Source organism: Veillonella orientalis, assembly GCF_018406505.1.
GTDB classification, from domain to species: domain Bacteria; phylum Bacillota; class Negativicutes; order Veillonellales; family Veillonellaceae; genus Veillonella; species Veillonella nakazawae.
This window is the reverse complement of the sequence record NZ_AP022322.1, coordinates 1-57,671: the sequence shown is the minus strand read 5'-3', so window position 1 is coordinate 57,671 and position 57,671 is coordinate 1. Positions and strand designations below refer to the sequence as shown.

Sequence of the window (57,671 nt, the reverse complement as noted above, 5' to 3'; positions counted from 1 at the left end):
ATATTAAGGTCCTCTCTAACAATGATTACAAGGCCAAAGAGCAATACTACGATTTTGTTTACGATACACAATTCCGCATGGCCTTATTAACTAAACAATGCAATACAGATGCAATCGTGCGTAATGAAACAGTAGAGAAAGATATTCTTGAAAGCATTTACTATTGCGGGCTTGCAGAGGATAGACTTGGTACACCAAATGGTTGGACAGATCCTTTACATCAAACTATCAAGTATTTTATGAATACAAAACAACTATTTACTATAGAGGATATTCAAAAATATATAGAAGAACATTATCCAAACGAAACCTTTGATATGAATAAGCTATATGTGCGCCTATTCCACCTCTCTATCCTCAACCACCTCAATGCATATGGTGAGAATTATGAATGCTTACCATTTGTAGAAAATGTTAGCTATATTCCTGAGCGATTTATTAATTATGTTGCCACACTAATTGAAGGTAATGGTAAACAGTACATGACGTTGGGTAATATGTTTAACCAAGAGGATGCTAGTGTAGATGAAGGCTTACTATATGTAATGAAGCAAATGGCAAAACCAATCTCTCGTGCAGAGCTCATTGCAATTCTAGATGAAACACTAACGATTACACGCACTCGAAATGGTGAAACATTTACGGTGCCTAGTGAACAATATCTAGACGAATCAATTCAACATATCACTGCTTTGGGATACTTCAGACAATAGATATACCTTTATATAAATATAAATATAAATATAAATCTAAATCTAAATACAAATACAGATATAGATTGATATATTGATTCATATTTATATCTGCACATAGTAAAAGCGTAACTGATAAGATTGCCGTCTCATCAGTTACGCTTTTTTATGTTCACTACTATGCTACCTCGGGGTGGAGTTGAGGTATGCATAGTAGCTACTTATTAAGTTGTGTGAACACTATAAACTAATAGTATCCTTATTTTTTATTAACACGAACGCGTTCAATTGTTGGTTCACCTTTAGCATTTTTAGCTACAGTGTCAACACGGAACAAAGCCATTTCAGGGCTGAATTCTGTTACAAGGCGATCATTAACTGTTACGCCGTCTTGAATGGCACGGTATACAATTTGAGCAAATTCATAACGTGTTAACATACGGTCACCACCGAATGTGCCATCTGGATAGCCTTCTACTAAACCACGGCGAGATAAATCGCTTACAGCTTCATATGCCCAATGGTTTGTAGGGATATCTGGGAACAATGTTGTGTGATCGGCTTTCATCTTAGTACCAGCAACACCATTCAACAATGTAGTCAATTTTTGAATTTGAGCATTTTGTTCAGCTACTATTTTCTTAAGAGCTAATACTTCTTTACCAATTGCTACACGAGAGCGAGATACACCGCTATGAGCGCCTACTTTTACAGATAAACCAGCATTGAATACTGTTTCATCACTGCCAACAGTAGAACCTACACTAAGTTGTACGTCTTCATTAGGACGATAGAAAGCACCTAATGCGGCAGCATTACCGCTGCGGTAATGGCCATAGCCTGCAGCAAAGTCCCATTTAGCATCTGGATCGAAATCAAGTGGATGCAATGCTGCCAACGCTGCTGCACCTGCTACGGATTTATTGACACGTTTATCCATCTTGGATAAGTCGCCTTTGATATTTTTGATATCATTTGTATTTTTAGTAATATTTGTTGTGTTATTTGTAATTTGGTCAGCAATATCATCAGCAAGAGATACTTTATAGTCGTGAGTATTACCATTTACAGTTGGTGTTACCTTAATGTGGTCACCAGCTGTTACAGTTGTAACTTGAGTAGATGCTGCGATTTGATCTTGTACTCGTTTAAGTTGAGATACGTTAACTGCATCAGTATCTGCTACACCAGCTTTCACATTATTAATAATTTGGTCGCCTGCGCTGATACCATTTGTAGTGTAGTAAACAGTTTTACTACCTTCACTTGCATACATACCGTATTTAGTGAAGTTCGCTTGTTCTAATGTATCTGTGTTTTCGATTTGGATACCTTTAGGTGTAACACCGATATTTTCGCTACCGTTAAAGAAGCGAGCGCTGTCTTTATCGATACGAGCACGAACGTCGTCAGTAGCTTTGCCGAAGTTAGCAGAGCTCATTTCTACTAAGTCTTTATTAACAGCTACTTTATATTCAGCACCACCATTAGCATTAGTGCCAGATGTAACAGTTGTATTATCGCCTGCTACTACAGTAGTATGTTTTTTAGCATCTGCCTCAACAGTAGAGATTTTAGTTTCTACCTTTTTAAGTTGTGCTACGTTAACCGCATCAGTATCATTTGTACCAGCTGCAACAGATGTAATTTGACGTGTTACATCATTAGCTACGTCGCCAACGGATACAGCAGATGCTGTGGCTTTCCATGTGGAGCTTGTATCAGTAGATGCCGCTTTTGTGCTGATATCATAACCAGCTGCACCAGCTGCTACAGTCGCTTTGGATTTACTACCAAGAGCTACACCGCCTTCAGCAGATACTTCAGTGTTATGACCAATAGCCACTGCATCATTTACAGTTGTAGTAGTTTCTGCATCGCTAGAGCCAATAATAACAGAGTTATTAGCACCTGTTACCTTGCGGTTGTCACCAACGATAACTGTATTATTAGCATCGGATACAGTGTTCTTAGAACCAATAGCCGTCATATGTTGTACATTTGTACCAGTATTACCAACACCTACTACAAAGTTATCTGCGCTTTTAGCGCCGTTAGAACCTGTTACAGTATTATTAATACCAATCATGGATGTGCGCAATGTGTAGTCTGCTTTGTTTCCGCCGCCAAAGGCCATCGTTGCGCCACCACCGTTAGATTCTTTTACGGCTTCACGGAATTTTTCGGCTAATTCTTTCGCAGAATTGCCACCATCCTCCGGTGCACCAGAAATAGATTTAACAGAGTTAGTGATTTCGTTGCCGGCACCCATGATAATAGAACCATTGGAATTAAACGTTCTATTTGCAGTACCAACGATACTATTAGCAACACCAGAGTAATAGTTATTAGCTGTTTTAGATTCGATGCTATTTAAAGAACCATTAATAGTGGATCCCAAGTTTTTAACAGGATTTGCTAAACGACCACCATTATATCCACTGGAGATAATGTTGTACGTACCAGTGTTTGTAGCAAAGGCACCGTTTGTGAAGCTGTTGGCACCGACTGTAGTAGCATATGCATTCAATGCATATGTACGTGTAGAAGCAGAATCTACAGTTGTATCACCAAGATCACCTTTATAGTTATGGGAACCAATCATAGTACTACCAGTACGAGCAAATGTATTATCCCCAATTGCAACACTGCCTACTACCTTTGTTGGATCTGCAGGAATTCTTGAAGAAGAGAGCCAACTACCACTATATGTTGTTTGACCTAATGCAAAGCTAGCCTCTACACCGCCGGCCATATTTTCAATTTTTGCATTTTTACCAATCGCTACACTACCGCCTTGGCTAGCATAGTTATTAATATTAGCATCCTTACCGACTACGATATCCCCTGTCGCAGCACTGGCACCATTGGAATAACCAATCTTAGCATTAGGACCAATAGCCACGTTTTCAGCTTTTGGAGCATTGCTACCTGTACCGTACGCTACGCCAGCACCAGTGCCCGTTGCCGTATCGGCTGCACTCGCTACAACACATAAACTAGATAACAATACACCGTTGATTAACAAAGTTAATAAACGTTTCCGTTTGTTCATAATTTTGAACCTCCGTTTACAAACTACAAAACCTATCATTCTCTCTTTGCATTAAAATTCACTTTTTATTCATGAGTCTTATATGAATATTGTAGCACGTATACGAATTTTGTAAACAGTAATTTATATATCTATTAAGAGAATATAAAAAAGGATAGTTAATCGATGAGAATTAACTACCCTTTTTTGGGTAAGAGGAAGGCGAACCCCTTACCGGTGCCGTATGATATAGGTTTGTTATTAAGAGAGAGATTTTGAAGTAAACACAATACAAAGATTATCAAATAGTTGGAGAGTAACTAAGATGAACGGGCGATCACACGGCATCAATAATAAGATAATGGCTTTTATAAAAAGCCATTATCTATAAAGAACATTTGATTTGAACACTAACGTTTCCCTTACCTAGAGTATATCACTTATATAGGAACAATAGTAGATTGTTTTTCATTTAATTTTCATTAAAATAAAATGAACGCAGGGAATGGCATGACTATTCAATTTGTCTATTCAGTTATCAAAATTATTGTTCAACAAAAACCGTATTAGTTCGTCTTACGAGGTTGAGCATTTTATCGCGAACCGTTGCAGATTGTTCTAAACGATGCTTGCCACCATACCAAGCCATTGGAGCGCCTGCTAAGCGGAAGGTAATCTTACCATATACACCGCCAGAGCTGTGTTCCGGTTTGTTATAGCCCATATCGACAGACACACGTGGTGTGAGCTGTAACTCAGAGCCAACGCGCAAACCATTCTTATCGGCCTGACGTTCTTGATTCCAATGGTATCCTTCTACATAGACTCTAGCCCAACGAGCATTTTTGAAAGTCTTACCATATTCAACAGTATAACCATTGGCCACCCGTTCCAAGGTATGTAAATTTACATCTAGGACGCGTTCATCAGAAGCAGAACCGTACCAGTTGAAGCGGAACTCGCTTTCACCAGACATATATTCAAGGCCTGCACTGAGTCGATTATGACGATTCAAGAACCGGTGGTCATAGAATAGATGTGCCCCATAAAGGCGACGATCATCCTTGGAAATACGACGATACCCAACGCCTATGTTGAGGGTAGTACCGGTGTCCGACGCACGAGAAATGCGCTGCTGCGTAAACCACACATCGCGAGACGAATTATCGTAATGACCTAATGGTTGAACAGTCTCCACCGAATAGAGTGGCTTCCACCCTTCTTGGAACTGGAAGCTCAGTGTAGTGCGTCGCATCCACGGCTTACCTTTGGCACCATACATAGCATTAGATACATTAGACATAGCCACCGCATTAATGGCGCGGTTCACTGCATCTACATTGCTATACTGCACGGTCTTAGTATCTTGCCGATCCATGATGAGCGGCCCACCTTGGCCAATCACATGGTCCGGTGTGGCAGCAGGCGTAATGTGAAAGCCCTCTGATGCGTACTTCATGCGCTCTGTTTGAGCATCAGTTTTTACAGACACTACGCCCTTATCATTATGTAATTGTTGTTTTTCTGCCTCAGCTGTACCCACACAACACAATAGGGCACTCAAGGCGATACACACAATACGTTTCATTACTCTCTACATTTAAAATTCATGAACAACAAATGAAATATATATTAGTGTATCGAATAATGTTTATGTATGTCAAGATAAGAGGTCACTAGAAACGTATTATATTACTATTATATGTATATAAAAAAGAGGTAATAACCATGTTATTACCTCTTTCATATCCTTTATCAATATTAAAGCTTACTCTATATTACTACACTGAATATTAAATATTAGATATTAGATTCTATTTTTCATTAAGTTTTTGCACAAGCATATCTACTGTTTCTTGTAGTTTTTTGTTTTGTGCTTCTAATGTATCCACACGTTGTTCTAGTGCGTTATAGGATGCAGGGGAGATCTTAGCGAGTGTCTTATTTTCACCGAATTTATAGGATACGCCTACATTAGTCATCAAATCACCACTTACAGTTGTACCTGCTGTAAGGAGTAGGTTTTCTTTCGGATAGTAACCTACGCCAAGAGCCAATGCATTTTCGCCCTTGTAGTGACCATAGCCACCCATAACTTGGACCTTGTGGTCAGGATCAAATTGTAGTGGATGTAATGCAGCTAGTGCTGCGGCACGAGCATCACCGCGGTTGGATTCTTTTTCCACGTGGCGTACATCGCGATGCAATACATCGATTTGTTGGTTTGTACCATATAACTGGGAGCCGTTAACCGCATCTGTAGAATCCGCTGTAATACGACCTGCTGCAACATGAGTGATAGTGCGCTCTTGACCTGCTGCACCAACAGATACAGTAGACACAGGAGCAGTACCGGCGAAGCTTTCAGTAACACCATTATTGTAGGTATAACTAGGAGTGCTCACTACATCACTACTTTCAGCAGTAGAATTATTACCTAATACAACTGCATTGTCTAGAGATGTTTTCACATTATTACCCACTACGAATGTATTATTAGCACTCACTTGGTTCTTGTTACCAACACTGTAGGAATTATCGCCCTTAACAGTATCCACATTATACGTACCTACACCAAAGGCACCAGATTGGTTACCTTCAATTTTGTTATATGCGCCAATAGCGGAGTTCTTATCGCCTTTAAAGATAACACCATGACCCATGCCATAGTTAAAATTACCATTTACAGTGGAGTTAGAACCGATTAATACTGTATTGTTACCCTTACTAGCGGCAGCTTGAGAAGCGCCGAGCCATACATTTTTATTACCTTGAGAGTAGGAACCTGTAAAGTAGCCTATAGCAATCGTATCAGAAATGGTTGAATTATAACCTGCTGCAAAGTTACCTAAGAAGTTATAATCACCTTTACCGCCTACAAATGTCTTAGAACTGAGCGCTACGTTACCACCACCTTGGGAACCATTCAAGGCAAGACGACCGATGGCAATATTATTACCCTTTGCATTTGGATCCCCTACATGGGCATAGGGATCGCTATTAGCCGCCCCAGTTTGACCGCCAAGATGTACATTATCTGAGTTAGTGAAAGATGACCAGCCTTGTAAACCAATGTTATAAGTGGCACCACCACTAGAAACAACAGGAATATCTGCAGCCTGTACCAAGCTAGCAGAAGATATGGTCAAAACTCCGAGTACTGCTAATAATTGTAGTTTCTTTGCGTGATTCATAATCATACGCCTCCCTTGTTACACTACAAAACACTTCTCCTTCATACTTTCCTCATAATTCTACAAGTAGATTATACTGCCATCGAAAAAATATGTAAATAACATAAATAATAATTCATAAAGAATATAATAGTGAATACAAATAACAAACAAACCCCCGTAGGAATGAATCCTACGAGGGCATTTGTTTTGAAAACAAAAGAGGCAACGGCCTATGCCGTTACCTCTTTCATAGATATATAGTTATATATACCGATTAGCGGATGCGTTTAACGCGGTTGTTACCATCGCGCATAGCTTCTTTCAAGCTGTAAATTACCATTTCGTTCATGTAGAAACGCAATTCATCATTAGACACGTTAGCTGTATTCTTTTCAAGAATTGCCAAAATTTGGTTTTCATATTCAGCTTGATTCATTTCAGATACTGTAGTGTTATTCGTGAAGAATTCTTTGTAATCTAAGTACAAGCGATCTAATGCTACGCGAGCATAGCTGTCTTTTTTATAGCGATGGCTTGTAATGTACCAGTCACGACGAACATTCATGTAGTACAACACGTTATTAGTATAACGTTGTTGACCAGACATTACGCGATTGTCGTCTTTGATTAAAGAATTGCTCATCCCCAATTGGAATGATGCAAATTCAGATACTACAGCTTTTACCTCTTCACTAGGAACAGCAAGAGAGATTTCTTGTTGTTCTGCAGTCAAAGGAGCCGCAGGTTGTTCAGGCATCATCAAAGGATCTTGTGCCGCATGTACTTGGCCAGCAACACATACAGAAGCAATTGCCATAATAGGTAATAATTTAATTAGTTTCATAAGTCTCCTCTCTCGAAGTGCCCTCCCCAGAGCTACTTCATTTATCATGTAATAGATATTATCTCTTGAGGAACTTTTATCCCCATAGAGACCCCCATACTAAGCATGGTAAATTTATTAATACAGTGTGCTTCAATCAATAATGATTCTAGTAGCTTACATTTTCATTAGTATACACGATATATCGTATTTCGTCTATATAGTTTTTCATTAAGGTTAGAAGAAAAATGCATAGGTGGCTATATAGTTAGTTCTATACTCCATACAATAAAAGCCTCCTAATAATAAAGTCATGACTCTATTATTAGGAGGCTATATATGTTAGCTATTGTACAAAAGATTATTTAATAAATCTACACTTAGAATTTGTGCGTGAAACCAGCGTTTACGCCCCAGTCTGCTTGGTAGTCACCAGACAAACCTGTGGCAACGTCAGCGAATACACTATTGTTGCTATTGAAACCATAACGGCCGCCGAATGCAAGTTCAGTCCAAGTACCTTTAAGGTCTTGTTCTGTTAATTTCGCAATACTGCCACTAGCAAATGCGGTTTTTACATTGCCTGTGAAAGCATGACCTGCTGCAAAACGTGTATAAAGGTTACCATTGCTAAATTGTTTACCCAATTCAAGGCCGATTTTACCAGAAGTGCTGTTTACACTAGATTGGTTAACAAATACATTACCTACATTAAAGTTACGGCCACCGAAGTGTGTAAAGTTCAATTGTGCTTGTGGTTCTACATAGAAACCGTTATCGTATTTCAATGTTTTACCATAGCGAACACCGATGCTGTACGCATTGGATTTTGTATCACCAGACATAGCTTCACCGATTTCATTGCGAGCTGTGAAGTCATTAGATACGCGACCAACTTGAGTTTCTACATGTACATATTGATCTTTGCCAAGGTCTTTCAAACCATAAGCACCTACAGAGAAGGATTTCACCTTGCCGGAACCATCGAATACATAGTCTTCAGAACCGCGAAGGTAAGATACTTGACCACCTACAGTCCAACCACGGCTGATTTTAGCATCATAACCGCCTTGGATGCGTGTATAATCTGTAGCTGTATCAATACCGCTGCCAGAGTAGCTGTATTTACCGCCACCGATGCGAGCCCAAATACCAGTTGGTTCACCTTGTTGCAATACACGAGGACGATACATATCGTCAGCTAATGTACGCCAAGCGTTGATATTTCCTACTACAGCGGAACGAATACCACGCATATGAGGTGTATCATAAGCACCACGAATAACAGGATTAGGATTTACTGGTTTAGGTGCTGGTGTTACAGGTGTAATTGGTTTAGGATCCGGAGTCACTGGTGTAACCGGTTTTGGATCTGGAGTTACTGGTGTAACTGGTTTTGGATCTGGAGTCACTGGTGTAACTGGTTTTGGATCTGGAGTTACAGGTGTAACTGGTTTTGGATCTGGAGTTACTGGTGTAACTGGTTTTGGATCCGGAGTTACAGGTGTAACTGGTTTTGGATCTGGAGTTACTGGTGTAACTGGTTTAGGATCCGGAGTTACTGGTGTAACTGGTTTTGGCTCTGGAGTTGGTGTAGGTTTTGGTTCTGGCACCACATAGGAGCCTTGGCCATTACCGTCTTTCCAAGTAATATCCCCTTCTTTTTGATCTGTAGTCAACGCTTTTTTGTAGCTAGACACGATACCTTTAGAAGCAATAGATACTGTACCAGAAAGGTTTCTTTCACCTTTTACATAGTTCTCATAGTAGAATTTGTGGGCTAAGTTATCTAAAATCTTGTTTACATTACTTTCAGAGGAAGTATCAAGGTGATCACCTGTTACATAGCCATGCACAGCAGAGCCAGTCGCAGCGGATTTCACGATGAAGTTACCACCCTCGATATCAGCCGGATCAAGACCATTTTTCTTGGAGCCTTGTTTAGCGAAGTTCAAGCCCGTGCTATCACTCATGTCATAAATAACATTAATATGGCCGTCCAATTTATTTACATGAATGTCGCTGCGAGAATCTTGCGCAATACGGCTGAAACCTTCACGCGTACGAGTACCTGTGAGGTTATTAATACTACTGCGTTCCGTTTTACCATCAATTTTGAAAGATTCCAAGCCACCCATGTAATCATGGCTCCACATGCCACCATCAAAGGTCATGTTAATTTCGCCACCCTTATCCTCTAAGGTGTTCACTGCCTTACCAGAAAATTGGTTAGGACTATTGTGTGCGCGGCCTAGGCCAATATTAATAACAGATGGTTGCTGTTCTTGATGAGGAGGCATCATTTTATCAGATACAAGCACATCGCCTTGCATATTAAATACTTTGTGCTTTACAGTACCCGCATCATCGACACCAAGATTAATTTTACTATTATAAGCAAATGCCACTGGATATGGAGACTTCCATGGTGCAGTAGTCACGTCCATAACACCGCCATCCACTTGAATGGAACTGTTATTTAGCATGCCTGTAATGAAAGCTGGTTGACGATAGCGTTTAGGCAATTGAGATGCATCAGGAGTGTCCAAAGAGCCAATTGTAACTTGACCACCATCAGATGCGACTACACCATTCGCAGTCGTATTACCTGTACTTTCAAATTTACTATCAGCAGTAGTTGCAAAAATACGTCCATCAGAATTAATACCTGCTGCAGCCCATGTAACAGGCATAGCCATCGTAGATGACAATAAGGTCATCATAACAGCAGACAATAAAATCTTATTACTACCTTTCATCCTCTTATACCTCAATCAATATTTCACTTACAATACAATCACATTTGTGAAAGCTCCTTCATACTTGAATATATATCTATGAGTTGATTTATTAGCCTTTATATACGGTAAAAGACAGATATACACTCTCATAATAAAGAAACTTTTTTCTAACACTTTTAAAATATATTTAAAATATTACATCATTTTTAGTGAATTGTAAATGAATTATACGCATTTATTTTAAAAATATTTAAAAATTGTCATCTGTTGGAAAATTAGTATCTATTAGATGGAAGCATACAAAAAGAGGCAACGATTAATTCGCTGCCTCTTAGTAAATAATAACCATATAAAATTGTTTAATATACACTTGTTTATCCGTATTTGACGATATATGATATAAACCCTATAATATAAACAGATAGCCAAACGAGTAGAACCGTCGGGCTCATCTCAAAAGGATAAAAAACATGATGAAATGGCCTTTCAGTTATCCAGTTACTGGTAACGAAGGGCTATTTGTCTTTTCCAAGACAAATAAGCGCCACGAGTGCACCAAAAGCAATGATTACAGTCATTACTTCTAGGATTAACATGATTAACTCATAATCACTCATAGACAACCCTCCCTTCATTAACGAAGAGAGGCCCAACCTCGCCTGACTATCCTAAGTCAATTATATAGAGAACATATGGGCGAATCAATAAGAATCTATTAATAGAAATATACGAAATATATTATAAAAGCCTCCTAATAATAAAGTTATTACTCTACTATTAGGAGGCTTTATATATTGGCTATATTACAAAGAATAATTTATTAAATTGATCCTTAGAATTTATGTGTAAATCCAGCATTTACAGACCAGCCTGCTTTATAGTCACCGGATAATCCTGTGCTAAGGTCAGCAAAGATGCTGTTATTAGCATTGAAGCCATAGCGACCACCGAATGCTAGATCGGTCCAAGTGCCTTTAAGGTCTTGTTTTGTATATTTTGTAGTATTGCCAGTTGTGTACGCTGTATTTACAGTGCCAGAGAAGGCATGGTTTACACCAACGCGAGTATAGATGTTACCTGCGCCGAATGTTTTACCGATTTCAAGGCCAAGGCCACCTGCTGTGCTGCTTACACCAGATTCGTTGACATGCATACGACCTGCATCAAAGCTATCCCCACCGAAGTGAGTGTAGCTCAATTGTGCTTGTGGCTCGATATACGTGCCGTTTTGGAATTTCACAGTTTTACCATATCGTGCACCAATTGTATAAGCATTTGCTTTCGTTTCTCCAGAAAGGCTTTCACCAATTTCATTGCGAGCTGTGAAAGCATTAGAAACGCGGCCTACTTGAGATTCGATGTGAATATATTGATCTTTACCAAGATCTTTCACACCGTAAGCACCTACAGCAAAGGCTTTTTCCTTACCAGTACCATTAAATACGTAATCATCGTTGCCACGAAGGTAGGATACTTGACCACCTACAGTCCAGCCGCTACCTGTTTTAGCATCGTAACCGCCTTGAATGCGTGTATATGTTGTATCTGTGTCGATACCTTTTGCGTCATAGCTATATTTACCGCCTCCAACGCGAGCCCAAATACCTGTTGGTTCGCCTTGTTGCAATACGCGTGGACGATACATATTATCTGTTAATGTTCTCCATCCGTTGATATTGCTCATGATAGCAGAACGGGCACCGCGCATATGAGGTGTATCAAAATCACCCATGATAACGTGAATGTGAGAATTACGATCTGGCACTGGAACTGGTTTCACTTCTGGTTTAGGTGTTGGTTTTGGTGCTGGCTTAACCTCAGGTTTTGGAGTAGGCTTTACCTCTGGTTTAGGAGTCGGAGTTGGTACCGGCTTAACCTCAGGTTTAGGAGTTGGTTTAACTTCTGGCTTAGGTTGAGGTTTTGGTACAGGTTTATTTTCACCATATACGTATTTACCTTGACCATCTTTATCTGCTTGCCATGTAATATCGCCTTCTTTGGCATGACCAGATGTAAGCACTTTAAAACGACCAGATTCAGAACCATTAGATGCAATGGCTACTGTACCTTGAAGATTTCTTTCACCATTAACATAGTTATGGTAGTACATCTTGTGAGCCAAGTTATCTAAAATCTTATTCACATTGGCCTCAGAGGACAGGTCTAGACCTCGTTGAGTAGTGTACACATGAGCTGCTGCACCAGGAGCCGCACTTGTAATATGAATATCACCACCCCAGAAGGAATCTGGAGTTAAACCATTATAGGTTTTCGTTGGTGGTTGATAGCTTGGATCCTCAGTATCGCCACCTTCATCATTAGGATCGTAAATAAAGTTTACATGCCCTTCAAGCTTATCTACATATAGCTTATTATGCTCACTTTGGGTTACCATATTCGCATAGTTGCGATTCTTAGAGCCTACAAGTCGATGTACATGGCTAGGTTGTGTACCACCATCTAATGTTCCTTCATGCAAGCCGCCTTGATAGAAAAGCTCCCAAGAACCATAGTCGCCAAGGAATACATTGATATGACTTGGATGCTTTGCGTCTTTGTCTGCTAAGTTAAAGGCTAAACCATCCCAAAGAGATTCTTTGCCAATGATACCAATATTGATCTCAGACGCATGATTTGGGTCGCTTTTAACGATAACATCACCTACTAAAGACAAGTCCTTACCAGTAAAATTACCTTTATTGCCGTCTACACCAATATTAACGGTGCCACCTTGAGCCACTGCAACAGGAGTGCTTACATTTTGAACATCATAAACGCCTTCCTTAAGGCTAACTATACTACCACCTTTACTGCTAATGAAAGGCTTGTTATTATAGCCAGTATTAGCAACAGCTTTATCAATACTAACTGTACTACCATTATCTGCCTCAATGGTAGATATGTAGTTTGTCATTTCGCCAGCCTTGAATGACCCACCATTAGTAGCAGTAATCGTCATCCCCTCTGCCATCACATAAGGCACCACAGAGCTAGCAATCGTCAGAGCAATCGCTAAAGATAGGTTTGCTTTATACATACGTTTCATAAAAACCCTCTCTCATTTACACACTATAAACTATTATTAAATAATTTAATTATATTTAATAATTATATTCTTGTAAATATGAGGGAAATTTGCCACATAACTATAAAATTATCACAAGTAAAAAAAGCAGTAATTATAGTTACTGCTAACGTATACGTATATATATTTTTGTATATTTCTATAAATAGATTCTTATTGATTCGCTTATATGTTCGCCCTATAATTGATATAGGATAGTTAAGCGAGGTTGGGCCTCTCTTCGTCTATGAAGGGAGGGTTGTCTATGAGTGATTATGAGTTAATCATGCTAATCCTAGAGGTAATGACTGTAGTCATTGCTTTTGGTGCACTCGTGGCGCTTATTTGTCTTGGAAAAGACAAATAGCCCTTCGTTATCCCTAGATAATTAGGTAACTGAAAGGCCATTTCATCAATTATTTATTCTCTTGAGATGAGCCCGACGGATCTACTCGCTTGGCTATCTATTTATATTATAGGGTTAATCTTATATATCGTCAAATACGGATAAACGATACTATAGTACACTTATACAGACCAAAAGGCAGCGATCGAATCGCTGCCTTTATTCTTTATCTACGTGCCACACGCATAGCGGCCATCATACCTGGAGATTTCCATACAGATTGGCCATTGTCTGAAACGAGTTTGTTGTTATAGTAGAATACATCTGCATTGTAATAGTTACTATCGCTAGATGATACCTTATAGCTAAGGCCAGATGTAGTGTACACCGTAAAGTTGAGTACATCCCCTACTCTCTTCACAGAGTCTTGGTCTACATACCAGCTATTACCATTATAGGTTGTAGCATACACATCTGTACGAGCTTCTACATCATGTGTATTAATACCGATCAACACGAGTAGAGCTGCTAACATATATAAGAATTTACGCATTAGAATTACCTCCGTTTTATCGTTGGAATACTTGTTTATTATACCAAAAAAACGGTGAAATTCACATTAAAATAGCACCTTCTGAACCACCCATGATTGACTACTTTCAATGTACGACGTAATGCGTTTCATAACAGGTTTTTCTATAAAAGCTATCCGCAAATAGTCTACGCACATGCCAATGACAAAAACGAACGCCACTATTAACACAGCATAGATCGGTAATAACGGTGAATCGTAATATTGATACGTACTAAAGACATGATCCCACATATAATGCATGACTAGCTTATTATCGTGCAATAGGTAAATCCCGAAGGTCGTTGAGGCAATTATATTAATTCAAAAATGACCTGAACTTATAATTTATCATTTTCATAAATTATATATTCAATCAGATTTTTATATCCCGTAACCATATTAATCTTAGGTTTCCACCCTAATGACTGGATTTTTTCACTATTTAGAATAAACTTTACATCATGTGCATATCCATATTGATTAGCATTATCCGGTATATTAAATACCACATCTATTCTACCCTTAGCAACTTCTTTTGCTACTAAATTTGCAATATCTTTGATACTTCTTGTTTCATCACTATTGCATATATTGTATGCTTCTCCACTTTCTCCCTTAAACAGTAATAGTACCAAAGCGGAAAGTACATCAGTTATATAACAAAAGTTTGATACAGATTGTCCTGTCGTATGTAAAATAATATTTTCATTATATATAACACTTTTTGCAAACTGCATAGATACGCGATTATCTAAAAGTGAAAGACCTGGGCCAAAGCATTGTGCAACGCGAGCAATACAAACAGGTACATGAAATTCATGAAAATAAGCACTACAGTAACATTCACAAATACGTTTACCTTCGGAATACGAGCTTCTAACATCTAAATGATCAATATAACCTAAATCTTCTTCAGTCATATTTTGATAATCTATTTGCTGAATACCATATTGCTCCATAGAAGATAAATATACGATTTTTTTAACTTTATTCTTTGTTGCATATTGCAAGACGTCTAATGTTGTACTAATGCTACCATTTAACGTTTCAACTGGTTGTGTAACAAAAAACTTAGATGTAGTAGGTGCTGCTGTGTGAAATATATAATCAACAGAATCATTACATGCAGCAAGGCCATTAGTAATATAGACTAACTGTTCTGAATTCTTAAGGTTAGAGAACAAAGCCTCTGCCTTTTCTATATTTCTCACGGAACAAATAATATTAATATCTGTTCCATATTTCATATTACTAACTAAAAATAATCGGGTGAGCATAGATCCTATGAAACCGGTCGCTCCCGTTATCAAAATAGTTTTCCCTGAAAGTTTTGATAAGAAAATATGAATATCTTTAACAGTGCGTTCCAACTCATAAGATAAAACATCATTCATAAATATTAACCCTCTACTGTTTTAAAATACTCATATGTTTTTATTAGCCCATCGTGTAAGTTATATTTTGCTGTAAATAAAAGCTCTTTTTCTGATTTATCAGTTGCCAAAACAGAATCTCTAATATCGCCTAATCTAGGCTTATCATAAACTACCTCTATATCTTTACCGCTAATATTTCTAAACTCATCCACTAACAAATTGACGGAACTTGAGATGCCAGTACTTACATTATAAATACCTGTAACCTGGTGTTGCATACCTAAAATATTAGCTTCAACTACATCATCCACATATATAAAGTCCCTTGTTTGTTTTCCATCACCGTAAATAATAATAGGAGAGCCTTGTACAATCGCTTTAGCAAAAATACTAATAACGCCCCCCTCTCCACCATTACCTTGTCGTGGACCAAACACATTCGAATAACGATAACATATATATGGTAATCCAAAAGATTCATGATAGATACGAAGATAATGTTCTGTAGTTAACTTTGTTAATCCATAAAATGAAGACGGATTTCCAATCATTTCCTCATTTAGTGGTAATGTATCTAAATTACCATAAACCGCTGCAGAAGATGGCATCAAAAACTTTTTAACATCTAGTTTTACTGCTGCATTAAGTAAATTGATTAACCCCATCAAATTAATATCACAATCTAACATTGGATCACTCATAGATGTGGAAACTTCAGTTTGTGCAGCCTCATGAAATATATAGTCTGGATGAAATTCTTCTAAGACAGAGTATAACTTTGGATCTCTAATATCCAATTCTACGAATTGTGCTTTCGAATGAACAAATTCTTTATTTCCTGTATATAAGTTATCAATAACCTGTACAGTATGACCATCCTCTATTAAACGATCAACTAAATGGGAGCCAATAAATCCAGCCCCACCAGTTACAGTTATTCTCATTATTATCCCCTTCTTATAGCCTACTTTTTATTAAATCAAGATAAAACCTTAATTCTTTACTTCTAATAAATAATATTCCCCATGCCACTATTATAAAGATGCTATTACATACAACCCCCAGTAAAAGCCCAAACCAGCCACTATCCAAAGCAATAAACTGTGATAAGAATTTACTGAAATAAACTAATATAAATGTAATTAGAGTATAACGGAAATAAAGTTTAAAATAACTAGCCAAAGACCAACGTAATCCGTATTTAAACAAAACATATGGTTCAACTATAAAAGGCATACAAATCGTACTAATAAACATAGCCAATAACACGCCCCAAACATCAAAATATTGAACCAAAACAATGGAAGATCCTAAATTTATTAAGGCCTCTATTAAAGACATATATCGATTTTGCCAAAAGAGCCCCATAGCATCTTTAAATACTAAGACGCCTTTACGCATAAACATTAGATAGAAGTTGATGACCATCCAAAGCACTATACTTTCATCAAAACGATAGCTATTTCCTAGCCAGATGGTAATAAACGGATTTAACAAAAGGTACAAGTTACTACAGATAAAACAAGCCAAATAGGCTGTCATAAATTCTAATCTCTTGAAAATGACTAATTTATGAGCATCATCATGAGACTCATTCAAATTTCCTACAGATGCCTTTAGTGCATTAAATACCTGATCAGACAACTTATCGATGCCATTAATAATCAAATAATAATTCGTATATAACGCAACAGCACTTAAACCTACAAATTTTGATAAAATAATATTTGATGTTCCAAAAACAGTAACACCACCAATTTTATGAAGTATTAAGGCCTTTATATTTCTAATAATACTTTGGTATATATCTTTATTTAAAGGCTGAATGTTCTTTTCATTTAAGAACGAATATAAGTGATCGGCTTTTCTAGCTATTAAAAAATTCTCAGAAAAAGTCATACATATACGTAGAATAATATATACCCAAAAACTATGAGTTAAAATGACTAAGGCAATTTGGAATAAACTCCCTATCAGTTGAGTAATCCCTCTGTAATAGTTAGCTATATATTGTTTTTGGTCAGCTATAAGCAAGCATTTTTTATAAGAGTAAAAATAACTAATACCCGTATCAACAACAAAAAGTAAAAAGAAAATATTTAAATATGCAATATTAGGAGGTACCTTTATAAGATGTTGAACAAAAGGCGATATACATAACCCTAAGAATAGAATAAGTGTACCAATATAAATATATGCTTTTTTAAATATTCTCATGATTGATTTTGCTGTTTCTAAATCATGATTAGCTAAAGGAGAATATAAACTAAATATAATAGCTGGACCAATACCTAATTCAGTAAGAGATAATACAGTCAAAATATTATCAAATAAACCATTCAAGCCTAAATATTCAATGGATAAATAATATAGTAATACAAAACGGATAATGAACTGTAATACCATATTAAATCCATATACAATTAACGTGGAATTTATGTTCTTAATTGCACTAACTGTCCGCATAATATCAGCCTATAATCCCATAATATTGAGGCTATTTTTTACTTCTAAATAAGCCTTAAATGTATAAAAATCAATAGGTGTTGTAATCTTAATATTCTCAGCTGGTCCTATTACTGTAAACAGTTCAGTCCCATAAAACTGCATCATAGATGCCGAATCTATGAACTCCAAGTTTTCAGATCTTGCTTTGTCATGTGCCTTATAAATATCTTTTAAATAGAAACATTGTGGGGCTTTAGCAAGTAAACATTCATCTCGAGAAAGTATTTTCCCTACATGGGAAGGCTCATTATCTTTTAAAACAATAGTTTCTATAGCTTGTGAAACAGTAATAGCATTACCATATGTTTTTGTGGACGATATACACGTATTAATTAGCTCGTCAGAAATAATAGGTCTAACCCCATCATGTAGCAAAACTATACTATCTTGATCATATAGTCTTGAAGACTCTTGAATTCCAAGATAAATCGACTCTTGTCCTGTTTTTCCACCAGGAATAATCGACTTTACTTTATCCAAACTATATTTTTGTACTAATTTACTAACCTCTCCAATAATAGACTCTAATACTACCAAAACAATTCCATCAATATTATCATTATTTTGAAAGTATTCTAGCGTATACACTAATATTGGTTTCCCATTAACTTCTAGCAATTGTTTCGGTGTGCCAGTTGAACTCATGCGTTGTCCAGTTCCTCCAGCAAAAATAATACCTATATTCATGCTATACCCCTATACATTAAATCTCATATGCTCTAATACTTGATATTTTACGTTTACCTTCTGGCGGTATTTCCATATAGTTACGACCATATAAATTACTTAAATATGTATCATAACATGAAAAAACCTCTAATTTTAAATCTCTAAATTCTATAAGGACACGTTTTTCAAAAGCATCTTTTACCATACATTCAGCTTCACCATAAACGCCCCCAGTAATAGCTCCTACATAATCAGAAGTATTATAATCATACTGTTTTGCTAATTGATCTAATTTATGAGCCCAATATTTATATCCCATACATTTAGCAAAAACAATTAATATAGACTTGATAAATGCTCTACTAAATGATTTACCATGACCTAATTTAGCATCGCACAATTCGAGCATTTTACTATAAACTTTACGTTTTTTATAGATACTAACAACTTCATTTTTATCATTTGGTAATCCATCAACAGGCATAATATCCATAAATAAAAACTGATTAGCATTACTGTACTCATCTTCAATCTTGATATCAAGCTTTTCTAATCGTGCAAAAGGATATTTTGAGTTATTACGCTCAATAGATCTAAGCAGGTAATTGCTATGAAAAACCTTTGGAAATATAGTAATTAATTTTTCATAATCTGGTCGACTTAAACAAATGTCTATATCATCATCCCAAGGAATAAAACCTTTATGTCTAATGGCCCCCAATAATGATCCTCCTGATAGCGAATATTTAATATCATTCTCTTTACAAAAGGAATCAAACTCTTTAAGCATTATATATAAATGATCTTGAATTTCAGATATAGTCAACATCATAAAAATCTCCTAATTTTCAAACCATACTAACTTCATTTGTCGTATAAATTCATCTTCTGACCAGTCTTCAATGCCGAATCTAGGTATAGAAAATGGATTAGTATTAGAATGAAGCTGTGCTCTTTTAGTACTAACTGAATATGTGAATCCTAGATCTTGAACAATTTGTTCTGTCACTTGATCAAAACTTTCTTTATGACCAAAAGGATACGCAAAAATATCTATATCCGTATGTAACAAGTTCTCTAAAAAAAGCTTAGAAGATTGTATTTCATGTATTTGTTCTTCTCTACTAATTTGTTTCAACGCTGGATGATGAATAGTATGCGCTCCTAATGTGATTAACTGACTTTGATATAACTCTATTAACTCCGATGAAGTCATAGTCCTATTATTAGGATTAACCTTCAATCCATAAGACTCATACCATCTGTCTAACATCATATCTCTTTCATTAGGATGTAGAGAAAAAAGCATATGGTGTAATATATAAAAACTATGTAACCGCTTTTTATCATCAGATACATCAAATATATGTCTTTGATTTAATATATCTAACTCAATTGATTCTAGTAGATTTTTATTTTCGAATAAAACAGTTTCTAATCGATCCCACCAAAACTCTTTACCCGTATCTACACCGCCAGATGTTATAAAAATCGTCGCTGGTACTTGATACTTTTTTAAAATTGGAAAGGCATATTTGTAATTATCATAATATCCATCATCAAAGGTAATAATAACAGATGGTTCCTTTATATCATTGCTTTTTAAATCATTAAAAGTTATTACATTATAGTGATTTTTTAAAATTCGAATATGTCTTTCAAAATTATCAGGAGTTACATTAATATTAAATAAATCACGATTTAAATAATTTACTCTATGATAAAGTAAAACAACTACTGGCTTATCATAAATATTATGGATTAAATTAATTGGAGCCCATCTTTTTCTATAGATAGATCGAATCCATGGTAGATTCTCTTTTATATAACCTTTTAGACTCATTGTTTTCCCTTGTATATATTTTCAATCTTCTTTATAGCAACACTGGAGTCATAACCTAACTCTTTAATTCTAGCTCTATAATCAATATATTTATTCTTACCAAATTTAGATATAATCTCATAAGCCCATGGTTTAGGATTATCAATTGATAAAGTCCTACATAAATCAGTTAACACAACCTCTGGTGTAATCGTATCAGATACTAATATTGGTATACCTAATGCTTGAGACTCAATAGCAATTAGGGGGAGCCCTTCAAATAAAGAAGGTAATATCATAATATCTATAGCTTGCATAATATCCACAGTGTTATTTACATACCCCATAAAAATAACCTTGTCAGATATAGCTGCTGATTTTACAAGACTTTCAATCTTATGACGTTCTACACCATCCCCCAAGAGAAATAAATAACTATTAGGATTTTGTTTTAATACCTCTTTAAATATATCGATAATAAAAGGATGATTTTTAACAGGCGTAAAACGACCAATATGTCCTACTACCAATGCATCCTTAGGAATGTTGAATTTTTGTCTAACCTCCAACCCTAGATTTATATTTCTATCATATAAATCTAAATCGATAGCATTATGTAATAAATAATATGAATCACTATCTATACACGTTCTAGGAAACATCCATTCTGAGGCCTTAGTAGAGCAGCCTATATAAGTATCAACCAAATAAGGTAATAAAAATCTTCCAACCTTATGTAATCCTGTCTTTAGAAAGCGTATGATTTTTCGATTATCATCTATACTAGAGCTATGCGTATGTAAAATAATAGTTTTAAAACCAGCTAATTTAGCAATCAAAATAGGAATAATATTGACATAAGATTGATGAAAATGAATGATATCTTTACCTTCAGAAAGCAGGCACTTCATTTTTTTATAAAATTGAATAATATGATATGGTCTACTAACAGTCTCTACATTATAATTTACATCAAAATTTTGAGGATCATCATAACTCAGTAGTGTTAATTCAAATTCTTTTTTATCAATCATTCTATATAATTGAAGAACATAAGATGTTAAACCTCCCATATCTTTATCTATAGGAAGTTCTATTACCTTTATCATAGTCAGTATATTATCTCCCAAATAATTTGCGTTTTAAAAATAATCCACCTTTTTTAATCCAATTTTGAGGTTCCATGAAAGATACATTTTGTTCTTTATAGTTAATATTATTAGCTTCAATCCATACATCAAGCAAGATTTCACTAACAAAGCCATAGATACGCGCTTCATATGTATCATAATCAGAAATATCAACACTTTTTTCGATTTCTTCTAAGATGGAAAACATCCATTCACAGTATTGATCAAATAAATCTCGACGCATAACAAACATGTTGAACATATGCGCCCAGGTACGATTGCATACCTTTGTGAAAGCAGCGCTATATTCGGGATATTTTTCAGCGATGATTTGCTCTGCTGCATCCAGTCCTGAGCTATGGTGGGCATTATTATAGTGAGAACGATTAGACTCAATATAATATTTACGCTTATCTGCTACTACTACAGGATATTGTAAAAGTAATTTCTCCCATTCTTCACCCGTTAAAATTTGATTCTTTTTGTCCTCTACAGAACGTACCTCTTTGCGTGTAAAATGACGTCTGTAATGAACAAGACCAATATAATCCGCATCAAGATTTTTCCACGCCCAATAGAGGCCCGTCAATTCACAGTAATTAGCATTCTTTGAAGATATATTATCTCCTGTATGATCCCCTGTATAACCAATATCAGCCTTACCGTCTCGTCCTACATGAATCGGCATATAAACAGAATCTTCAGGCATCCAATATTGTTTATGTGTTGCTACTAAAATCTTAATATTCACTAATTTCATCCACCTTATTACGATATGAATTTCTCGTATATACTAATGCATAACCAAACCCTAATAATATCCAAAAATAATACAGCTCATTTAAAGTCGTTCCTATCCCGGTCAACAAAGACTCTATATAAGCAATGGTAAAAAATATAATCCATATATCTTTTGGATTTTTAAATACATAAATAAGTAATCTGACTAATAAGAATACAATAGGTCCCATAAACAATACAAAACTTATAATCCCTGTTTCCGATAAACGAGAGGTATATTCGCCTAACATGGGAATTGAAATATTAATAAGACCTTTATTTTTAACATTATCAATCCACATTTTAACTTCTGTATTATTCAATGTATCTTCATCTAAGTGATTTAGGACATAAGGGGTTCGTAAACCTTGTCCAATACCTAATAATGGATTTTCTATGAATATATTCAAATCAGCTTTCATAACACCATATCTTTGGTTATTACTACGACCATCTTTTTTAGATAAAGACGTAATATTGTTTTCTCCATAAGATGTAATTTCATTTGCAACCTGCTGAGTTGATATATTTTTAATTGTTGCATTAGTTGTATTTATACTTTTAGTAGTAGCATTTTGTACATAAAGAACATTAGATGTATATGCTATATTTCCTATAAAAGCTAAAACCCCTATTAAAGTTACAAGAACCGAATGTATTACAAATTTTTTATTTCTAAACTGAATACAAATTGCCAATACAAGCAATATGTGATCTATTATTAAAAAAACTGTTGCAGTTCTACTATTTGCCAATAAAGTAATCATCTCTAAAAGCAATAGAATAATGAAAGATAATCCTACCAACTTTTTATTCTTAGATGTAAAAATAATACTCCATATAAAAGGAATCGTAATAACTGCATAAATCCCTAAAAAGGATGGTTCAGGAAATAGAGACCTAAATTGTAATTCTGGCCAAAATAATGGTGGCCACCATGTATTATTAATCTCAATAGCATGAACAATAGGTCTTATGTATGTTAATAATGAAAGTGCCCATTGTTGTTTATCAAAATAAAATAGTTCAATAACACCAAAAACAACAACTAGACTAGCCGAAATTAATGAACCCTTACTTACTATTTTCAAAATTGTTTCCGAACGATTTTTATACCAATAAAAAATCAAATAAGAAAATCCAAATGTAAAAATAAGTTGAGTCAAAGAATTCTTTAAAACCCTAAAGCAAAAATGAATGACAGATAATGTATATTCACTCACAGATTCATTAAATATCAATTGAATTATGGCTTCCAATTTATGATTCATATAATTAGTGCCAGGAACTAAATCATAGTAAGGGAAATTAATCAAACCATGAACTAAAGATACAGCAATACTGAAACCTAAAAGAGCTATATACAATAATTCTTTCCAATATAAATGATATTGACGTAGACTATGTCTTTTTAGCCATACACTATATACTAAACAAATAAATAGTGTATAAAATGATGCTTTTGCTGAAAACTCACCACCTAAAAAACCTATTCGTAAAGACATAGGGATTACAGGAAATATTACAAATATAAAACTTAATCCTATTAAACTATCAATATATTTATTACTAGACATATACTCTCATCCTACTACTCTCATCTTATGATTTTAATTTGATTAACTTGGAATTACCAAAAATCCAAGAGGTTATTTTATATCTATCAAAAAACTTAACAATAAAAATAGGCACTATTGTACTAATCATACAAGATAAAATTAAACACACCATGATATTATCAATAGACAGGTGCTTAAATATAGTTCTTAATGGCCCAGAAAAATATAAGTGTAAAATATAGATTCCCAAAGAGTAACGACCACAAATATTCCAAATAGTAACCCATTTTATATTCTTAAACTTAAAAAATAGAATAGATAAAAAAACAGAACCTGATATAGCACATATAAACTTTAAAATATTATGTACTTCAATATAAGGAAATGTAATCACTGCCAGGACAATGCTAATCAAACCAATACCATTCAACTTATTACAAATAATTGTCCTGAGTTGATCCTGATACATACATAGTACAGATCCTAATGTAAAATATACGCCTCCATAGACAATTAAATTAATAATCTTTAATAATCCCTGAACTGGTGGCATAAAAAAATATAATACTAGAAAACTGATAAAAATAATTATAGGCTTTATCTTAGATTCAAATATGGGAATAGCTACAAAAAGCCAAATGAGCACGTATAAAAACCACAAATAAGAAAGTGGTGCTATATAAATATGCATTAAATCAGCTAAATTAAAATGATCACTCATTTGGATATTTCCATACAGCGTTGCATAATATTTAGATAACCAAAATACAACTGAAAATAACAAATACATAGGTATCATATTTAAAAACTTATTAGAAATTTTTTTAATCAGACCTGAATTTTTTTGTGACCATGTAAGCTTATATAAATAGCCACTAATCAAAAAAAACAATGGCATATGGAAACTATAAATTACATCATATACAAACTGTAAGCTCCATTGATAATCTGTAAATGTTTCCGCTCTAATATAGCCAAGAATAACATGCCCAACAACAACTAAAAATATAGCAAAACCCTTTAATGAATCTAGCCACTCAATTCTCATTCCTTAAACTCCTTATCACATAGTGCCAAGGCACTAGCAATAACCTTATCTATATCGTAATATTTATATTCCCCTAAACGACCACCAAAGATAACATTAGAAATCGTTTCAGCCTTTTTAACATATTTTGCGTAAAGGTCTAAATTCTTTACATCATTCACTGGATAATAGGCCTCTTCGCCAATTTTCCAGTCCTTTGGATATTCTTTTGTTACATATGTAACAGGTTGTGTACCAAATTCAAAATGCTTATGTTCAATAATGCGAGTATACGGAATGTCCCCTTCTGTATAGTTCACAACGGCAACACCTTGATGATTTTCCTCTTCAAGACGTTCTGTTTCAAAGTGAAGGCCACGATATTCCAATACACCTTCAGAGTAATCAAAATACTCATCAATAGGACCTGTATAGATGATTGTATCTGCCAAGGCTTCATATTCATCGCGATGTTTGAGGAAGTCTACGCCTAAACGAACTTCAATACCCTCTAACATGCGTTCAATCATCTTGGTATAACCGCCCATAGGAATGCCTTGGAAACGGTCATTAAAGTAATTGTTATCATATGTATAACGAACTGGTAAGCGCTTAATAATGAAAGCTGGCAATTCAGTACATTTACGACCCCATTGTTTTTCTGTATACCCTTTGATGAGCTTTTCGTAAATATCTGTGCCTACAAGGCTAATAGCTTGCTCTTCTAGGTTCTTAGGTTCACTTGTAATAGCAGATCGTTGCTTAGTAATGATGTCATGTGCCTCTTTAGGAGTTCGAATATTCCACATTTTGGAGAAGGTATTCATATTAAAAGGCAAATTGTACATTTCACCTTTATAATTCGCTACAGGACTATTTACATAGTGATTGAACTCAGCAAATTGATTCACATAATCCCACACATGCTTTAAGGATGTATGAAAAATATGCGCACCATACACGTGAATGTTAATATCGTCTTTGTTTTCACAATACAAATTACCTGCTATATGATTACGACGATCGATAACAAGTACAGATTTACCACGCTTGTGCGCCTCATGGGCAAATACAGCACCGAATGGGCCTGCCCCAACTACTAAATAATCGTATTTCATTAATAAGCCCCTTTCGACTTAACAACAGCCAACACAGTTTTCAAAAGATATACAATATCGATCCACACGGACCAGTTATGAACATACCAAGAGTCCATTAATACACGCTCTTCATAGGTAGTATCGCTACGACCGCTAACTTGCCATACACCGGTAATTCCTGGTGGTACAAGGTAAAAGTCGTTGATATAGTCGCCGTATTTTACGATTTCATCGCGCACGATAGGACGTGGACCTACGAGGCTCATATCACCAACGAGAACATTCCACAATTGTGGCAATTCATCAAGGCTTGTTTTGCGAAGGAATTTACCAATACGAGTAACACGAGGATCATCTTTCAATTTGAAATCTCGTTCCCATTCTTCACGAGCTGCAGGATTTTCTTTCAAATATACCTCCAATGCCTCTTGTGCATTCGGCACCATGGAGCGGAATTTATAGCATGGGAACTCTTTACCACCTTGGCCAACGCGCTTATGACCAAATACGATAGGCCCTGGAGAATCTAGATAGATTAACAAAGCTATTATAGCAAGTATTGGCAAAATCAATATGCCCCCACATACAGTAGCTACAATATCAAAGATGCGCTTCATAATGCGGTTAGACTTGCGAGCCAAGTTATTTTGTACGCGCAATACAACGGCTTGCTCTTCCATCATGCCCCGAGCCGTAATATTACTTGCTGGCAAACCAAATAACTCAGGCACAAAGGCTACGCGTTTTACCAATAATTGCAATTGATTGACCAATGATACTAACTTTTTAGGTTCTAGCCCTGGTGCACAAATAAGAACTGTTTGTACACCTGTATCTTTGATAACATGTTCAACATCAGAAAAAGCACCTAAACATGGATATTCTTTAGCAATAGTAGAGGATTTAGGATTATCATCTACATAACCAATAATCTTGTACGTAGCAATCGGCATGCGATCTAAGGATTTCTTTACGAGCTCTGCTGTTTTACCTGCACCAACTAATAAAACTGGTATATTTAAATATCCTGCCTTTGAGAGAATCTTGCCTACAATAAAACGACTACTAAAGATAAAGAGTAGCATAAATAAATAGGCAAAGATAACAAAGAGTCGAGATACATCGTTGATTACATGACCTGTGTACATGAGTACAATGGATACAACGACGCCAATAGTGATACTGCGGAATAGGTTCTTCATCGTATCCCAATAAGGAGATACTACTGAGTATGCATTATTGAGAAGTAATATGGCTAGAAACACAAGAGGTATAATGCCATATACATAGATTTCATCTACCTTAAAATGTGGACTCACCGGTAAAAATGGCAAATTTAACCGCAAATGATAGGCCGCTAATGTGCCTAACACAATAGAAACATAATCTGCTATAAGCACTATAATTTTGCTAATAAGCAATTTGTTGTGATTATTATATCCAGAACTATTCATACTAATACCCCAAACTATAAAAAAAGGTTGTTTTCTCAATACAATTTTTAAGAAAACAACCTCTAAACCATACGAATACAATGTACCAATATTTACATATATTGTATCATATTCAAAAGTTTAAAACTATGAAAAAACATAGATTTTAGCTATCTTTTATGCAGTTTTTTGGAGATTTTGGGTCTATTTAAATTAGACATAAAAATCAATTAAATAATGCGTAAATATTTCCTAAATAACCGTGTGATTCTCAATTAATTCTCAATTAACTCTCAATTGCTTTCAATTGAATCATGATGCCCATAACAATCCAAAACATGCGAATACCAGATGAATTTCCCCATGTATAATCTATAGATCCAAACAAAAACAAATAGCTAATAAAGCCTACCATTATTGATAAATCATAAGGGTTTCTTGATTTAACATAATGTATCAAAGATTTACAAAACATAAAAATTGAGAATCCTAAGAAACCAACGAGGCCTAATAGACCAGATTCAGAGGCTATTTGCAATAAATTATTATGAGAATGGCCCAAATCTTGAGTTTCTTGTTTTAATTTATAGTGTTCTCGATATGTTTTTTGCCATAACCCAGGACCAACACCTGTTACAGGATGATCCATAATCATTTGCTTATCTGCTTCCCATACATAAATACGGCCCAAATTTGAACCATCTGTGCTTATATTAAAAGTACTTTCAAAACGAGCTACATAGGCTTGATTACTACTAAATGCATATCCTATACCTACAACAGCTACAAGTAGTACCAACATATAGCGAATATTAACAAAGCAATAGCGCAATGTTATGAGTATACCACTAAGACCATTAAATAACCAAGAACCACGGCTTTGATTGCCCCACATTCCCAATAACATACCAAATAAAGAGAATACAGCTGATTTTCTCAGATATGAAGGAAATGCTTTATCATAAGCAGCAATTAAAGCCAATGGAAAGGCCAATGTTAACAACATGGCTAGCCCCATCATAGAGCCATGAATAACACCACCTGCACGACCTCCTGGACCTAAATTATAGCCCAATAGATACTGTGCGAAGGCAGATAAAGCATCGATACCCATATATACAAAGAATACTGATAATATGGCGTATAACTTGCGAGAACTTTTAATAAATAACAGAATTGGTACGATGACTAATACCTTCCAAACCCAAATATTAAAGAAATATTTTGTGGTCACCGCTATATCATTGCTGATTAATGCGGATGGCAATACGCATAGTAACATGACTACATAGGCCCATCCATATTGGCGTATGGTCTGTGGTACAGAGATTTCATGTCGTCTATACCAACAAGTTACTAAGGTCATCAATATAATAAGGCTATATATTAAATTCCCTAGTACCATAGATGACCGCGTCGTACATATCATCAGTGAAATGAGTACGGTCAGCATCATTTCAGAATTCTTAATTATCCAAGATTGCATACTAACCCCTTTTCACCTACATAGTTACAATCTAATTTTCATCATATTAACATCTATTTTATAGATATCTATTTTACACGTAACAATGGTTTCAGATGCTCTTGAATCTCTTGCTCATATTGATCGAGTAATTCATAGCGTTTTCTGTATTGGCTACGTTTTTGTGATTTAATTTCTTCAATAGGTTTACGATATTCCTCTAATGGAATGTTGAAGAAACGGTCATCACTACATACAACACCACCAGATTCCTCCCACAATGGATCTAGCTCAGCTACCTTAGCGCGATGACCGCGAACTAAATGGGTATTTGCATAGAAGCCTTCATCAGATACGGCATAAATGGATTCGACCTTACAAAGGACCGCAATATGGCGTAATAGGAACATAATAAAGTTTTTTGGTCGATACCCAAACATCTTTTTAGTAACTATTTTAGCATTATCAAGGCCATCTTTATATCCTTGAATCGTGCCAATCCACATAGCAGGCTCCCCATTAAAACCTTTACCAAGGCGGAAGTTAGCATGGTATACGCCTTGTTTACCCAAGGTTAACAACAAGGTTAAAAAACCTTCTTTTCGTTGACCCGGTCCATAATATAAACGGGCCACCATATCAAGGTCTTCTGATTCCCATACGATAAAACCACGATTCATACGACTTACATCGTCATAAATATTATCTAGATCTACAGAGTACATTTCGCGAATGGCTTCATCTGTAAATACATCTTTCAAATAATCAAAATGATTAATAATTGCCTCTAATCGTTCCTGTGGTGTTGAGCTTTTAAACAAGAAATATCGCGTCATTAACTCAAATAGACCAACTTGACGGTCTAATAATGTTGGATCTGGCGTATAGCTTGCAAAATAGTTCTCTAGTGCCTCTATTTCTCGTTTATTGCGGATAGAGCGCATTGTATGAAGGAAAGTGCGTCGCGTTTCCCTCCAACTACGTTTGCCGTAAATCTTACGACCTCGCTGCCATTGTGTTTCTAAATATCCCATCTCAAACTCCTATCCACTAAAAAACAACCAAACCTTATCATTACTTATCAGTGGAGTGTAAATTATCTATAATCGTAACTAATTCATCTGCCACACGATTAACAATGAATCGCTGTTCCACAACTTGTCGTGCCTTTGTGATGATATTTGGCAAGTTTACAGCATCACTCATCACATGTTCCATAGCTTGTTGTAAGCTGTGTTCGTTCAGCGGATCTACAATAAATCCAGACTCACCATCGTCTATGATTTCTCGCTGAGCCCCAGAGCCACTTGTAATGACTGGTACACCGCAATACATAGCCTCACAAATAACGAGACCAAAGGCTTCACGCGTTATCGTTGGCAATAGTAAGCAATCTATGGATCTATATAAACCTTCAATATCTCGTGTAAAGCCTATAAATTCAACGTAAGAATGCATTTGATGCGCATGTATATAATCTTTTAATTTCTTAATTTGATCCTCTGTACCAGCCCCCGATATAATCAATCGAACATCGGGATTGTTTTGATGAATCTGTTCCAGAGCACTTAAAATCAGATACAAACCTTTTCGTTCTGTTATACGCGCACTATATCCAAAGGTTCTAACCTTATGTTTCATGGGAACAGCATCTGAAAAGGACTGGAATCGGTTCGGATCAATACCATTATATACAACATGATATTTGCTAGTATCCTTAATAGCAGGCGTCATAAGATCGTCATAAACAAGTTTAGACACACAAACGAAGGCATCTACTTGTGCATTGATCCATCTATGATACATATCTGTTTTACCAGGTACAAGATTATGCTTTATAAACACCAATTTAGCACCTGTTAACTGCTTAAGAGCAATACAGAATAAGATATATTTACCGGAGTGGCATACAATCGTATTAATCCCCTGTTCTTTCATCTGTTTAGCCACGGCATTAACAGATAGAAAACCCTTCAAGGTATAGAGATTGGCAGTCATCACATGGCCCACTTGGGCATACCGAGATTGCATATCTTCATTCGATTGGTCCACTAAGATATACGCAGTCCTATGTCGTTGTTGTAATTGCTTACAAATATCATATACATATTGTTCACCGCCACCCCAAATTTTGGCGCCTACAACATTGATTATAGACATAGGTTCCTCCTATCATACACATATCAATACACATTTAGTAACATCTATTGATGTATACGAAATACTGGTTACATATACATCAATAGATATCATTGTTTAATTATACTACGACTTATTCATGCTGTCCTCATGATTAATGAGCCACATGGTCAACATTGTCCAATCTCGCGCATCGTCCCCATGATTATTAATAGGGCGAATTGGCTCAACCGGTTTATAGGACGGTATGTTACTTTCACCATAATCCATACGAACATCGCCCATCATATGAGGTGTAATCCATTGATACGGTGTAACTAATGTATCTGGCTGTTCATCAAACAAGGACGGTACGATGGAATAATATTCAAAACCCTTTGGTGCAATGGCTTCAATAATGGTAGGCATGAGGCTCATATGCGTGCCAATTGGCGCCGTAATCATATCCTTGGTGAAAGCAGGGTGTTGTAACAGCCCTACCGTACAGAATGTATCGCGCAAGGTATAGTCTCGTTGAATTAAGGATGTATTATTCAAAGATCCAAATAGATTAGAGTGGTCACCAGTGACAACGAATAAACTATCAGGAAATGCCTCTTTCATAGCATGCACAAAGTTAAAAATCGCCTTATCACTATAGCGATAGGTAGCCAATTCTTTATTACGTTTCTTGTTAGATTTCAGATCATCTCCAAGGTTAGGCATGACCTTTTCAGGATCATAATCTAATAAGGAATCCTCCATTTTATAAGGACCATGATTGGATGTTGTGTAAATAAAATGGAATGTAGGATGTTCTAATGATTTGATTTCCTGTTCAATATGTTCTAAAAAGACATGGTCATAGACGCCTACCCAAGTTTTAGGTGCATCGGGACCACAGAAAACAGAAGCGCTTTCTACGCGGTCAAAGCCTTGAGCCTTACCAAAGTGATTAAAGTTGCCGTACGACGCATTACCACCATACCAATAAATCGTATCATAGCCTAATCGCTTCATTTGAGCTGCCAAAGAGGTCGGCAACGACTCATGCCAAAAGGCTTCTCGTTCATTGATTTCCATACCCGCATCATAGACGCCAGATAATAGACTTACAATGGATGGACGAGACACATTGCCAGCAGGTAAGAAATTAGGTACTTGCGCCGTATGAGGATCATCTTTAAAATCCCATAAACCAGGACATATATTGAGCTCCTTATACGGTTCATCAAGAGACCATTGGGGGATACTTTCACCAACAATAAAGAAAATATGCTGCGGTTTATCAATACGAGGACCTGATGCAACGCGCTTAAATGCATGAAGTGGTGTGCTCAAATCTTGCCAGGAATCTTTGTATTTGTCAGGAACAATACGGTGTATGGCGTCATCAATATCCTCAGGTGATGCTGTATATTCATCACGTAGCGGATGTTTGAGTACCGTTTCTAAAGCACATAGATCTGGCACTGTTGCACGAGCAAAGAATATATCCTCTTTTACCACTGTAGGAATCGTATCCCATTCTGGTTTATCATCATGAGATAAGGTGCCACCATAGCGGAACCAATAGAAACCTAACACAGAGGCAGCCACAAGTCCTATATTCCAAGCTACCGTGAGCCATGTTCCTTCAATGTTTGGATACGGTATTGATGGCAAGGACAAGAAGAAATTTCCCATGTACCAGGATATAAATGTAATAGGAATCAATCCTAAGATGACAAGAATGCCTCTATCTTGATTAAAGAATACATCAATCAAATTATGTTTCTCTGCATGATTTCCATAATGAACCATGTAGTTGTACGTATCATGGAAATGCTTGTAGAAGATCATTTTTCCTGCAAAGGCTGCGTACAGAACACAGGAATAAATCGTTAGACCCACCAATCGTAAGGAATCCTCTATTTGATGGTATCCTTCAAACCATAGTCCAGGGAGTGTTACCAAAACTAAGGGTAGTAAGAATACATAGGCATCAAAATCCATGCCCCACCAGAAGCCGTAACGCAATGAACCTACTACAGATTTCCAGCGCCCCTTCCATGTGGGGTAGGGATTATACACAATCATAAATACGATTCGAAAGATGGTGCTCAATATAGGAGCCCAAAGCATTAATTTTATATTTTGTTGTAGGGATAGAAAAAATTGTTCACTCATTTATACTTCCAGATCTACTTAAAGAACAATAATTCCCCATAGCAATCTACTATACTAAATCACCAATTATAATTGCCCATTAGATTTGTTTAAATAATATAATTTTACATATTTCGTCATGGTGTACATCATATGGTAGATAGATAATAGAAAACCTATTTTTCCATCTAATATGCCACCTTGCAAAACATATATCTTAAAAAATGCCCATGTTGGACGCAATATAATATCCCCTAAAAAACTACAAGATTTCCCTTGTGCCTTGTATTTATTAGCTGCTGCTGTCGTATACTTATTAAACTTCTCAAAGAATTGATGCCAATTATCATATGTATAGTGATACAACTTTCCTTCTAATGTATCTTGTGGGTATGGGCTGATAAAGGCTTCATGAACAGCACCTTCTACAGTTGCACCCTCTCGAGGCATCAATCGTAGCACCTTATCAGGTCTCACCACACCATGGGTTGCCTGATTATGATGGAACAAGTTATATCGACGTAGCCAATACGCCTTCGGTTCTCCTTGAATAGCTCGTTGAATAGACTTTGCTAACTCTGGTGATACACGTTCATCAGAATCGACAAATAGAATCCATTCACTCTGAGCTTGTGAAATACCAAAGCGTCGTTGTTGTGACCAATCTCCATTTAACGGATGTGGTATGACCTTTGCACCCAATCCAGTAGCGAGTGATACTGTTTGATCTGTACTACCATCATCGATAACTAGGATTTCATCAGCAAATTGAATACTTTTAATACAATCTACAATATGTTGTTCTTCATTGCGCGCTAAGATAATAGCCGTCACAGTACTCATAGATAATCCTTTAGCTTATAAATCAATTACATTTAATACATAAAAATGTGTAGTTTTTATTGGATGACATCCCCGTGTTTAATACGCCATGCTGCAAGTTCGCGCATGTCTTTAATTACCTTACCATAGGCTTGAGGCATGTTTGTGCCTTGTTCCATAAGTTTTCCATTGTTATCTAGATAGAGTCTATGGTTAAAGACAAATTCCTCTTGTGTAAACAAGCTTGGTACCATGGATTCATAGGTTTGACCAGGGCGACCTACAAGTTCTGCCAAGGTTGGAATAATTTGAATACTCATGCCAAACGCATTAGGAGCAAGCCAGTCTTTATGAATACCGCGACCATAGAAGATAATCGGAATAGTAGATGCCACATTAGGACTTACTTCACGAGCAAAGGTAAAGCGTTCGCTATGGTCCCCAGTGATAACGAAGAGCGCCGATGGATCTGCTTTTTCTTCACTAGCGATAAACTCGCCCATTACATGGTCTGCATACCAAATATGACCCATTTCATTCAATTGCTTATCAGTTTCAGCGATTGTATCAGGCAAATGGCCTTTTACCTTGTTCACATCATACCCTTCTTTAGCGACATTAACGCTATATGGAGGATGATTCGATGTGGTCATAATAACATTGAGGATTTTTTCCCCTCTATGTTGATCCATGTAAGCGGAAATGGCTTTAAACATATACTTATCCGCTACACCCCATGCATTGCCTTCATCACTTGGCATTTCAGACGCATCATGGAATTCATCAAAACCTTGAGACAAGACGAAGTTCTTCACATTTTGCCATGTACTAAAGCCGCCGTACCAGAATACTGTTTTATAGCCTAGCTTTTTCATAACAGAACCAATTCCTAAGCCATACGGTTGTTTGAAACTTTCACCTTCGTAATTAGGATATAGACCTGTGTCAGGCATACCTGTGAGTAAACCATTGATAGCAGGCATCGTGCCTGTACCTTGGGCAAGAGCGAGCTGCGTGCTCATCGCTTGAGGACTAGCAGCATATTTACGACCTTGTTCAACGAGGTACGCACCAGGTTCATTGTATTCAGCGAGGAATGGCCACAAACCATAAGATTCACCGAGAACGATATTGATGGACTGTGGTTGCTCCGCTAAACGCTCTGTCGTAATAGTTCTTGTGAAAGAACCATCAAAATCCTTACCATTAAATGTTCCACCAATGGCACTGATTTTCTCACTCAATTCTTGAGGGGTTAAGTTGATAACCTCTAACTCCTCCGCGCGTTTTGCAATGCTTTTAACACGATAAAGAGCCTGCACATCGTCGAGGATAGTCTCGTTTAACAAATTAGAACTGAGGCGTGCCGCACTTTCCCAGTTGATAGAATTTGTATAGTTAAAAGCACCACCAAATCTAAAGAATAGACCTAGTATACCGATAACAACGGTGAGCCCAATGCCCGTCATCCACTGCGTTTTCTTTGTCTTTGGATACCAAATAGGACAAACTAATTGAGTATCAGCGTAATCACTATATTTCTTTGTACCCCACGCCAAGAATTTAACGAGGAAATAACATAGGGCTGCACTCAACACAACGGCTCCAACGATGTACATGAGGGCGTTATATTCATTAATCGCCGTATTTACAATGGCGCTGATATCATCGTTTTTACCATTGATGAGCATCGCATTGTAAGAAGAATTAAAAATCTTATAGAACGGAATGCGTCCCAAAAATAAAAATGTTAACAATACAGTGGCAATAGAATACACAACCTGTTTAATGCGTAAGGATGGCCATTTAGGTACAAAGGTATGCACCAATGTGCCTCCTAAAAAGCCTAGTAAACACAAAGAACCGACTGTCTTAAGACTCAATCTAAAGCCTAGCCATAAGGACGTGAGGATATTCTCCATCGTCACAGAAGCTAGTTGTGATTGAAATACTGCAAGAAACACGATTCTAAATGCAGTCAACAAGGCAGAGAAAAAGATAAATACCTTAATCTCTGTCTTTATGCCTTCAAATAATCGTTGCCATCGGTTCATCATTAACCCCTACTGTTCTTCATATAATGTAACTATATAACGTAACTACTCTATACTACCTAACTGTAATTATATTGGATATTTCTTACATTTAGATCCCTTACATCGCTTGCATTTACCGCATCCGCGGTCGATAGTCCCTGCACTGGCTGATTTCTCAGCACTAGTACTCTCCAGCGCCTTCTTAGAGGCCTTACTATTCCATACGGAAACTATCGTTTCTACTTTTTTTCGGATCCATCCTTTTTGGATTTTTTATCCTTTTTCTTATCTTTTTTCTTATCTTTTTTACTGAAAGTATCAGCTAAAAAGACTGTTTTTAACTTGTCATTTAAGACTTTAAGCTTCTTTTCAGCCTTATCTTTCTTTTTCTTTAATTTATCTTCAGATTTAGAATTTTTATCATCCTTGGACTTTTTATGTTTTTTGTCCTTTTTATCCTCTTTAGACTTCTTGTCATCCTTAGATTTCTTGTCTTCTTTAGATTTCTTTTCGTCTTTGGATTTTTTGTGGTCCTTAGATTTTTTAGACTTTTCGTCAGTCCCATTGATACGCGCCCATTCATCATCAACGCGTTTCAATTGCTTTTTAAGAAGCTTTTCCATCTTTTTATTGGCTTTATCTGAATCTAAGCCAGACTTACCGAATAATAAAGCATTTACTGCTGTATAGGGATCGATGGAGGACATATCATTTTGTTCTTCATCAACATCATCATCTAAAGATTTTTGTTTATTTTCTTCATCTAAGTGATGGACTTCTAAGCTTTCCACGCCATCTAGTGGATTTACATCCATATGCTCTACAATGTCTTCATCAAGGTCCGATATCTCATGTTGGGAGCTTTCACCAGATCCTGTAAAAAGACCGCCCATAGAATGCAATTCGTTCAATTTAATATGGTTCATGCCCACTGTAGAATCATGCTGCGCAGGAATATCCGATAATTGGACCTGTTCCATAGCGTATACATCATTATTATGACTAGCACCCTTACCAAGATAAGATCCATCAGAAATGATGATATTCTCTTTATCGTCGCCTAACACATTGCCAAACAAATCCTCTTCAAGAGAATCATAGGTATGCAACATGGACATCCGTTTTTGAACCTCTTCAATTTGATTCCACAAATCCACGAGAGAGGATGTGTAGTAAACGCGTTCCTTAACCTCTAAATAAGCTTGGTAAACGATAGCCAATTCAGACTCATTGAGCCCCTCTTCGGCACCGATTTCTTCTATCATTTGTTGGATCTGTTGATCTCGATCATAACGTTTAATTAAGGCCTTGCGAATACGTTCAATCAATGCTGTATCGATGATTTCCACGGGTACCTCCAGTCTTCAATACACTCAGCCCTATCCACTAACTTAGTGCATACGAATCAATGTATAGAACCATAAAAAATAATTTGATTTTATAATCTCTAATATATTATTATATCAGAATTTATCTGCTTTTTCCTTAATAATCTAGGTGAAAGTTCCTTAAAAATAGAATAAAACCTCAATTTGAATGATGTCTTAGTCGTACAAATTTACAACCACTAAAACAAGCCTTCAACATTGAGGTTTCTTACATACTTTTTACATACTAAAATAAATGGAATGAAAACATAAAAATAAGCTGACAAAATAATCTGACAGAATATACTAAAACAAGTTAACGGAATACACTAAAATTCGTTCCTTTGCATCACGTTCTTCAAAGAGATCACTGCAATCAATGGGTTCTTCCTGTTCTAAACGGACATGGTTATTCAAGAAGTTTTCTACCTCTTCATTGACGTAGTAGAAAAATAATTTAATCTCCCGCGGACGATGATACAGAGAATCGAAGATATTTCCTAAGACCCGCTTAATCGTATGAAGCGCAAAGGGATTAAAGAAAAAACAACGATCTGATTGATCTGGCAATTCATAGAGCGCCGCATCACCATGCACAAAGCTTACACGATTGCGAGCAGCTGGGCTTTCACCATTAATAAGAGCCCTTTCATAGAGGCGTTCATCGTATTCGATGCCGATGGAATGACAACCCGTTTGGTATGCCATAAAAATGCTGACACGACCCTTGCCACTGCCATAGTCGATGAGGGTATTTTTCTTGCGAATATGACCGCTATTTGCCAAGCGCTCTAGCACACAATAATCTGTCGGCTCGTAAGGATGATGCTCCGTATCAGACCGACTATCATCGCGGCCTGCTGTCTTTATTTGTAAAACCTGTTCCCATTCCTGTTCACTTGTCATAAATCTAATCCTATCATGAGGTCCAATTTATATGACCTAATAATTAATACTAATCTTAATTTATATACATACTATACCCTTATTAGAGCCATATTTACAAATTAAAGGCAATCATATATTATATTAATCAAGGAAATCAATAGTTATAACATTTTAATGCATTCAAATGGAAAATAGGGTGGCAGCCCTGCTTTTTCTGTGCTAGTTACTGACGGAAATATCTATCTAGCCATTTGCAAATGTATTGACACAAGAAAAGCACCCATTAGGGTGCTTTTCTTGTATACAAACATTTATTGATGCTAATATGGTATACTAAAGAGTAACATTTCTATTTTCTCATGTGCAGAATATAAAAAGGAGTATCTATTTACATGGACAGTGATCTGACCTTAGATTTTATAATTATCATCGTATTAATCATCGCGAATGGCTTGTTCTCTATGACGGAATTGGCTATCGTCAATGCGAAGAAACGAAAATTAGAGGAAATGGCCGAAGCTGGCAATGAACGCGCTAAAAAAGCCTTTGAATTAGCAGAAAATCCAAACGAGATGTTCTCTACTATTCAAATTGGTATTACTCTCGTTGGTATCTTAACTGGTTTGTATTCTGGTGCTACCTTCTCTGGTCCATTAGAGGATATATTAGTAGCAAGCATTCCAAGCATCGAACCATATGCTGCATCCATTAGTTCCTTCCTCATCGTTGCTATCATCACCTATTTATCCCTCGTTATCGGCGAGCTCGTGCCGAAACGTTTGGCCTTAAATAGTCCTGAAAGCATCGCCGTAGTCGTAGCAAAACCTATTTACTGGTTGTCTGTAGCCTTAAAGCCAATCGTTAGCTTCCTCGGTGTTTCTACAGAATTCCTCTTAAAATTACTAGGCGTGACTGTGAAAGAAGAGGCGCCTGTTACAGAGTCCGAAATCAACAAGATGCTCACCGAAGGCGTTGCCATGGGTGCTTATGAAGAAGAGGAACCTATCCTCGTAGAAAATATCTTCCACTTGGCAGATATGAACGCTGGTGACATCATGACACCTCGTACGCAGCTCAAATGGATCGACCTTAATGGTACAGAGGACGAAATCATGGAAGTCCTCAAAAACGCCAACCATTACCGCATTCCTGTAGGTACCGATTCCTTGGACGAATTAAAAGGTCTCGTTACCGTATCCGACGTATTAGTACAAATCATGCAACGTCCTAGCGAACGCTCCATTCATGATATTATTGAATCTTGTTTGAAAGAACCATTACTCATTCCAGAATCAATAACGCTCATGAAATTGTTGAACGTACTCCGTACAGAAGGCGTTCATGAAACCATCGTTCTCGACGAGTACGGCGGTTTCAGTGGTCTTGTAACATTACATGACATCATGGAAGAAATCGTAGGTCTCATGCCTTCCGGTGAAGAAGAAATCAAGGAAGAAGAAAATAAAATCATCGAACGTGAAGATGGTTCTTGGCTTGTAGATGGCCTTCTCGACGTAGACGAATTCAAAGAATTCTTCCATATTGATCAAGAACTACCAGGCGAAGAAAAAGACTTGTACAAAACAATGGGCGGTCTATTAAATGTTCTCTTTGGTCGCATTCCAAAAGAATTAGACAAAGCTAAATGGAATGGCTATACCTTTGAAGTGGTAGATATGGATAATACTCGTATCGATAAAATTCTTGTAACCTATGAAGAACCTATTATAGTACAAGAAACAGAAGAAAAAGAATAATACCTACTAGCTCATAGACTTATGAGCATTGTAAATTTATAAAGAGTGAGTTCTCCTATGGAGGACTCACTTTTTATATATACCCCCTAGCCGTTTACATATAAATATAGTATTATTAAATTGTATAAAATATATAATTAAATCTAATAGATTTAATAGAACTATTATCTACTATATATCTAATAGCTAAATTAGATATATTCTCATAAAATATATAGTCCTATGATTACTAATGTGTAGTTCTGCGTCATAGGGCTTATGTGTAGTATAAAGGAGAGATTCTATGAATCAACGAGTTATAGCAACCATAGGGGCCCTCTTAATAGGGACTGCTATCATAAGTGGTTGTGGATCTGAAAAGCAACCTGAGGATACGAGCCTCAAGGTGCGTACTATCACCATCGGTGAAGAATCTGGTACTACCGGCGCTGGCTATGCAGGCACCATCCATAATAAAACAGAAACCAACTTAGCCTTTCAAATTGGTGGGCGCGTCATCAATAAATTCGTAAATGTTGGTGATGTGGTGCAAGCAGGCCAAGTCATTGCTCAAATTAATGGTTCAGATACATCTGCTCAAGTACAAAATGCTGAGGGTGCTGTAAAAGCCGCTCAATCGGCTTATGAATTAGCAGAAACCAATGCTAAACGATATCGCGAACTCTATGCACAACAAGCGATTAGTAAATTGCAATTAGACCAAGCAGAAAACCAATTGAATGCTACCTCTGCTCAATTACAACAAGCACAGGCTAGCCTCAATTTGAGTAGCAATCAAAATAGCTATACTAATTTGACTGCCCCTGATACAGGTATTATTACAGCTTTCAATATTGAAGCAGGCCAAGTCGTAGCTGCTGGTCAACACGTTGGCACCTTAGCGGCTGGTCGCGACCCAGAAGCAGTCATTGCCCTTCCTGAGCAAGAATTGACCAAGGTTCATGTGGGAAGCCCTGCCACTATTACATTCTGGGCTCTACCTGATGTAACCGTGCAAGGCGTGGTCCGTGAAATTTCACCAGTTCCTGACCCTGTGGCAAGAACGTATACCGTAAAAATTACCTTACAAAATCCTCCAAAAGAGGTACAACTAGGCATGACGATCAATGTAAATCTATCTACTACAGATAGCACCAATATTTCCATTCCGTTAACGGCTCTTGTGAAAGACTCTAACGGCAATAATGCAGTGTATATCATTCGAGATAAAAAGGCTCATCTCGTGCCAATTAAGACTGGTGAGTTTGGTAAGAACTCCGTCATCGTTACATCTGGTTTAGCTAAGGGCGACATTGTCATCACCGCAGGTACCCAACAATTACAAGAAGGGACGGCGGTTAGTCAATGAAACAATTTAACTTAGCCGAATGGGCCCTCAAACATAAGTCCATTATCTACTACTTCATGGCTGTGCTCCTCACCTTTGGCATCTTCTCATATAACCACATGGGGCGTATGGAAGACCCAGACTTTACGATGCGTACCATGGTGGTCGGCGTTGCTTGGCCAGGGGCTTCCCCACAAGAAATGTCGGATCAGGTAACGGACAAATTAGAAGAAAAACTGCGCGACCTTCCGGGCGTGGATTATACAAAATCTTTCACAGATGGCAGCAAATCAGTTATTTATATTAATCTGAAAGAAAACCTACCATCTGATAAAATCCGCCCCGCTTGGGAAGAAGTGCGGAACATGATTAACGACGAATGGAAATCACTGCCGCAAGGCGTTCAAGGACCGACCATCAATGACAGATTTGATGATGTATACGGCATTATCTACGCCATTAGCGGCGATGAATTCTCCTATGAAGAAAAGCGTCAACAAGCGGAAGACTTAAAACGTCAGCTTTTATCTGTTCCAAACGTTAAGAAAATCAGCCTTATTGGGGTTCAACAACAAACCCTTAATGTAACGATTAATAAGGATAAATTAGCATCCTATAAAATCAGTACACAACAGCTGTTAACAGCTATCAAACAGCAAAGTATGATGGTACCAGCTGGTATGATTACAACGGATACCAATAATGTATATCTTCGAGTAAACGGTCTATTCGATAGCCCTCAAGCCGTACAAGATATGCCTATTCGCATCAACAATCAAACCTTGCGACTCGGCGACATGGCTGATGTGACCATGACCTACCAAGACCCTAGCAATCCTCAATTCTACTATGAAGGAAAGCCAGCTATAGGTATTGCCATCTCCATGGATGCAGGTGGCAATAATGTGGAATTTGGTGAAGCTATCGATAAAAAGCTAGCAGAATTGAAGAAAACTATACCTGCAGGCCTTGAACTCAATCAAGTATCTAATCAGCCACATATTGTTAAGGAATCCATCGGCGATTTCTCTCAATCTCTATTTGAAGCCATCGCCATCGTATTGCTTGTAAGCTTTGCATCCCTTGGATTACGTACAGGTGTGGTTGTAGCCCTCACCATTCCAGTCGTTGTATCTACCACATTCATCTTAATGTATGAAGCGGGCATTTACTTACACAAGGTTAGCCTTGGTGCTCTTATCTTATCGCTAGGCCTTCTCGTAGATGATGCCATTATCGTTGTAGAAATGATGAGCGTTAAGCTCGAAGAAGGTTGGGGTCACTTTAGATCTGCTACCTTCGCTTACCAATCAACAGCCTTCCCTATGCTATCTGGTACGCTTATTACCTGCGCTGGCTTCTTGCCATTAGCATTAGCACAAGGTATGGTAGCAGAATTTACAAAATCTCTATCCATCGTTGTATTTATGGCTCTCATCCTATCTTGGTTCGCCTCTGTTCTTGTCAGCCCTGTTCTCGGCTATAAAATCATAGAAAACAAGGCTCCAAAACCTGAATCCGAATGGACCAAACGAGACCGTATCATGCACAATCTTAGTGTTACATTCTATGATAAATTTGAAAGACTGTTACATTGGGCTTTAGGACATCATAGGGTAGTATTACTCATCACCTTAGGTGCCTTTGTGTTATCCCTACTTTCACTACCATTGATCAAGCAGGAATTTTTCCCATCATCAACGCGTAATGAAATCATCGTATCCATGCAATTTCCTCAAAGTTCATCCATTGAATACACTGCAAATCAAGCAAAAATCATCGATGAACATTTACAAGGTAACGAACACATTTCGACCTTTACATCCTATATAGGACAAGGTTCTCCGCGTTTCGTTCTCACCTTGGAACCTGAATTGCAACGAAATAACTTCTTGCAGTACGTTATCGTTACAAAATCCTTAGAGGATCGAGATAAACTCTATGATGAATTAACTTCTTATTTAAATGAAGAATTCCCTTCAGCCCTCGTAAATGCTCAATTTGTACAAATTGGCCCACCATCTAAATATCCAGTGATGCTCCGCGTAGCAGGTCCTGATCAAAAGGTGGTAAAAGATATTGCTAATCAAGTAAAAAGCAAAATGCAAGGTGACAAGGATTTACAGAATATAGCCTTTGACTGGCCAGATACGGAACCTGTAGCTAACATTCATATCGATCCTAACAAGGCTCGCCTACTCGGCATCGATAGCTATGCGGTATCCTTACACTTGCAAAGTTTATTATCTGGCACTAAATCTGGGGAATACTATGAAGGTAATCAAACAATTCCTGTTACATTCCGTTTAGGAGATAATGAGCAACATAACTTAAGTGCTCTATCCTCCTTACCGATTCAAACAGGCAATGGTTCCTACGTACCGCTTAGCCAAATTGCAACTATTACTATGACGCAAGAGGATGGTATCATCTGGCATCGCAACATGATGCCAACTATCAGCATTCACGCCAATGTGAAAGCCGGTGTTTTAGGCAATGCGAAAACAAAAGAGGTTTATACATCCTTACAAGACATTCGCGATTCCTTGCCTACAGGCTATACCATTGAACTTGATGGAGCCGCTGAAAAAAGCGTCACAGCTGTACAAAATCTAGTAACACCAATGCCAATTATGCTCTTTGTGATCATGACAATCCTCATGTTCCAATTAAAGCGCATTGCTCTCATGATTATGGCTTTGCTCACAGCACCTCTCGGATTAATCGGTGTCGTATTAGCTCTCAATATTACGAGAACACCATTAGGTTTTATGGCTATTCTAGGTATCATCGCCCTATCGGGTATGATCATCCGTAACTCCATTATCTTGTTAGACCAAATTGAAATCCACAAAGCAGAAGGACAAAAACCACTTGAAGCGATTATCAACTCCGCTACACTTCGTTTCCGTCCAATCATGCTCACCGCTATCGCAGCGATTTTAGGCATGATTCCTCTTATGGGATCTGTATTCTGGAGCCCACTTGCCATAGCCTTTAGCGGCGGCTTACTAGTGGCAACGGTGCTAACACTTATCGTATTACCAGTCATGTATGCAACATGGTATAAAGTAAAATAAAAAAACAGAAATTTGATATATACCCCCTTTACTGGACAATTAGTAAAGGGGGCTTTTCATGAAATATAATTATTAATTTAAAAAGAAATCTATAGAGTTATTCTACCAATGAAAATGGCTGAAGATACCTTACAGTGTATCAACACGTACATTTCATAAACAAATAAGGGTATGGGTTAAACTAGAGCAATTTCATGGTCCGGATATTAATAAATTTCGAGTTGTTAATAAGTCTTGGTATCCAGAGGAGAAATATAAGCTGTTATACTAAGTTCTTTCAGGACAAACCTTAAGATTGATAGCTATTGTAGCTGGTATTAATTCTGGACAACTTTATCAATAGCTTCATAAATACGAAACTTTTGGATACAATGGTCTTATCAATAAATCTAAAGTACGACGACCAAAGAATTATAAAGTGAAAACAACAAAGAATATTTCATCTCGAAAATTCGATAAGAGTAAATACGAGGAACTCATTCGTTTACGAGCTAAAATACTTATATCAAAGCTGAAAATAAAGTCTAAAAAAGAGATTAACTTGAGAGACAAAAAAGAAGCTAAGAATCTCAAGGCAAAAAAACAATTGTTATTAAAATACTCCAAAAGAGAGAATATTAGATAAAATATCTTCTAAAATTTATAGGAATGACCTAATCTACCTATTATTGTGAGCTCTCTAAAATGGATCTTGTAGATGATATAAATATATAACTCAAAGATAAAATCCAAAAGATTTTTGCAGAGCAAAAGGAACATTATGGTTTGCATCGCGTATAGCAAAAGAACTTCTTAATCGAGATTTTGTAGTCAATCATAAACGAGTACAAAGACTTATGAAAGTCATTGTACTCGCTGGAAAGAGACCAAAAGAAAAATATTACTCTTATAAAGGTCAAGCAGTCAAAATAGCCTATAATATTATCAATAGAGATTTTAGTACAACAGCACCATTTCAAAAATGGAAAACTAATGTATCTCAGTTTTATTTTCCATGGGGAAAGTTTTACTTATCACCTATCTTAGATATGAATACAAATAAGATTATTTTCTATGACTTGGTATTAAGACCTAATTTAGAGTAGATTTCTCATATTTTAGATAAAGCTTTCAAAAAGTATCATAATCTTTTTTGGGATTGATTTTCCACTCTAATCAAAGATGGCAATACAAACATAGCTATTTCAGGAACGTACTAAAAAAACACAGAATTATTCAGTCTATATTCATAAAAAGAAACTGTTATGATAACTCAGTGATAGAGACATTTTTCAGTAATTTAAAAATAGAAATATATTATGTTTATGAAACAGAATATTCATCATTCAATGATTTTCCGACAGCGATTGAAGAATATATCAACTATTACAATAATAAAAGAATTCAGAAAAAAATGGATGCCCTCTGTAAAATATAGGTAAGAATCCATGTGTTTAGGCTAGTAAATAATATATGTCTAGGAAAAGGGGTACATATCACAATTATCTCTGCTTTTTATTATCTATGATATATATAGATAAACCTTCATATACTATTGTGAATAAGAACTTCATTAGGTATAATAAAATAAAATGAGGTGAATGATATGTCAAGATTAGGTTATTTTTTACTATCTGAGGATATTGAAAATTTTGAATATAATAATGGAAAAAACTCATTAGCTATTATTGGTCCCATCTTAGGTTTAAAAATTCCTTATATTCCTTCTACATATACATTATATTTTTCAGCAGGTGTAGTAGATGTAGATACTAATGATGAACAGTCTATAAAAATTGAAGTAAATAATAAAGTTAGAAATGAAAAAGCTTTTGAGTTTTTTAAAGATTTAAAAGTACCTTCTGATATAAAAAATACTGAATCTAAAGATAATACAATGTTTTTTCAAATATCTGGAGCATTAAAAAATATTTTATTTAAAGATGAAGGTATATATGAAATTCAATTTTATTTAAATAATGTATTATTAGGAACTACAGAAATAAAAGTTGAATTGAATAATAATATTTAGGAGGAAATTTTATGGTTACAACTAATAATTTTTCCGATTCAGTTAGAATAGTATCTATAGTTGGTGTTTTTGTAGTTACTACATTTAGTGGTGGTACTTGTGATTCTGATATATTATCTAAAGCAATAAAACCAGAGTTTTGTCAAAGTAATAGAATTTTATCTCAGGCACAAGTAGAATTACTTGATCGAATTCAATCTTTTAATAAATTAGATAAAAACTGGGATACATATGGTGCTAATCCAATTAATAAAGGAATTATTAAACAAGTTGAATCATTTATTTTAGATGTTTCAAATTATAAATATATAAATGTATTTCCTGTACCAAATGGAAATATACAAATTGAACTTGAAGATTCAAATGAATATTTAGAATTTGAGTTCTTAACCAATAATAAAGTTAAAGTTTTTAAAATAAATTCTAAAGGTCAGGAATCTGAGAAAGTTTTTAATTATTCTGACAAAAAACAAGAGTTAATAAGGATGGTTGATTCTTTTGGATGTTAAAGAACCTTTTTATAATGGTGAAAAATTATATAGAGCAATAAAACCAATACCAACTATGTGGAAAACCATTGATAATAAAAGAGTTCCTTCATCTGCAGTATTTAAAGATTCTAAAGGTGTATCTGTAGATAGACAAGATTCTAGAGAAAATAAAGTTGCTATTGAATATTTAAGTTCTACAAAAGAAGGATATGATATTTTATCTATAACTGTAAATAATTGTGAAGATTTATCTATAGTCTATCAAATTGATCCAATTGAAGATAATCCTTATCATAGCTTAATTTTAAGAAGTATAGATAAGATAGAACTTACTTCATCACAAGCTAAACATCTTGCTAAAGTTGCTAAACTTGAAAAGGTAAATGAATCAGATTAATAAAAAGAAATAGTAAAGAGCCTAGATATATTATAATCTAGGCTCTTTACTATTTCTTTTATTATATAGAATTATAAAGCTATATTCTATATAAAAAACTAAAATAATTATATTTAAACTTATATAAATGTAATATTATACGTTATATTTAATACTTATCATAGTAAATTCTTTATTAAACTACAACAGCTGTACCATTGCATGTAATCATAAGCATGCCGTTTTGTGCACCTACAGTGCTATATTGGAAGGATACGCCAATAATAGCATTAGCACCCAATTTAGAAGCACGTTGAGACATTTCATCGAGAGCTGCTTGACGGGCACTCATCAAAGAATCTTCATAGCTACCGCTACGGCCACCAACGATATCGCGAATGCCAGACATAAAGTCTTTCACAAAGTTACGGCCTTCTACGACCTCACCAAATACAATACCTTTGTACTCTTGAACAGGTTTGTTTTCAATATGCATAGTTGTAGTAATAATCATAATTGTATCCTCTCTAATTGACTACAATACATTTTGATTAATTATATCAAGGCTTTCACAGAAATACAATCACAAAAAAAGACCTGTTCACTACATTCATAATGAACAGGTCTAATTATATGTTTTTATCGATCAAAATCGCGGTCTAGGTTAACCTCTTTCAATGGAACAAGTTTTGTTTTCTTGATGTATTTGTAACCTAAGTACACTGCGAAGAAGATTGGCAATCCGATGTACGCAACGGATACGCCATACCAGTCGATTGTATCGCCTGTGAAAGCGGAGTAGTTTTGACCAGCAATGATGATGACGCAAAGAATGAACGCCAAGATTGGACCTACTGGGAATAACCATGCTTTGTAAGGCAATTCGCTAAGATCTCTGCCTTGTGCAATGAAAGCACGGCGGAAACGATAGTGAGAAACAGCGATACCAACCCATGCGATGAAGCCGCAAAGACCGGAGATATTAACAATCCAAGTATATGCAGTACCTTCGCCGATGAAGCTTGTAAGGAATGCAAATAAACCGATTGCTGTAGTTAAGATTAACGCTGGCACTGGAACACCACGTTTATTAAGCTTACCAAAGATTTTTGGTGCTTGTCCTTCTTTAGCAAGTGCGTACAGCATACGCGTAGAAGAATAGAGACCAGAGTTACCAGCACTGAGTACTGCCGTTAAGATGATAGCATTGATGAAGCTAGCAGCAAAGGCAAAACCAAAGCGGTCGAATACGAGTGTAAATGGAGAAATAGATACATTCTCTACACTAGAATTCAATAGATTTGGATCAGTGTACGGAATTAAGAAACCGATAACTATGAAAGCACCGATATAGAACAATAGAATACGCCAGAAGATTGTATTAATCGCTTTTGGCACGTTCTTTTCAGGGTCTTCTGCTTCACCAGCGGCTACGCCGATAAGCTCAGTACCTTGGAAGGAGAAACCAGCCACCATGAAGATAGCGAGGATAGATTCCCAACCACCTACGAATGGTGCTTCCCCTACTGTCCAGTTCGCAAATCCTGGAGATGTGCCACCAATGCCAAAGATTAGCATGAAGCCACAGAACAGGAATACGAATACAGTAATAACCTTGATGCTAGAGAATACATATTCACTTTCACCAAAGGAACGAGTAGACAAATAATTCAAGCCGAATAAAACGAGCAAGAACAGAGCAGACCATACGATGGCAGGCACATCAGGGAACCAGTATTTCATGATAAGAGCCCCTGCCAATACTTCAGCAGCCAATGTAATAGCCCAGTTAAACCAATAGTTCCAACCTAAGGCAAAACCAAAGGCAGGGTCTACATAGCGTTTTGCATAGGTCCCGAAGGAACCTGGAATCGGCAAGTACGTAGCCATTTCCCCAAGAGATGTCATGAGGAAGTACACCATGATACCGATGAGGCCATAAGCCACTAGCGCACCACCAGGGCCTGCTGTACTTACTACTTCACCACCAGCTACGAATAAGCCAGTACCGATAGCGCCACCTAAAGCGATCATGTTCATATGACGCGCCTTTAGGGAACGTTTTAAATGTTGATCTTTATTAGAGGTAAACTCTACGTTATTATTTTGATTTTCAGCCATGGGTCACCTCTTACAAATCTAGATTACGCACGTATTTTGCGTTATCTTCAATAAATTTACGACGAGGTTCTACTTTATCGCCCATGAGAACAGTAAAGATTTTATCAGCTTCGATAGAATCCTCTAAGCTAACTTGTAAAATCGTACGATTTTCAGGGTTCATTGTAGTTTCCCATAATTGTTCAGGATTCATTTCACCTAAACCTTTGTAACGTTGGATTGTAATACCATCGCGGCCTACTTCATCAAGTTTAGCTGTAAGCTCTGCATCAGAGTATACATACCAGTGGGATTTACCCTTCTTGATTTGGTACAACGGTGGTTGTGCAATGTAAATATGACCTTCCTCTACCAATGGTTTCATATAGCGGTAGAAGAATGTTAATAACAAGGTACGGATATGAGCGCCGTCAACGTCCGCATCTGTCATGATGATAATCTTGTTATAACGGGATTTTGTAATATCAAACTCTTCCCCAATACCAGTACCGAATGCAGTGATCATGGAGCGAATTTCGTTATTAGCTAAAATCTTATCAAGGCGCGCTTTTTCTACGTTAAGGATTTTACCACGCAATGGCAAAATCGCTTGGTAACGACGATCGCGACCTTGTTTTGCAGAACCGCCCGCAGAGTCACCTTCGACTAGATAAATTTCAGTCATAGATGTATCTTTATCAGAGCAATCTGCCAATTTACCAGGAAGGCTAGATACTTCCAAGGCATTTTTACGGCGCGTTAAGTCGCGGGCTTTACGAGCTGCCTCACGAGCACGGCTTGCCATAGTCGCTTTTTCAATGATTTTCTTCGCATCTTGCGGATGTTCTTCGAAGAATGTCTTAAGACCTTCAGATACGATAACGTCTGTAATACCTTTAACTTCGCTATTGCCAAGTTTAGTTTTAGTTTGGCCTTCAAATTGAGGTTCCAATACTTTTACAGATACAACAGCTGTCAAACCTTCACGTACGTCTTCACCGGAAAGGTTGGACTCATTTTCCTTGATCAAGCCAGATTTACGGCCATAATCATTGAGGGTACGAGTCAAGGCAGCACGGAAACCAGAAAGGTGAGTACCACCGTCAACAGTGTTGATGTTATTTACGAAGGACAACAAGTTTTCGCTGTAGCTATCGTTATATTGCAACGCTACGTCTACTACTACGTCGTCTTTTGTATTTTCAATGTAAATTACAGTTGGATTTACTACTTCTTTATTTTCGTTCAAGAAGGTAATGAAAGAACTCAAACCACCTTCGTAGTGGAAGCTTTCAACACGAGGCTCCTCTTGGCGCAAATCGCTCAATGTAATGCGAAGACCTTTATTAAGGAATGCCAATTCTTGTAAACGAATTTTCAATGTATCAAAGTTAAATACAGTAGTTTCAAAGATTTCAGCATCTGGCTTGAAGATAACAGTAGTACCAGTACCTTCTGCTTTACCGATTTCGTGTAACTCAGAAGTTTTATGACCACGAGCAAAGGAAATCTCTTGAACGATACCATTTTGAGATACTTGAACCTTAGTCCATTCACTCAACGCATTTACTACGGAAATACCTACGCCGTGAAGGCCACCAGAAACCTTGTAGCCGCCACCGCCAAATTTACCGCCAGCATGCAATTTTGTTAATACTAACTCTACCGCAGACATACCGGATTCATGCATCCCTGTAGGGATACCACGACCATCATCAACAACAGTGATACTGTTATCTTCATTAATGGATACTTCGATATGTGTAGCGTAACCTGCGAGCGCTTCGTCTACAGAGTTATCTACTACTTCATAAACGAGGTGATGTAAACCGCGAATGGACGTACTACCAATGTACATACCAGGGCGTTTACGTACCGCGTCAAGACCCTCGAGAACCTGTATATTCTGAGCGCCATAATTTTCTTCAGGCATGAAACAAACTCCTCCTAACAATCTATCACACTGTACTGGATTGAAATTTGGTACAACACATGTACAGAATAAATCTTATCTCTTTATTATACTATAAAACTCATCAATTCGTCTCATTAAAGTCTTAATACTAATACCAGATCCATAAACGCAATCATCTGTGACCACATAGGTCTTGATCTGCTCCTCTGGTACCATGGCGATATACTCTAAGCTTTCATAGTAATGAATAGGACTTTTATGGGATTTTCCGCCCTTGGCGTGCACCATGGTAATGATGGATTCGATAGGCACGGAAACGGTATCCCCAATATGAACGTACATAGGAATGCCTCCTCTACTTTTCTAATGTCCCATTTAATGAATCGATTTTCCGCTGTTCTTCTTCAGCAAGGAACTTTGATCGATATTTATTGCACAAATTAATAACGTGCTGATCCGTTAACTCATCAGGCTTCTTGTGCGTAATGAGCATGGCCACCATATACATGTGACGGCGATTGATGGACCCTTTATAAATTTTATCTAAGTAAAAGTATATAGATTCCCGCATGGCTTCTGCAAAGTCTGGGAAGGTACATTGTATAAATTGCTGACAGTCGCTGTATTTAAAGTACGGATACTTTCTAATGACCGCCTTAATGTCCTTAATATGAGCGCGATGCAATTCATATTCGCAAGTCGGACAGATTTCTTTTTTAGATTCCATATGCATGCCACATCGCTTACAACGATGATAACCATGCTGCTCTAAATAAATTTCCCGCTTTCGAGCCGTAATTTGTACTTTTCTGAAAGCAACTCGTAATTCTTCGTTATCCGTTTGTTCTAAAGACTTATCGATGGCTTCTACGTCTTCTTTTGAAAGCACGATGTCTGCAAAATTAATACGTTTTGTAATAATCTGTTCATCAGGCAGTGAAATCGATGTATCAGTATTAGCTTTCACATAGCTCTGACGTTTCATAATAAAGCGAATATCTGTGATGACCTCTTGATGGTAATACTTGTTTATGGCCTCGATGATGCGCCGTTTTTGCATTTGTAATTCCTGCATCCACATGGAATTATCTGCACTGATAACCATGTCAGGAGGCTTGATGGACACAATTTTCGTATGGTCTGCAATAACATCGCCCACTACATCACGCCACTTGTGAACGAGGGTATTTAATTTATATTGTTCTAGTAAATTCAGTTCTGATAAGGCCTTTGGTAAACAAAGATCAAGGCTGTCCATACTGAACCTTTCCCCCTTCACAAGAAATAAATTGTACGGATTTCAAATCTTTAAAATCATGAATGTCTGTAGTAGTAATAAATGTTTGAATACGTTTATGAATAAACTGCAATAAATTCGCTCGTCTCGACTCATCAAGTTCGCTCAATACATCATCTAGTAGCAGAACTGGATATTCCCCAACCTCGGACTTAATAAACTCAAGCTCGCTCAATTTTAAGGACAATACAGCTGTTCGTTGCTGCCCTTGGGATCCAAATTTCTTTAAATCCATCGCATCAGAGAAAAATCTAAGATCATCGCGGTGAGGACCTACGCTGGTGGTCATCCGATGACGATCCTGGGGCAACGCTACTTTAATGCGCTCGTAAAAGCCTTCCTTTGTAAATTCTAAGGATCCGTTGTCCATATATGGCTGTTCATAACCAATGGTCAAATTCTCGAGGCCACCCGTCAATTTACGGTTCATCAAATCGATGAGAAGATTGATTTTTTTCAAGCTTTCTAACCGTTTCTTTACAATAAAACTCGCCATATCAGCTAGCTGTAAATCCCATTCTTCAAGAGGAATGTTCTGCTTACCTCTATATTCTTTAAGAATCGTATTACGCTGTTGTAATAACCGATTATACTGCATTAATTGATGATAATAGGTAGCACTAGTCTGAGAGATTTCCATATCAAGGAAACGTCTACGTCCCGACGGCGTTCCTTTGATGAGCTGTAAATCCTCTGGACAGAAGATAACTGTATTTAATGTACCTATCAGTTCTTTCTGAGATATTTTAGTATCGTTTAACCGAATATCCTTAGGACCTTGGCGGAATAACTTAATATTTACCTTTTGAGGTGTATCCTTTTTCTCGAACTTAACAACAATACCTGCTTCCTCAGCATTGAACATGAGCATATCCGATGTATCGTTGGTCCGATGGCTTTTACCAATGGTACCCACATAAATCGATTCGAGAATATTCGTCTTACCAGCCCCATTGGTGCCGTGCAAAACGATAATCTCCGGATTAAACTGAATCGTTACATCCTTGTAATTACGAAACTGGAATAATTGCAGTGAGTCAATTCTCACCGATTATGCCTCCTCTTGAGTAATCACTAGATCTACATCGAGACCTTCACAAGAAATCACGTCCCCAACATGGCATTTCTTGCGCTTTTCTGTGACAACTTGACCATTCAAAGTAAGAATACCTTCTTCAATGAAGGTTTTAATTTGACCACCAGTTTCGATGATACCTTCTAACTTCAACAACTGATCAATTTGAATGTACTCCGTATGAATGGGTACCTGCTGTTGCTCTTTCATAACGTCCTCCTATAGTGGACAAATTATAACTATATGGGAATTAGGTAACGATGACTTTTAATCATCATCACCTAATAAAAATATGTATATTAATACAGTAAATATACGTAGTATTGATATTATTTAGTACCAGTGTCCAGGTCGCTCGCTGAGCATTTTTCTACGAAAAATTGCACGCTCCGACCAAAGTGATGTGTGGCTCCCATCGTCGCTACCGCTCCTCTGTTAGCTCACACCCTACTTTTACTTTTAAGAATTCGTGCGAACTGGTGTTACTACGTATGTATAGTTCGGATTATTGTCTTGGCGAATGACAACTGGACCGTTTTGTTTTAAGAACAAGTGGATATTGTCGCCTGTGCTATGGCGCAAGATATCAGAGATATAACGACCGTTGAAGGAGATTGTGAAAGGTGTGCCTTTAAATTCAACAGCTACGTCTTCTTTTGCCATGCCGATTTCAGTATTTTGAGTAGATAATGTTACATTGCTTTCAGCCCAATCATAACGAATTACGTTATAGCTGATATCTTTAGCCAATAAGGATACGCGGTCAACGGCACCAGCGAATTCGCGGCGGTCGATAACTGCACTAGAATCGAATTGGGAAGGAATTACCTTTTCATATTCAGGGTAAGTACCTTCAATCAAACGAGAAATAATATAAATAGATTCAAAGTTGAACACGATTTGAGTACGGTTCCAAATGATGTTGATCATGGCTGGATTATCTGTTGGTAATAAACGAGATACTTCAGCCAAAGTTTTTGTAGGAATGATAGCACGCATTGGCGTAGTTGCTGGTTCATCGATAGTAATTTTCTTAACAGCCATGCGGTGTGTATCAGTAGCAACCATTGTTACTTCGTTTTCTTTGATTTCAAGAAGAGCACCCGTAAATACAGGACGATCTTCGTCAGTAGCAGCTGCGTAATTTGTTAAATCGATGAGTTCTTTCATAGCAAAGCTATCGATGTTTACATGATCTTGGTCGTGAATTTGTTCAACCAAGGAGAAATCATCTGGATGCAATGTTACGAGGTTAAATTCAGAAGAACCAGATGTGATTGTTAAAGAATTTCCATCTTCTGGTTTGTAAAGTTCAATAGTATCGCCAGGCAATTTGCGAATTAATTCTTGGAAGTAGCGGGAACCTACAACTAATGTGCCAGGTTCTTTAATGTCGCCGTCGATGGTTAAACGAATACCGAGCTCAAAGTCGTTACCTTGCAATTCTACTTGACCATTTTTTGTTGTCATGTAGATAGCACCTGGTAAGTTGGAACTTGTTTTATTTTGAGATACCTTTTGCAATACGTTGATTGCTTTTTGGAGATTTGCTTTTGGGAATGTAATGTGCATTTATAACTCCTTTATGATGTATATTTGATTAATAATAATTTATTATTTTGCTTTACATTATATTTTCTATTTGTTTGTATGTGCGATTTACATATAGTGTAGAAGCACTAATAACTATTGTCTTGTTTGTAATTTTATATGTTTGCTATCGTAGATGCTCTATAGATATTCTGCGATAGATCTGTTTCTACTGGTTTTTTGATTGTTTGTTAGTTTTAGTAGTAGTAATAGTAGGGGCCTGTTCATATGTGTAAAAGTGAATTGGCGCTACTAACTGTGCGATTTCTCGGTTGTGTATAACTATGTTGATAGTTTGTAACCACTTATCCACATACTCACAGCGGAGTACGGTTTTTAGGATATCCACAAAGTTACGCACAATATATCCACAGAGTTATCCACAGGTTGTTAATTTCTGTTTAATTTCAGAAATCATGTTTTTAGTTTCTTCATTTCGTTCAATTTCCTTCGTGATTTTATCGTACGCATGGAGAATTGTCGTATGGTCACGAGAGAAGGCTGCTGCGATTTGCGGATAACTTTCATTGATCATATCACGGCATAGATACATGGCAATTTGCCGTGGGAATGCGAACTGTGCCTTACGCTTCTTACCGAGCAAGTCTTGCTTTTTAATATTGAAATAAGAACTTACAAAATTTTGGATGCTTTCCATAGTGACCATGTTCACCTCTTCGGTATGAACGAGTCCAGCCAAGGCTTGTTTAGTGTATTCTAAGTCGATAGATTCAAGACGTTGGTCGATGGATGCAGTGCCGATTAATTTGGTGAAAGCACCTTGCAACACGCGGACATTTTCGCTAAATTGTAACGCCACGTAGTTGATAGAGTCGTTATCGATGCGGATAACGCGATTTTTCTTATATTCTCGTTCTAAAAGTGATCTAAAGATAGCGATGCGTGTTTCTAAGTCTGGATTTTCCATAGTAGCAATATAGCCAGCTTGGAAACGAGAACGAAGACGGTCTTCGAATTGCTCCATATCGTTTGGCATCGTATCAGAGGTGAGGACGATTTGTTTGTTGTTATTTAATAACTCATTGAACGTATTAAATAGCTCAGTTTTCGTACTTTCACGACTTTCAAGAAACTGAATATCGTCAATCATGAGCACGTCGATGTTGCGGAATGTGTTGCGGAACAATTTACCTTGGTTACGCTGCAATGTTTCGACGAAAATGTTCATAAAGTTTTCGCTCGTAATGGACATAACCTTCATGTGAGGATGATTTTCCTTGATGGCATTGCCGATAGCGTGCATCAAATGCGTTTTACCTAGACCTGATGGACCGTAAATAAAGAGCGGATTATAGTCGCCGCCTGGGTACTCAGCTACATTTTGAGCCGCTCCAAATGGAATGCGGTTCGCGTTACCTGTTACATAGTTGTCAAAACGGTACGCTGGATTTAGGTTAGATAAGGATAAATCCACAGGTACATTATCAGATTGTAATGTAGGTGTTGTAGTTTCAACTGTTTTACTAGGCGCTACCATTGGCTCATCTGGAATATTAATAGGCGCTGGTGCGCGGTCGATATATACAGGCTCTTGATACACCGGTGTGTAGAACTCATCTTGTTGAGCTTTTTCCTCTACCACAGGCGGTAAAGGCATCGGTGGAGCTACTACAGGAGCATCATCGATGAGACTTTCATCAACAAAGGTAGTATCTACACTCTCTTGATTAAAATCAAATAACACCATATCCCGATGGGAACCGATAACCGTAGTAATAGCATCTTGCAAAGCCTTGCTGATCTGTGGCTGTTGATCGATTAAGTTTTTAACAAATGTTTGCATGACCCCTATATGGATCGAATGACTGTCGAGAGACATGGGAATCAACGATGACGTGACGCGCAAGTACAACGCGTCAGGCAAATGTTGCATGTTCTTTTTCGCCTCTTGCAATATATGTTCCCATATATTATTCAAATCAAATGATTGCAT

Annotated in this window: 45 protein-coding genes (1 of these 45 running past the window's edge); 9 read left to right on the top strand and 36 right to left on the bottom strand. The window is 36.8% G+C overall.

The features are described 5' to 3' along the window. On the top strand, positions 1-713 hold the 3' portion of the coding sequence (locus VEIS1202513_RS00225) for a methyltransferase regulatory domain-containing protein (protein ID WP_213467468.1). The gene continues 946 nt to the left of window position 1, outside the view; the window shows 713 of its 1,659 coding nt (coding positions 947-1,659); its start codon lies beyond the left edge, outside the window; its stop codon occupies positions 711-713. Between the two features lie 238 nt (positions 714-951). Here VEIS1202513_RS00225 and VEIS1202513_RS00220 read toward each other — a convergent pair whose 3' ends face one another. From VEIS1202513_RS00220 to VEIS1202513_RS00090, 27 genes are all read right to left on the bottom strand, one after another. Further along, positions 952-3,747: an S-layer homology domain-containing protein gene (locus tag VEIS1202513_RS00220; protein WP_213467467.1), complete on the bottom strand. Its 2,796-nt coding sequence runs from the start codon at positions 3,745-3,747 to the stop codon at positions 952-954. Between the two features lie 523 nt (positions 3,748-4,270). Beyond that, positions 4,271-5,314, bottom strand: a complete 1,044-nt coding sequence (locus VEIS1202513_RS00215) for an inverse autotransporter beta domain-containing protein (RefSeq protein ID WP_213467466.1) — start codon at positions 5,312-5,314, stop codon at positions 4,271-4,273. A 226-nt stretch (positions 5,315-5,540) separates the two neighbouring features. Then, positions 5,541-6,920: a YadA-like family protein gene (locus VEIS1202513_RS00210; protein WP_213467465.1), complete on the bottom strand. Its 1,380-nt coding sequence runs from the start codon at positions 6,918-6,920 to the stop codon at positions 5,541-5,543. A 256-nt stretch (positions 6,921-7,176) separates the two neighbouring features. After that, complete coding sequence (locus VEIS1202513_RS00205; protein WP_213467464.1) at positions 7,177-7,746, bottom strand: hypothetical protein; 570 nt, start codon at positions 7,744-7,746, stop codon at positions 7,177-7,179. 359 nt (positions 7,747-8,105) lie between these two features. Then, entirely contained in the window at positions 8,106-10,484 is a 2,379-nt protein-coding gene (locus tag VEIS1202513_RS00200; protein WP_213467463.1) for an autotransporter outer membrane beta-barrel domain-containing protein, read from the bottom strand. An 814-nt stretch (positions 10,485-11,298) separates the two neighbouring features. Next, complete coding sequence (locus VEIS1202513_RS00195; RefSeq protein WP_213467462.1) at positions 11,299-13,512, bottom strand: autotransporter outer membrane beta-barrel domain-containing protein; 2,214 nt, start codon at positions 13,510-13,512, stop codon at positions 11,299-11,301. A gap of 590 nt (positions 13,513-14,102) precedes the next feature. Further along, positions 14,103-14,429, bottom strand: a complete 327-nt coding sequence (locus tag VEIS1202513_RS00190; protein WP_039968814.1) for a hypothetical protein — start codon at positions 14,427-14,429, stop codon at positions 14,103-14,105. Between the two features lie 359 nt (positions 14,430-14,788). Next, entirely contained in the window at positions 14,789-15,844 is a 1,056-nt protein-coding gene (locus VEIS1202513_RS00185) for an NAD-dependent epimerase/dehydratase family protein (protein WP_213467461.1), read from the bottom strand. Between the two features lie 5 nt (positions 15,845-15,849). Continuing rightward, positions 15,850-16,770, bottom strand: a complete 921-nt coding sequence (locus tag VEIS1202513_RS00180) for an NAD-dependent epimerase/dehydratase family protein (RefSeq protein ID WP_213467460.1) — start codon at positions 16,768-16,770, stop codon at positions 15,850-15,852. Positions 16,771-16,783: 13 nt separating this feature from the next. Next, positions 16,784-18,169, bottom strand: coding sequence for a lipopolysaccharide biosynthesis protein (locus tag VEIS1202513_RS00175; RefSeq protein ID WP_244856269.1), 1,386 nt, complete (start codon positions 18,167-18,169; stop codon positions 16,784-16,786). Positions 18,170-18,301: 132 nt separating this feature from the next. Next, positions 18,302-19,021: an IspD/TarI family cytidylyltransferase gene (locus VEIS1202513_RS00170; protein ID WP_213467458.1), complete on the bottom strand. Its 720-nt coding sequence runs from the start codon at positions 19,019-19,021 to the stop codon at positions 18,302-18,304. Between the two features lie 16 nt (positions 19,022-19,037). Then, positions 19,038-19,835, bottom strand: coding sequence for a LicD family protein (locus tag VEIS1202513_RS00165; protein WP_244856268.1), 798 nt, complete (start codon positions 19,833-19,835; stop codon positions 19,038-19,040). 9 nt (positions 19,836-19,844) lie between these two features. Continuing rightward, positions 19,845-20,846 (bottom strand): polysaccharide deacetylase family protein, encoded by a 1,002-nt coding sequence (locus VEIS1202513_RS00160; RefSeq protein WP_213467457.1) that lies wholly within the window; start codon positions 20,844-20,846, stop codon positions 19,845-19,847. Further along, positions 20,843-21,934 (bottom strand): glycosyltransferase, encoded by a 1,092-nt coding sequence (locus VEIS1202513_RS00155; protein ID WP_213467456.1) that lies wholly within the window; start codon positions 21,932-21,934, stop codon positions 20,843-20,845. The genes VEIS1202513_RS00160 and VEIS1202513_RS00155 overlap by 4 nt, the downstream gene beginning before the upstream one ends. A 10-nt stretch (positions 21,935-21,944) precedes the next feature. Then, positions 21,945-22,715: a DUF4422 domain-containing protein gene (locus VEIS1202513_RS00150; RefSeq protein ID WP_244856267.1), complete on the bottom strand. Its 771-nt coding sequence runs from the start codon at positions 22,713-22,715 to the stop codon at positions 21,945-21,947. Further along, entirely contained in the window at positions 22,696-24,312 is a 1,617-nt protein-coding gene (locus VEIS1202513_RS00145) for an O-antigen ligase family protein (RefSeq protein ID WP_213467455.1), read from the bottom strand. The genes VEIS1202513_RS00150 and VEIS1202513_RS00145 overlap by 20 nt, the downstream gene beginning before the upstream one ends. Before the next feature lie 25 nt (positions 24,313-24,337). Then, the gene (locus tag VEIS1202513_RS00140) at positions 24,338-25,342 is read right to left on the bottom strand and encodes an acyltransferase family protein (RefSeq protein WP_213467454.1); all 1,005 of its coding nucleotides are present in this window, start codon (positions 25,340-25,342) and stop codon (positions 24,338-24,340) included. Next, positions 25,339-26,439 (bottom strand): UDP-galactopyranose mutase, encoded by a 1,101-nt coding sequence (gene glf / locus VEIS1202513_RS00135; protein WP_213467453.1) that lies wholly within the window; start codon positions 26,437-26,439, stop codon positions 25,339-25,341. The genes VEIS1202513_RS00140 and glf overlap by 4 nt, the downstream gene beginning before the upstream one ends. Continuing rightward, positions 26,439-27,875, bottom strand: coding sequence for an undecaprenyl-phosphate galactose phosphotransferase WbaP (wbaP, locus tag VEIS1202513_RS00130; RefSeq protein ID WP_213467452.1), 1,437 nt, complete (start codon positions 27,873-27,875; stop codon positions 26,439-26,441). The genes glf and wbaP overlap by 1 nt, the downstream gene beginning before the upstream one ends. A 265-nt stretch (positions 27,876-28,140) precedes the next feature. Then, complete coding sequence (locus VEIS1202513_RS00125; RefSeq protein ID WP_244856266.1) at positions 28,141-29,220, bottom strand: O-antigen ligase family protein; 1,080 nt, start codon at positions 29,218-29,220, stop codon at positions 28,141-28,143. Positions 29,221-29,408: 188 nt separating this feature from the next. Further along, complete coding sequence (locus tag VEIS1202513_RS00120; RefSeq protein ID WP_213467450.1) at positions 29,409-30,353, bottom strand: VirK/YbjX family protein; 945 nt, start codon at positions 30,351-30,353, stop codon at positions 29,409-29,411. Positions 30,354-30,393: 40 nt separating this feature from the next. After that, positions 30,394-31,479 (bottom strand): glycosyltransferase family 4 protein, encoded by a 1,086-nt coding sequence (locus VEIS1202513_RS00115; RefSeq protein ID WP_213467449.1) that lies wholly within the window; start codon positions 31,477-31,479, stop codon positions 30,394-30,396. A 105-nt stretch (positions 31,480-31,584) separates the two neighbouring features. Continuing rightward, a complete protein-coding gene (locus tag VEIS1202513_RS00110) occupies positions 31,585-33,606 on the bottom strand; it encodes an LTA synthase family protein (RefSeq protein WP_213467448.1) in 2,022 nt (673 codons plus the stop codon). Positions 33,607-33,672: 66 nt separating this feature from the next. Beyond that, the gene (locus VEIS1202513_RS00105; RefSeq protein ID WP_213467447.1) at positions 33,673-34,428 is read right to left on the bottom strand and encodes a glycosyltransferase family 2 protein; all 756 of its coding nucleotides are present in this window, start codon (positions 34,426-34,428) and stop codon (positions 33,673-33,675) included. 56 nt (positions 34,429-34,484) lie between these two features. Then, positions 34,485-36,464: an LTA synthase family protein gene (locus VEIS1202513_RS00100; RefSeq protein ID WP_213467446.1), complete on the bottom strand. Its 1,980-nt coding sequence runs from the start codon at positions 36,462-36,464 to the stop codon at positions 34,485-34,487. Between the two features lie 218 nt (positions 36,465-36,682). Further along, positions 36,683-37,792: a transcriptional regulator gene (locus tag VEIS1202513_RS00095; RefSeq protein WP_213467445.1), complete on the bottom strand. Its 1,110-nt coding sequence runs from the start codon at positions 37,790-37,792 to the stop codon at positions 36,683-36,685. A gap of 324 nt (positions 37,793-38,116) precedes the next feature. Then, positions 38,117-38,716 (bottom strand): class I SAM-dependent methyltransferase, encoded by a 600-nt coding sequence (locus tag VEIS1202513_RS00090; RefSeq protein ID WP_213467444.1) that lies wholly within the window; start codon positions 38,714-38,716, stop codon positions 38,117-38,119. A gap of 374 nt (positions 38,717-39,090) precedes the next feature. Between VEIS1202513_RS00090 and VEIS1202513_RS00085 the strand changes: the two genes are divergently transcribed. From VEIS1202513_RS00085 to VEIS1202513_RS00050, 8 genes are all read left to right on the top strand, one after another. Next, the gene (locus VEIS1202513_RS00085; protein ID WP_213467443.1) at positions 39,091-40,455 is read left to right on the top strand and encodes a hemolysin family protein; all 1,365 of its coding nucleotides are present in this window, start codon (positions 39,091-39,093) and stop codon (positions 40,453-40,455) included. Positions 40,456-40,738: 283 nt separating this feature from the next. Then, the gene (locus VEIS1202513_RS00080; RefSeq protein WP_213467442.1) at positions 40,739-41,803 is read left to right on the top strand and encodes an efflux RND transporter periplasmic adaptor subunit; all 1,065 of its coding nucleotides are present in this window, start codon (positions 40,739-40,741) and stop codon (positions 41,801-41,803) included. After that, the gene (locus VEIS1202513_RS00075) at positions 41,800-44,862 is read left to right on the top strand and encodes an efflux RND transporter permease subunit (RefSeq protein WP_213467441.1); all 3,063 of its coding nucleotides are present in this window, start codon (positions 41,800-41,802) and stop codon (positions 44,860-44,862) included. Before VEIS1202513_RS00080 ends, VEIS1202513_RS00075 begins: the two co-directional genes overlap by 4 nt. Positions 44,863-45,638: 776 nt before the next feature. Then, positions 45,639-45,947 (top strand): IS3 family transposase, encoded by a 309-nt coding sequence (locus VEIS1202513_RS00070; RefSeq protein WP_213467957.1) that lies wholly within the window; start codon positions 45,639-45,641, stop codon positions 45,945-45,947. A gap of 170 nt (positions 45,948-46,117) precedes the next feature. Continuing rightward, the gene (locus VEIS1202513_RS00065) at positions 46,118-46,279 is read left to right on the top strand and encodes an IS3 family transposase (protein ID WP_213467440.1); all 162 of its coding nucleotides are present in this window, start codon (positions 46,118-46,120) and stop codon (positions 46,277-46,279) included. A 168-nt stretch (positions 46,280-46,447) separates the two neighbouring features. After that, a complete protein-coding gene (locus VEIS1202513_RS00060) occupies positions 46,448-46,873 on the top strand; it encodes a DUF6941 family protein (RefSeq protein WP_024063975.1) in 426 nt (141 codons plus the stop codon). Positions 46,874-46,884: 11 nt separating this feature from the next. Beyond that, on the top strand, positions 46,885-47,382 hold the full coding sequence (locus VEIS1202513_RS00055; protein ID WP_024063974.1) for a hypothetical protein: 498 nt from the start codon (positions 46,885-46,887) through the stop codon (positions 47,380-47,382). Next, positions 47,372-47,761 carry a hypothetical protein gene (locus tag VEIS1202513_RS00050; RefSeq protein WP_024063973.1) on the top strand — a complete coding sequence of 130 codons (390 nt, stop codon included), beginning with the start codon at positions 47,372-47,374 and terminating at the stop codon, positions 47,759-47,761. The genes VEIS1202513_RS00055 and VEIS1202513_RS00050 overlap by 11 nt, the downstream gene beginning before the upstream one ends. Before the next feature lie 175 nt (positions 47,762-47,936). On the opposite strand, the gene VEIS1202513_RS00045 is transcribed toward VEIS1202513_RS00050, so the two are convergent. The 9 genes from VEIS1202513_RS00045 to dnaA form a co-directional block, all read right to left on the bottom strand. Continuing rightward, entirely contained in the window at positions 47,937-48,254 is a 318-nt protein-coding gene (locus VEIS1202513_RS00045) for a YbjQ family protein (protein ID WP_024066084.1), read from the bottom strand. Positions 48,255-48,379: 125 nt separating this feature from the next. After that, positions 48,380-49,861: an amino acid permease gene (locus VEIS1202513_RS00040; protein ID WP_213467439.1), complete on the bottom strand. Its 1,482-nt coding sequence runs from the start codon at positions 49,859-49,861 to the stop codon at positions 48,380-48,382. A gap of 10 nt (positions 49,862-49,871) precedes the next feature. Then, entirely contained in the window at positions 49,872-51,773 is a 1,902-nt protein-coding gene (gene gyrB, locus VEIS1202513_RS00035) for a DNA topoisomerase (ATP-hydrolyzing) subunit B (RefSeq protein ID WP_213467438.1), read from the bottom strand. A gap of 75 nt (positions 51,774-51,848) precedes the next feature. Continuing rightward, positions 51,849-52,097 (bottom strand): DUF370 domain-containing protein, encoded by a 249-nt coding sequence (locus tag VEIS1202513_RS00030; RefSeq protein ID WP_213467437.1) that lies wholly within the window; start codon positions 52,095-52,097, stop codon positions 51,849-51,851. Between the two features lie 13 nt (positions 52,098-52,110). Beyond that, complete coding sequence (locus VEIS1202513_RS00025; RefSeq protein WP_213467436.1) at positions 52,111-53,013, bottom strand: DciA family protein; 903 nt, start codon at positions 53,011-53,013, stop codon at positions 52,111-52,113. Continuing rightward, a complete protein-coding gene (gene recF, locus VEIS1202513_RS00020) occupies positions 53,000-54,100 on the bottom strand; it encodes a DNA replication/repair protein RecF (protein ID WP_213467435.1) in 1,101 nt (366 codons plus the stop codon). The genes VEIS1202513_RS00025 and recF overlap by 14 nt, the downstream gene beginning before the upstream one ends. Positions 54,101-54,103: 3 nt before the next feature. Continuing rightward, a complete protein-coding gene (locus VEIS1202513_RS00015) occupies positions 54,104-54,337 on the bottom strand; it encodes an RNA-binding S4 domain-containing protein (protein WP_213467434.1) in 234 nt (77 codons plus the stop codon). A gap of 249 nt (positions 54,338-54,586) precedes the next feature. Next, on the bottom strand, positions 54,587-55,699 hold the full coding sequence (dnaN, locus tag VEIS1202513_RS00010) for a DNA polymerase III subunit beta (RefSeq protein ID WP_213467433.1): 1,113 nt from the start codon (positions 55,697-55,699) through the stop codon (positions 54,587-54,589). 394 nt (positions 55,700-56,093) lie between these two features. Then, the gene (dnaA, locus tag VEIS1202513_RS00005) at positions 56,094-57,671 is read right to left on the bottom strand and encodes a chromosomal replication initiator protein DnaA (protein ID WP_213467432.1); all 1,578 of its coding nucleotides are present in this window, start codon (positions 57,669-57,671) and stop codon (positions 56,094-56,096) included.

Coding starts and splice junctions, on each gene's coding strand:
- VEIS1202513_RS00220 (WP_213467467.1), bottom strand. CDS start 3,747: ATGAACAAACGGAAACGTTTATTAACTTTGTTAATCAACGGTGTATTG.
- VEIS1202513_RS00215 (WP_213467466.1), bottom strand. CDS start 5,314: ATGAAACGTATTGTGTGTATCGCCTTGAGTGCCCTATTGTGTTGTGTG.
- VEIS1202513_RS00210 (WP_213467465.1), bottom strand. CDS start 6,920: ATGAATCACGCAAAGAAACTACAATTATTAGCAGTACTCGGAGTTTTG.
- VEIS1202513_RS00205 (WP_213467464.1), bottom strand. CDS start 7,746: ATGAAACTAATTAAATTATTACCTATTATGGCAATTGCTTCTGTATGT.
- VEIS1202513_RS00200 (WP_213467463.1), bottom strand. CDS start 10,484: ATGAAAGGTAGTAATAAGATTTTATTGTCTGCTGTTATGATGACCTTA.
- VEIS1202513_RS00195 (WP_213467462.1), bottom strand. CDS start 13,512: ATGAAACGTATGTATAAAGCAAACCTATCTTTAGCGATTGCTCTGACG.
- VEIS1202513_RS00190 (WP_039968814.1), bottom strand. CDS start 14,429: ATGCGTAAATTCTTATATATGTTAGCAGCTCTACTCGTGTTGATCGGT.
- VEIS1202513_RS00185 (WP_213467461.1), bottom strand. CDS start 15,844: ATGAATGATGTTTTATCTTATGAGTTGGAACGCACTGTTAAAGATATT.
- VEIS1202513_RS00180 (WP_213467460.1), bottom strand. CDS start 16,770: ATGAGAATAACTGTAACTGGTGGGGCTGGATTTATTGGCTCCCATTTA.
- VEIS1202513_RS00170 (WP_213467458.1), bottom strand. CDS start 19,021: ATGAATATAGGTATTATTTTTGCTGGAGGAACTGGACAACGCATGAGT.
- VEIS1202513_RS00165 (WP_244856268.1), bottom strand. CDS start 19,835: ATGATGTTGACTATATCTGAAATTCAAGATCATTTATATATAATGCTT.
- VEIS1202513_RS00160 (WP_213467457.1), bottom strand. CDS start 20,846: ATGAGTCTAAAAGGTTATATAAAAGAGAATCTACCATGGATTCGATCT.
- VEIS1202513_RS00155 (WP_213467456.1), bottom strand. CDS start 21,934: ATGATAAAGGTAATAGAACTTCCTATAGATAAAGATATGGGAGGTTTA.
- VEIS1202513_RS00150 (WP_244856267.1), bottom strand. CDS start 22,715: ATGAAATTAGTGAATATTAAGATTTTAGTAGCAACACATAAACAATAT.
- VEIS1202513_RS00145 (WP_213467455.1), bottom strand. CDS start 24,312: ATGTCTAGTAATAAATATATTGATAGTTTAATAGGATTAAGTTTTATA.
- VEIS1202513_RS00140 (WP_213467454.1), bottom strand. CDS start 25,342: ATGAGAATTGAGTGGCTAGATTCATTAAAGGGTTTTGCTATATTTTTA.
- glf (WP_213467453.1), bottom strand. CDS start 26,439: ATGAAATACGATTATTTAGTAGTTGGGGCAGGCCCATTCGGTGCTGTA.
- wbaP (WP_213467452.1), bottom strand. CDS start 27,875: ATGAATAGTTCTGGATATAATAATCACAACAAATTGCTTATTAGCAAA.
- VEIS1202513_RS00125 (WP_244856266.1), bottom strand. CDS start 29,220: ATGACCTTAGTAACTTGTTGGTATAGACGACATGAAATCTCTGTACCA.
- VEIS1202513_RS00120 (WP_213467450.1), bottom strand. CDS start 30,353: ATGGGATATTTAGAAACACAATGGCAGCGAGGTCGTAAGATTTACGGC.
- VEIS1202513_RS00115 (WP_213467449.1), bottom strand. CDS start 31,479: ATGTCTATAATCAATGTTGTAGGCGCCAAAATTTGGGGTGGCGGTGAA.
- VEIS1202513_RS00110 (WP_213467448.1), bottom strand. CDS start 33,606: ATGAGTGAACAATTTTTTCTATCCCTACAACAAAATATAAAATTAATG.
- VEIS1202513_RS00105 (WP_213467447.1), bottom strand. CDS start 34,428: ATGAGTACTGTGACGGCTATTATCTTAGCGCGCAATGAAGAACAACAT.
- VEIS1202513_RS00100 (WP_213467446.1), bottom strand. CDS start 36,464: ATGATGAACCGATGGCAACGATTATTTGAAGGCATAAAGACAGAGATT.
- VEIS1202513_RS00090 (WP_213467444.1), bottom strand. CDS start 38,716: ATGACAAGTGAACAGGAATGGGAACAGGTTTTACAAATAAAGACAGCA.
- VEIS1202513_RS00085 (WP_213467443.1), top strand. CDS start 39,091: ATGGACAGTGATCTGACCTTAGATTTTATAATTATCATCGTATTAATC.
- VEIS1202513_RS00080 (WP_213467442.1), top strand. CDS start 40,739: ATGAATCAACGAGTTATAGCAACCATAGGGGCCCTCTTAATAGGGACT.
- VEIS1202513_RS00075 (WP_213467441.1), top strand. CDS start 41,800: ATGAAACAATTTAACTTAGCCGAATGGGCCCTCAAACATAAGTCCATT.
- VEIS1202513_RS00060 (WP_024063975.1), top strand. CDS start 46,448: ATGTCAAGATTAGGTTATTTTTTACTATCTGAGGATATTGAAAATTTT.
- VEIS1202513_RS00055 (WP_024063974.1), top strand. CDS start 46,885: ATGGTTACAACTAATAATTTTTCCGATTCAGTTAGAATAGTATCTATA.
- VEIS1202513_RS00045 (WP_024066084.1), bottom strand. CDS start 48,254: ATGATTATTACTACAACTATGCATATTGAAAACAAACCTGTTCAAGAG.
- VEIS1202513_RS00040 (WP_213467439.1), bottom strand. CDS start 49,861: ATGGCTGAAAATCAAAATAATAACGTAGAGTTTACCTCTAATAAAGAT.
- gyrB (WP_213467438.1), bottom strand. CDS start 51,773: ATGCCTGAAGAAAATTATGGCGCTCAGAATATACAGGTTCTCGAGGGT.
- VEIS1202513_RS00030 (WP_213467437.1), bottom strand. CDS start 52,097: ATGTACGTTCATATTGGGGATACCGTTTCCGTGCCTATCGAATCCATC.
- VEIS1202513_RS00025 (WP_213467436.1), bottom strand. CDS start 53,013: ATGGACAGCCTTGATCTTTGTTTACCAAAGGCCTTATCAGAACTGAAT.
- VEIS1202513_RS00015 (WP_213467434.1), bottom strand. CDS start 54,337: ATGAAAGAGCAACAGCAGGTACCCATTCATACGGAGTACATTCAAATT.
- dnaN (WP_213467433.1), bottom strand. CDS start 55,699: ATGCACATTACATTCCCAAAAGCAAATCTCCAAAAAGCAATCAACGTA.
- dnaA (WP_213467432.1), bottom strand. CDS start 57,671: ATGCAATCATTTGATTTGAATAATATATGGGAACATATATTGCAAGAG.